This window comes from [Actinomadura] parvosata subsp. kistnae, from assembly GCF_900323885.1.
Classification (GTDB): Bacteria; Actinomycetota; Actinomycetes; order Streptosporangiales; family Streptosporangiaceae; genus Nonomuraea; species Nonomuraea composti.
The window spans coordinates 1-55,475 of sequence record NZ_OOHJ01000024.1 but is presented as its reverse complement, the minus strand read 5'-3'; the positions used below and the strand labels follow the sequence as shown (position 1 = coordinate 55,475).

61 protein-coding genes and 1 pseudogene are annotated in these 55,475 nt (G+C 67.8%); 48 read left to right on the top strand and 14 right to left on the bottom strand.

Features of this window, described 5'->3' with window-relative positions; translation table 11 throughout:
* Window positions 1-15 precede the first annotated feature (15 nt).
* A complete protein-coding gene (locus KIS93_RS54170; RefSeq protein WP_155127381.1) occupies window positions 16-669 on the top strand; it encodes a TetR/AcrR family transcriptional regulator in 654 nt (217 codons plus the stop codon).
* 32 nt (window positions 670-701) lie between these two features.
* On the opposite strand, the gene KIS93_RS54165 is transcribed toward KIS93_RS54170, so the two are convergent.
* The 5 genes from KIS93_RS54165 to KIS93_RS54145 form a co-directional block, all read right to left on the bottom strand.
* Window positions 702-1,736 (bottom strand): hypothetical protein, encoded by a 1,035-nt coding sequence (locus KIS93_RS54165; protein WP_246005508.1) that lies wholly within the window; start codon window positions 1,734-1,736, stop codon window positions 702-704.
* Between the two features lie 378 nt (window positions 1,737-2,114).
* On the bottom strand, window positions 2,115-2,861 hold the full coding sequence (locus KIS93_RS54160; protein WP_080038991.1) for an alpha/beta fold hydrolase: 747 nt from the start codon (window positions 2,859-2,861) through the stop codon (window positions 2,115-2,117).
* 48 nt (window positions 2,862-2,909) lie between these two features.
* Window positions 2,910-3,809 (bottom strand): aldo/keto reductase, encoded by a 900-nt coding sequence (locus tag KIS93_RS54155; RefSeq protein WP_222108012.1) that lies wholly within the window; start codon window positions 3,807-3,809, stop codon window positions 2,910-2,912.
* 58 nt (window positions 3,810-3,867) lie between these two features.
* Entirely contained in the window at window positions 3,868-5,088 is a 1,221-nt protein-coding gene (locus tag KIS93_RS54150; RefSeq protein ID WP_080038990.1) for a PP2C family protein-serine/threonine phosphatase, read from the bottom strand.
* Window positions 5,089-5,158: 70 nt separating this feature from the next.
* The gene (locus KIS93_RS54145) at window positions 5,159-5,704 is read right to left on the bottom strand and encodes a dihydrofolate reductase family protein (protein ID WP_080038989.1); all 546 of its coding nucleotides are present in this window, start codon (window positions 5,702-5,704) and stop codon (window positions 5,159-5,161) included.
* A 120-nt stretch (window positions 5,705-5,824) separates the two neighbouring features.
* On the opposite strand from KIS93_RS54145, the gene KIS93_RS54140 reads away from it, so the two are divergent.
* Together KIS93_RS54140 and KIS93_RS54135 are read left to right on the top strand one after the other, a co-directional pair.
* Window positions 5,825-6,295, top strand: coding sequence for a pyridoxamine 5'-phosphate oxidase family protein (locus tag KIS93_RS54140; RefSeq protein WP_080046766.1), 471 nt, complete (start codon window positions 5,825-5,827; stop codon window positions 6,293-6,295).
* Between the two features lie 82 nt (window positions 6,296-6,377).
* Window positions 6,378-7,043 (top strand): alpha/beta fold hydrolase, encoded by a 666-nt coding sequence (locus KIS93_RS54135; RefSeq protein ID WP_080038988.1) that lies wholly within the window; start codon window positions 6,378-6,380, stop codon window positions 7,041-7,043.
* Window positions 7,044-7,051: 8 nt separating this feature from the next.
* On the opposite strand, the gene KIS93_RS54130 is transcribed toward KIS93_RS54135, so the two are convergent.
* The gene (locus KIS93_RS54130) at window positions 7,052-7,813 is read right to left on the bottom strand and encodes an SDR family NAD(P)-dependent oxidoreductase (RefSeq protein WP_080038987.1); all 762 of its coding nucleotides are present in this window, start codon (window positions 7,811-7,813) and stop codon (window positions 7,052-7,054) included.
* Between the two features lie 312 nt (window positions 7,814-8,125).
* On the opposite strand from KIS93_RS54130, the gene KIS93_RS54125 reads away from it, so the two are divergent.
* Both KIS93_RS54125 and KIS93_RS54120 read left to right on the top strand, forming a co-directional pair.
* Complete coding sequence (locus KIS93_RS54125) at window positions 8,126-8,857, top strand: class I SAM-dependent methyltransferase (protein WP_080038986.1); 732 nt, start codon at window positions 8,126-8,128, stop codon at window positions 8,855-8,857.
* 106 nt (window positions 8,858-8,963) lie between these two features.
* Window positions 8,964-11,252: a HelD family protein gene (locus KIS93_RS54120; protein WP_080038985.1), complete on the top strand. Its 2,289-nt coding sequence runs from the start codon at window positions 8,964-8,966 to the stop codon at window positions 11,250-11,252.
* Between the two features lie 88 nt (window positions 11,253-11,340).
* Here KIS93_RS54120 and KIS93_RS54115 read toward each other — a convergent pair whose 3' ends face one another.
* Window positions 11,341-11,901 (bottom strand): MarR family winged helix-turn-helix transcriptional regulator, encoded by a 561-nt coding sequence (locus KIS93_RS54115; RefSeq protein WP_080046765.1) that lies wholly within the window; start codon window positions 11,899-11,901, stop codon window positions 11,341-11,343.
* Window positions 11,902-12,006: 105 nt separating this feature from the next.
* On the opposite strand from KIS93_RS54115, the gene KIS93_RS54110 reads away from it, so the two are divergent.
* Together KIS93_RS54110 and KIS93_RS54105 are read left to right on the top strand one after the other, a co-directional pair.
* Window positions 12,007-15,261 carry an efflux RND transporter permease subunit gene (locus tag KIS93_RS54110; RefSeq protein ID WP_080038984.1) on the top strand — a complete coding sequence of 1,085 codons (3,255 nt, stop codon included), beginning with the start codon at window positions 12,007-12,009 and terminating at the stop codon, window positions 15,259-15,261.
* Entirely contained in the window at window positions 15,221-16,555 is a 1,335-nt protein-coding gene (locus KIS93_RS54105; RefSeq protein WP_080038983.1) for a recombinase family protein, read from the top strand. Before KIS93_RS54110 ends, KIS93_RS54105 begins: the two co-directional genes overlap by 41 nt.
* Window positions 16,556-16,773: 218 nt before the next feature.
* On the opposite strand, the gene KIS93_RS54100 is transcribed toward KIS93_RS54105, so the two are convergent.
* The gene (locus tag KIS93_RS54100) at window positions 16,774-17,670 is read right to left on the bottom strand and encodes a transposase (protein WP_080038982.1); all 897 of its coding nucleotides are present in this window, start codon (window positions 17,668-17,670) and stop codon (window positions 16,774-16,776) included.
* A 255-nt stretch (window positions 17,671-17,925) separates the two neighbouring features.
* Here KIS93_RS54100 and KIS93_RS54095 point away from each other — a divergent pair, with 255 nt between their 5' ends.
* From KIS93_RS54095 to KIS93_RS54085, 3 genes are all read left to right on the top strand, one after another.
* Complete coding sequence (locus KIS93_RS54095) at window positions 17,926-18,114, top strand: hypothetical protein (protein WP_080038981.1); 189 nt, start codon at window positions 17,926-17,928, stop codon at window positions 18,112-18,114.
* A 661-nt stretch (window positions 18,115-18,775) separates the two neighbouring features.
* Window positions 18,776-19,075, top strand: coding sequence for a hypothetical protein (locus KIS93_RS54090; RefSeq protein ID WP_155127376.1), 300 nt, complete (start codon window positions 18,776-18,778; stop codon window positions 19,073-19,075).
* A 624-nt stretch (window positions 19,076-19,699) separates the two neighbouring features.
* Window positions 19,700-20,209: a hypothetical protein gene (locus KIS93_RS54085; protein WP_155127373.1), complete on the top strand. Its 510-nt coding sequence runs from the start codon at window positions 19,700-19,702 to the stop codon at window positions 20,207-20,209.
* A 204-nt stretch (window positions 20,210-20,413) separates the two neighbouring features.
* Here KIS93_RS54085 and KIS93_RS54080 read toward each other — a convergent pair whose 3' ends face one another.
* On the bottom strand, window positions 20,414-21,736 hold the full coding sequence (locus KIS93_RS54080) for an IS630 family transposase (RefSeq protein ID WP_222108011.1): 1,323 nt from the start codon (window positions 21,734-21,736) through the stop codon (window positions 20,414-20,416).
* Between the two features lie 574 nt (window positions 21,737-22,310).
* Here KIS93_RS54080 and KIS93_RS54075 point away from each other — a divergent pair.
* From KIS93_RS54075 to KIS93_RS54020, 12 genes are all read left to right on the top strand, one after another.
* Window positions 22,311-22,679 (top strand): endonuclease VII domain-containing protein, encoded by a 369-nt coding sequence (locus tag KIS93_RS54075; protein WP_186404998.1) that lies wholly within the window; start codon window positions 22,311-22,313, stop codon window positions 22,677-22,679.
* Window positions 22,680-22,755: 76 nt separating this feature from the next.
* Window positions 22,756-23,319, top strand: coding sequence for a hypothetical protein (locus tag KIS93_RS54070; RefSeq protein ID WP_080038979.1), 564 nt, complete (start codon window positions 22,756-22,758; stop codon window positions 23,317-23,319).
* A gap of 195 nt (window positions 23,320-23,514) precedes the next feature.
* Window positions 23,515-23,889 carry a hypothetical protein gene (locus tag KIS93_RS54065; protein ID WP_080038978.1) on the top strand — a complete coding sequence of 125 codons (375 nt, stop codon included), beginning with the start codon at window positions 23,515-23,517 and terminating at the stop codon, window positions 23,887-23,889.
* Window positions 23,890-24,436: 547 nt separating this feature from the next.
* A complete protein-coding gene (locus KIS93_RS54060) occupies window positions 24,437-25,294 on the top strand; it encodes a hypothetical protein (protein ID WP_155127370.1) in 858 nt (285 codons plus the stop codon).
* A complete protein-coding gene (locus KIS93_RS54055) occupies window positions 25,291-25,575 on the top strand; it encodes a hypothetical protein (RefSeq protein WP_080038976.1) in 285 nt (94 codons plus the stop codon). The genes KIS93_RS54060 and KIS93_RS54055 overlap by 4 nt, the downstream gene beginning before the upstream one ends.
* A complete protein-coding gene (locus tag KIS93_RS54050; protein ID WP_080038975.1) occupies window positions 25,572-26,195 on the top strand; it encodes a hypothetical protein in 624 nt (207 codons plus the stop codon). The genes KIS93_RS54055 and KIS93_RS54050 overlap by 4 nt, the downstream gene beginning before the upstream one ends.
* Window positions 26,196-26,255: 60 nt before the next feature.
* The gene (locus KIS93_RS54045; protein WP_155127367.1) at window positions 26,256-26,873 is read left to right on the top strand and encodes a hypothetical protein; all 618 of its coding nucleotides are present in this window, start codon (window positions 26,256-26,258) and stop codon (window positions 26,871-26,873) included.
* Window positions 26,870-27,607 carry a DNA-directed RNA polymerase subunit alpha C-terminal domain-containing protein gene (locus tag KIS93_RS54040; protein ID WP_080038973.1) on the top strand — a complete coding sequence of 246 codons (738 nt, stop codon included), beginning with the start codon at window positions 26,870-26,872 and terminating at the stop codon, window positions 27,605-27,607. Before KIS93_RS54045 ends, KIS93_RS54040 begins: the two co-directional genes overlap by 4 nt.
* Window positions 27,604-28,395 carry a DUF6349 family protein gene (locus tag KIS93_RS54035; protein ID WP_186404997.1) on the top strand — a complete coding sequence of 264 codons (792 nt, stop codon included), beginning with the start codon at window positions 27,604-27,606 and terminating at the stop codon, window positions 28,393-28,395. Before KIS93_RS54040 ends, KIS93_RS54035 begins: the two co-directional genes overlap by 4 nt.
* 67 nt (window positions 28,396-28,462) lie before the next feature.
* On the top strand, window positions 28,463-28,744 hold the full coding sequence (locus KIS93_RS54030) for an HU family DNA-binding protein (RefSeq protein WP_155127364.1): 282 nt from the start codon (window positions 28,463-28,465) through the stop codon (window positions 28,742-28,744).
* Window positions 28,745-28,809: 65 nt separating this feature from the next.
* On the top strand, window positions 28,810-29,256 hold the full coding sequence (locus KIS93_RS54025) for a YkgJ family cysteine cluster protein (RefSeq protein WP_080038970.1): 447 nt from the start codon (window positions 28,810-28,812) through the stop codon (window positions 29,254-29,256).
* Between the two features lie 179 nt (window positions 29,257-29,435).
* Window positions 29,436-30,764, top strand: a complete 1,329-nt coding sequence (locus KIS93_RS54020) for an IS256 family transposase (protein WP_418115087.1) — start codon at window positions 29,436-29,438, stop codon at window positions 30,762-30,764.
* A gap of 683 nt (window positions 30,765-31,447) precedes the next feature.
* On the opposite strand, the gene KIS93_RS54015 is transcribed toward KIS93_RS54020, so the two are convergent.
* Complete coding sequence (locus tag KIS93_RS54015) at window positions 31,448-31,729, bottom strand: hypothetical protein (protein WP_080038969.1); 282 nt, start codon at window positions 31,727-31,729, stop codon at window positions 31,448-31,450.
* A 397-nt stretch (window positions 31,730-32,126) separates the two neighbouring features.
* Between KIS93_RS54015 and KIS93_RS54010 the strand changes: the two genes are divergently transcribed.
* Both KIS93_RS54010 and KIS93_RS54005 read left to right on the top strand, forming a co-directional pair.
* Entirely contained in the window at window positions 32,127-32,363 is a 237-nt protein-coding gene (locus KIS93_RS54010) for a hypothetical protein (protein WP_155127358.1), read from the top strand.
* 144 nt (window positions 32,364-32,507) lie between these two features.
* Entirely contained in the window at window positions 32,508-33,023 is a 516-nt protein-coding gene (locus tag KIS93_RS54005; protein ID WP_186404996.1) for a helix-turn-helix domain-containing protein, read from the top strand.
* Window positions 33,024-33,168: 145 nt separating this feature from the next.
* Here the strand turns inward: KIS93_RS54005 and KIS93_RS54000 are convergent, their stop codons facing one another.
* Window positions 33,169-33,582, bottom strand: a complete 414-nt coding sequence (locus KIS93_RS54000) for a GntR family transcriptional regulator (protein ID WP_080038966.1) — start codon at window positions 33,580-33,582, stop codon at window positions 33,169-33,171.
* Window positions 33,583-33,726: 144 nt separating this feature from the next.
* Between KIS93_RS54000 and KIS93_RS53995 the strand changes: the two genes are divergently transcribed.
* Both KIS93_RS53995 and KIS93_RS53990 read left to right on the top strand, forming a co-directional pair.
* Window positions 33,727-33,879, top strand: a complete 153-nt coding sequence (locus KIS93_RS53995) for a hypothetical protein (protein WP_155127353.1) — start codon at window positions 33,727-33,729, stop codon at window positions 33,877-33,879.
* Window positions 33,876-34,538 (top strand): hypothetical protein, encoded by a 663-nt coding sequence (locus KIS93_RS53990; RefSeq protein WP_080038965.1) that lies wholly within the window; start codon window positions 33,876-33,878, stop codon window positions 34,536-34,538. The genes KIS93_RS53995 and KIS93_RS53990 overlap by 4 nt, the downstream gene beginning before the upstream one ends.
* Window positions 34,539-34,643: 105 nt before the next feature.
* Here the strand turns inward: KIS93_RS53990 and KIS93_RS53985 are convergent, their stop codons facing one another.
* Window positions 34,644-35,051, bottom strand: a complete 408-nt coding sequence (locus KIS93_RS53985) for a hypothetical protein (protein WP_080038964.1) — start codon at window positions 35,049-35,051, stop codon at window positions 34,644-34,646.
* 757 nt (window positions 35,052-35,808) lie between these two features.
* Between KIS93_RS53985 and KIS93_RS53980 the strand changes: the two genes are divergently transcribed.
* From KIS93_RS53980 to KIS93_RS53930, 11 genes and pseudogenes are all read left to right on the top strand, one after another.
* Complete coding sequence (locus KIS93_RS53980) at window positions 35,809-36,201, top strand: hypothetical protein (RefSeq protein ID WP_080038962.1); 393 nt, start codon at window positions 35,809-35,811, stop codon at window positions 36,199-36,201.
* A gap of 67 nt (window positions 36,202-36,268) precedes the next feature.
* Window positions 36,269-36,778 (top strand): DUF2786 domain-containing protein, encoded by a 510-nt coding sequence (locus KIS93_RS53975; RefSeq protein ID WP_080038961.1) that lies wholly within the window; start codon window positions 36,269-36,271, stop codon window positions 36,776-36,778.
* Window positions 36,779-36,845: 67 nt separating this feature from the next.
* Window positions 36,846-37,001, top strand: coding sequence for a hypothetical protein (locus KIS93_RS53970; RefSeq protein WP_155127347.1), 156 nt, complete (start codon window positions 36,846-36,848; stop codon window positions 36,999-37,001).
* Window positions 37,002-37,240: 239 nt separating this feature from the next.
* A complete protein-coding gene (locus KIS93_RS53965; RefSeq protein WP_080038960.1) occupies window positions 37,241-37,561 on the top strand; it encodes a CU044_2847 family protein in 321 nt (106 codons plus the stop codon).
* Between the two features lie 3 nt (window positions 37,562-37,564).
* Window positions 37,565-40,852, top strand: coding sequence for an nSTAND1 domain-containing NTPase (locus KIS93_RS69355; protein WP_080038959.1), 3,288 nt, complete (start codon window positions 37,565-37,567; stop codon window positions 40,850-40,852).
* A 379-nt stretch (window positions 40,853-41,231) separates the two neighbouring features.
* The gene (locus KIS93_RS53955) at window positions 41,232-41,939 is read left to right on the top strand and encodes a hypothetical protein (RefSeq protein ID WP_155127344.1); all 708 of its coding nucleotides are present in this window, start codon (window positions 41,232-41,234) and stop codon (window positions 41,937-41,939) included.
* A 229-nt stretch (window positions 41,940-42,168) separates the two neighbouring features.
* Entirely contained in the window at window positions 42,169-43,038 is an 870-nt protein-coding gene (locus KIS93_RS53950) for a helix-turn-helix domain-containing protein (RefSeq protein ID WP_080038957.1), read from the top strand.
* Window positions 43,001-43,240, top strand: a complete 240-nt coding sequence (locus tag KIS93_RS66690; RefSeq protein ID WP_329607725.1) for a DUF397 domain-containing protein — start codon at window positions 43,001-43,003, stop codon at window positions 43,238-43,240. Before KIS93_RS53950 ends, KIS93_RS66690 begins: the two co-directional genes overlap by 38 nt.
* 93 nt (window positions 43,241-43,333) lie before the next feature.
* Window positions 43,334-44,456: pseudogene (locus KIS93_RS68580) on the top strand (IS630 family transposase).
* Between the two features lie 1,351 nt (window positions 44,457-45,807).
* Entirely contained in the window at window positions 45,808-46,191 is a 384-nt protein-coding gene (locus KIS93_RS53935) for a hypothetical protein (protein ID WP_080038954.1), read from the top strand.
* A complete protein-coding gene (locus KIS93_RS53930) occupies window positions 46,188-46,748 on the top strand; it encodes a helix-turn-helix transcriptional regulator (RefSeq protein WP_155127338.1) in 561 nt (186 codons plus the stop codon). Before KIS93_RS53935 ends, KIS93_RS53930 begins: the two co-directional genes overlap by 4 nt.
* Window position 46,749: 1 nt before the next feature.
* On the opposite strand, the gene KIS93_RS53925 is transcribed toward KIS93_RS53930, so the two are convergent.
* Window positions 46,750-47,280 carry a helix-turn-helix domain-containing protein gene (locus KIS93_RS53925; protein ID WP_080038952.1) on the bottom strand — a complete coding sequence of 177 codons (531 nt, stop codon included), beginning with the start codon at window positions 47,278-47,280 and terminating at the stop codon, window positions 46,750-46,752.
* A gap of 248 nt (window positions 47,281-47,528) precedes the next feature.
* Between KIS93_RS53925 and KIS93_RS53920 the strand changes: the two genes are divergently transcribed.
* The 6 genes from KIS93_RS53920 (at window position 47,529) to KIS93_RS53895 (ending at window position 50,380) form a co-directional block, all read left to right on the top strand.
* The gene (locus KIS93_RS53920; RefSeq protein WP_080038951.1) at window positions 47,529-48,062 is read left to right on the top strand and encodes a helix-turn-helix domain-containing protein; all 534 of its coding nucleotides are present in this window, start codon (window positions 47,529-47,531) and stop codon (window positions 48,060-48,062) included.
* A gap of 296 nt (window positions 48,063-48,358) precedes the next feature.
* On the top strand, window positions 48,359-48,523 hold the full coding sequence (locus tag KIS93_RS53915) for a helix-turn-helix domain-containing protein (RefSeq protein ID WP_155127335.1): 165 nt from the start codon (window positions 48,359-48,361) through the stop codon (window positions 48,521-48,523).
* Window positions 48,520-48,705, top strand: a complete 186-nt coding sequence (locus KIS93_RS53910) for a hypothetical protein (protein WP_080038950.1) — start codon at window positions 48,520-48,522, stop codon at window positions 48,703-48,705. Before KIS93_RS53915 ends, KIS93_RS53910 begins: the two co-directional genes overlap by 4 nt.
* Window positions 48,706-48,807: 102 nt before the next feature.
* Window positions 48,808-49,014, top strand: coding sequence for a hypothetical protein (locus tag KIS93_RS53905; RefSeq protein ID WP_080038949.1), 207 nt, complete (start codon window positions 48,808-48,810; stop codon window positions 49,012-49,014).
* 53 nt (window positions 49,015-49,067) lie between these two features.
* The gene (locus KIS93_RS53900) at window positions 49,068-49,439 is read left to right on the top strand and encodes a hypothetical protein (protein WP_186404994.1); all 372 of its coding nucleotides are present in this window, start codon (window positions 49,068-49,070) and stop codon (window positions 49,437-49,439) included.
* Window positions 49,433-50,380 carry a YqaJ viral recombinase family protein gene (locus tag KIS93_RS53895; RefSeq protein ID WP_186404993.1) on the top strand — a complete coding sequence of 316 codons (948 nt, stop codon included), beginning with the start codon at window positions 49,433-49,435 and terminating at the stop codon, window positions 50,378-50,380. Before KIS93_RS53900 ends, KIS93_RS53895 begins: the two co-directional genes overlap by 7 nt.
* A 982-nt stretch (window positions 50,381-51,362) precedes the next feature.
* On the opposite strand, the gene KIS93_RS53890 is transcribed toward KIS93_RS53895, so the two are convergent.
* Window positions 51,363-51,812: a hypothetical protein gene (locus KIS93_RS53890; protein ID WP_080038947.1), complete on the bottom strand. Its 450-nt coding sequence runs from the start codon at window positions 51,810-51,812 to the stop codon at window positions 51,363-51,365.
* A 123-nt stretch (window positions 51,813-51,935) separates the two neighbouring features.
* Here KIS93_RS53890 and KIS93_RS53885 point away from each other — a divergent pair, with 123 nt between their 5' ends.
* The 5 genes from KIS93_RS53885 to KIS93_RS53865 all read left to right on the top strand — a co-directional run.
* Window positions 51,936-52,394, top strand: a complete 459-nt coding sequence (locus KIS93_RS53885; protein WP_080038946.1) for a hypothetical protein — start codon at window positions 51,936-51,938, stop codon at window positions 52,392-52,394.
* Between the two features lie 161 nt (window positions 52,395-52,555).
* Window positions 52,556-52,957, top strand: a complete 402-nt coding sequence (locus KIS93_RS53880) for a hypothetical protein (protein WP_155127329.1) — start codon at window positions 52,556-52,558, stop codon at window positions 52,955-52,957.
* Window positions 52,954-53,244 (top strand): hypothetical protein, encoded by a 291-nt coding sequence (locus KIS93_RS53875; RefSeq protein ID WP_080038944.1) that lies wholly within the window; start codon window positions 52,954-52,956, stop codon window positions 53,242-53,244. The genes KIS93_RS53880 and KIS93_RS53875 overlap by 4 nt, the downstream gene beginning before the upstream one ends.
* A gap of 1,008 nt (window positions 53,245-54,252) precedes the next feature.
* Window positions 54,253-54,585 (top strand): hypothetical protein, encoded by a 333-nt coding sequence (locus KIS93_RS53870; RefSeq protein WP_080038943.1) that lies wholly within the window; start codon window positions 54,253-54,255, stop codon window positions 54,583-54,585.
* A 78-nt stretch (window positions 54,586-54,663) separates the two neighbouring features.
* Window positions 54,664-55,475 (top strand): hypothetical protein (locus tag KIS93_RS53865; RefSeq protein WP_186404992.1); only part of this gene is annotated, 812 nt, incomplete at its 3' end.

Genomic DNA, 55,475 nt, shown 5'->3' with positions numbered 1-55,475 from the left:
GGCAGAATCGGGGGCATGACGCCCCACCGCGCCTCCCTGCGTCCCTACGGCGGCGTGCCCGCCGAGCAGCGCCGCGCCGCCCGGCGGGCCGCGCTGATGGAGGCGGGCCTCGACGTGCTGGGCACGCGCGGGTGGGCCGCCGCCACCGTACGGAGCGTGTGCGCCCGGGCCAGGCTCAACGACCGCTACTTCTACGAGAGCTTCCCCGACCTCGACGCGCTGCTGCTGGCCGTGGTCGACGACCAGGCCGCGCAGGCCACCGACCTGATCACGGCCGTCGCCCGCCGGGCGCCGCGCCGCCCCCGGCCCCGCGCCACGGCCGTGGTCAGCGCCATCGTCGACTTCCTGACCGCCGACCCGCGCCGCGCCCGCGTGCTGGCCTACGAGTTCCCGGCCAGCCCGCTGCTCCAGGAACGCCGCAGGAAGATCATCGAGGTGCTGGCCGGCATCTACGCCGAGCAGGCCCGCGAGCTGCTCGACGAGGTGCCCCTGGGCGAGACCGACCTCGCCATGACCGCGCTGACCGTGGTCAGCGGCCTGTGGGAGCTGCTGTCGGCCTGGCTGCGCGGCGACGTGGACACCGATCGCGACCACCTCGTGGAGTACGTCGTCGCGCTGCTCCTGACCACCACGGAGCTGGCCCCGGCCCTCGACCGCCGCCTGCGCTGACACGCCTCATCACCGGCGGGCCGCCGCTGCCGTTACCCGCCTGACCAGCCGATCTCCTGGCGCCCGGCCAGGAACTCCGCGGCCGCCTCCCACTCCAGCGGCAGCGGCATCGGGTACGTCGTCCTGATCCTGGCCAGCTCCCGGTGCCCGCGGATCAGCGCGGCGAAGTCGCGCGGATAGGCGCGGGTGTCCACGCCGGTGAACACGCCGACCTTGCGCGCCCGCGCCAGCAGCCGCCGCCAGTCGCCGATCCCGGCCAGCCCCACCGACTCCACCCCGTGCGAGAACAGCATCAGCCGGATCTCGTCGAACGGATCCGCCCCGTCCAGGTAGGCCATCGCGCGGGCGTGCGACTGCTCGGCGTTGAACACCATCCAGTACGGCACCGACCCGCTGCGCAGCGCCCACCACGGCTCCAGCAGCAGGAAGCACTCGACGAGCAGCCGGTCGGCGGGCAGCCCCCGCCGCCGGTACCAGTCGCGGTACAGCTCGGCCACGACCGGGCTGAGGTCCTCCGGCTCGGCGTGGCGCAGCCGGGCCAGCCGCCACCCGTTGCGCGCCGCCAGCTCCTCCAGGTCGCCCAGCAGCTCCGGCTCGAACCCCCACTCCGCCTCCGGGGCGTCGCCGTCGGCCGGCGGATAGTCCCAGCGGTCCCGGCCGGCGCCGTAGCGGGCCAGGTAGGCGGCCACGCGCGGCCCGCCGCTCTCGTACTCCCGCGGGGTGGCGCCGCCCAGCGCGCCGTGCTGGAACACGTACCGGGGCCCCACCCGCGTGACCGGCCGGCGCAGCCCGCACTCGGAGACGACCAGCGTCGCCCCGGCCGGCAGCGACTCCTCCAGGAAGCGCCGGTAGGCCTCGGGCAGCCGCCGCCACTTGACCCGGAAGTACGTCATGCCGGCGATCATCAGCCGGTCCTGGTTGGCGTCGTGCATGTGGTGCAGCACCAGGTCGGGGTTGGCGGCCAGCAGCGCCTGCCCGGCCGCGCGGGCCGCCCGCAGGTCGCCGCGCGGGTCGTCGGGCCGACGCCGTGCCGCCGGACCGGCAGCAGCAGCGTCTGCGGCAGCCACGGCGCCCGCAGCGCCGCCGCCAGGTGCACCAGCGCGCCGTTGGAGGAGCCGATGAACGCCACCGGGTACGGGCCGCGCGGGTAGTGGCCGCTCACCCAGCGGGCCAGCTCCTCGGAGCGGATGCCGGGGACGCGGCGCGGCGGCACCGCCTCGGCCCACCCGCCGGCCGCGTACAGCTTCTCCTTGGCCGGGCGCGGCAGCCGCGCCGCCGCGCCCGCCACGGCGGCGGCCACCGGCTCCAGCGCGCGCGGGCCCTGCCCGAGCATCGGCACGTCCCGGTCGTGCAGGAACCGTGACAGCGCCCGCAGCATCCCGGTGGCCGAGTCGAACGAGGCCACCGCCTTCTGCGCCCTCATGGGGCCTCCGTCTTGTGCGGCCTCACCACGCGGCCGTCTCCAGGAACGCGGCGACCTCGCGCGCCAGCCCCGCGGGATCCTTGTACGGCACCATGTGCGGCAGCCCGTCCATGACCACGAGCCTTCCCCTCGGCAGCAGCCGGGTCACCTCCTCGGCCCACGCCTGGCTCACCATCCGGTCCGCGCCGCCCCGCACCACCAGGGCGGGCACGCCGACGTGCGGCAGCTTGTCCTCGATCCGGTCGCGCATCGAGGTGCCGAAGGCGGCCAGCACCTGGCGCGGCCCGGCGTCGGCGTAGTCGGCGACGTTCAGCGGCAGCATGCGCGGGCTCTCCCGCACCGAGTTGCGCAGCCACTGGCCGACCAGGCGGGCCGGCGTCCGCGAGCGCGCGTCCACGGTCGGCCCGACCAGCACCAGCGCGCCGGCCACGCCCGGGTGCCGGGCGGCCAGGTCCACGGCCACCTGGCAGCCGAACGACCCACCGAGCAGGCACGGCCGCTCCAGCCCGCTGCCGCGCAGCCACCCGGCGACGGTGTCGGCGAGCGCGGTCAGCGTGAGCGGCGCCGGCGGCTTCTCGCTGCGCCCGAACCCGGGCAGGTCGAGGCTCCAGGCGTCGTGCGTGACGCCCATGGCGCGCACGAACGGCAGCAGCTCCCGGCTCGACACCCCGGCCCCGTGCACGCACACCACGGCGGGCCCCGGCCCCCGGCTGCGCCACGCCGCCACCCGCATGCCCAGGGCGGTGCTCATCAGCGCTTCGAGCGGCACGCCTGTCCTCCCCTCAGGAACCAGCGCCCCTACCCGCAGGCCGATCGCTCAGTCCACCGGGGACGGCGGCGGCGCCCCCAGCGCCTCCAGCTCCTCCCAGAAGCCGTCCGGGATCACCGCGTCCACCAGGGCGTCCAGCGCCTTGAGCCGCTCGACGGAGGTGATGCCGACCACCGTGGAGTGCACCCGCGGCTCCCGCAGCGAGAAGTGCAGGGCCGCCGCCGGCAGCGCCACCCCCCACCGCTCGCACAGCTCCCGCACCTTCTCCACGTGCCGCCCGAACTCCGGCGAGATCGGCCGGTAGCCGTAGCGGGAGGCGTGCCGGGGCGAGCCGGACAGGATGCCGCCGCCGAACGGCGCGGCGTTGAAGACCAGCATGCGCCGCTCGGTGGCCAGCCGCAGGATGTCCTCGGCGCTCCGGTCGACGAGCGTGTAGCGGTTGTGGGTGAGCACCGCGTCGAAGGCGCCGGTGCGGATGTAGTCCTCCACCAGCGTGCCGCCGGCCGCGGCGATGCCGATGGCGCCGACCAGGCCCTGCTCGCGCAGCGCCACCAGCGCCGGCACGGCGCCGCCCGGCGCCATCGCCTCCCGCACCGTGATCGTGAACGGGTCGTGCAGGTGGTAGACCGGCAGCGTGGAGACGCCGAGCCGGGAGATCGTCTCCTCGAACGAGCGCATCACCCGGTCACCGTCGAAGACGCCCGTGCCGGGGTCGCGGTCGGCCTTGGAGAACACCGTCACCCCGTCGCCGATCACTTGGCCGATCAGGGTCTCGCTGCGCCCGCCGGCGTACTCGTTGGAGGTGTCGAGCTGCCGGAACCGGCCGGACACCAGCTCCCGCGCCAGCCGCTCGCCGCCGGGCTCGCGGCCCAGCGCCGACGTGCCGAGGGTGATCGCCTCCAGCGGGATGTCCGTCCCGGGCACGCGGCGCGCCTGCTGCTCTGGCACCCTGTCCGCCTCTCTCGTGATCTGTACGATATGCGGGCGATCATCCCATGTGCCGGGATCAGAGGACGAGCTGGAAGCGGCGCCGCGTCTGCCACTCCACCGTCACCACGGTCGCGTCGTCCTGCAACCGCCCCCGCTGGTGGGCGAGGATGGCCTGGATGAGCCGGCGCAGCGTCTCCGGCGCCGACATCCCGTCGGCCTCCCGCCGCACCACGAAGTCGATGAACCGCTCCAGCCCGAACAACTCCCCGTCCGGGCTCTGCGCCTCGATGACGCCGTCGGTGTAGAACAGCAGCCGGTCGCCCGGCTCCAGCTGGTAGTGCAGCGGCCCGGTGGAGACGGTCAGGCCGAAGCCCATCGGCGGGTCGGGCACGCTGCCCAGCGAGGCCACCAGGTGGCCGTCACGCAGCACCAGCGGCGGATGGTGGCCCCGGTTGACCCAGGTGAGCTGCCCGGAGCCGAGGTCGAGCTCGGCGAGGATGCCGGTGGCGAATCGGCCGCTGAACTGCTCCCTGATGGCAGCGTCGATCGCGTCGCCGAGGCCGGCCAGCTCCATGCCGTGCCGGCGGTTGTTGCGGCAGGCGGCCATGGCGATGGTGGCGGTCAGCCCGGCCGAGGCGTCGTGCCCCATCGCATCGAAGATCGACAGGTGCAGGGTCTCGCCGTCGAGCGCGTAGTCGAAGGCGTCGCCGCCCATCTCGTACGCGGGCTCCAGCGCGGCGCTGATCACGACGTCGTCGTTGGCGAACGTGCCGGGCGGCAGCAGGTTCCACAGCACCTCGGCCGACAGGGTCAGCGGGCGGGCGCGTACCAGCCGGGCGAAGGAGTCGCTGTGCGGCCGCTTGCTGATCACCAGCAGCGCCACCAGCGAGGCCAGGTCCTTGGCCCGCGTCTCGGCGAGCTTCCCGTCGCGCGGCACGCCCAGCCCGAGCACGCCGATCCGTTCGGTGCCGTCCAGCAGCGGCAGCCACAACATCGGCGTCCGCTCGTCGTGCGGCGAGCGGGCGCGCACGATCGTCACCGCGCGGAAGGCGCGGCCCGGCATGGTGCCGTCGATGCGCAGGCTCTCCAACGGCCGCCCGGCGGCGTCGCGCTGGCCCGGCAGCGGCACGAGGCGCTGCTGCTGCAGGTCGGTGGCGTAGATGACGGCGTGGGAGAAGCCGGCCGTGCGGGCGTGCTCGTTCGCCTGGGGCGGCAGGTCCTCCATGCCGGCCAGGTGCATGGCCTCCAGCAGGCCGCCAAGGGCACGCTCACCGTCGCTCTGACCGTCGCTACGCATTTCCCACCCCCTCGCACCTTCAAGCCTCCTACCCATCTGGCGGCGGTAGGTGCCCTGGCGAGGGGCCGGGTCAGGTGGTGCGGTCCACGGCATAGGAGGACTGCACGACGCCCGCCCCGAACACCCTGGTCGCCAGGTGCACGAGCGGCATGTCCCCGCCGGTCGGCCCGAACAGCGGCAGGCCCGTGCCGATCAGCACCGGCACCGTGGTGATGGTCAGCTCGTCGATCAGCCCTTCGCGCAGGAACGTCCGGATGACCTGACCGCCGTCCACGTACACGCTCTTGGTGCCGCGTTCCTCCAGCTCGCGCAGCAGCGTGCCGAGGTCGCGGTGGACGGTGACGCGCGGGTCGGCGTCCGGCGGCAGGGTGCTGCTCAGGACGGCGCAGTGGCGGCCCTCGTGCGGCCACGGGTCGTAGGAGCGGCCCGGCTCGTACGTGCCGCGCCCCATGACGACGGCGTCGATGCCGGCGATGAACTCCTCGTAGCCGAGGTCGCTCCCGGCGGCCTCGCCTCTGCTGGTGAGCCAGTGCAGATCGCCGTCGCGGCGGGCGATGAACCCGTCGAGGCTGACCCCGATGAACACCGAGCACCGGAACGAACGGCTGATGGGCATGCGTCCCCCCCATTAGTAAATGACCCTTCGTTTACAAACCTAGCGAGCCGGGCCCACGTTTGTAAACGCCGATTCAGGAAGGGGCGGATTCTGTCGGCCGCGCCCGGCATGATGGGCGCCATGGCTTCATGGCAGGAGTTCGAGAGCCAGGCGCCGGAGCTGGCGAAGGCCGCCCGGCGGCTGATGGACACCTACACGCACAAGGTGCTGGCCACCTTGCGCAAGGACGGCTCGCCGAGGGTGAGCGGCATCGAGACGAAGCTGCACGACGGCGAGCTGTGGACAGGCTCGATGCCCGGCTCGGTCAAGGCCGCCGACCTGCGGCGCGATCCGCGCATGGCGATCCACGTCACCTCGCGCGACCCCGACCGCACTGACCCGTCCTCCTGGGAGGGGGATCTGAAGCTGTCGGGCCGGGCGGTGGAGACCACCGACGAGCAGGAGCGGGCCGCCTACGGCATCTCCGGCTCCGACTCGCACCTGTTCCGCGTCGAGCTGACCGAGGTGGCGTGGACCAGGGTGCAGGGTGACGAGCTCGTCATCACCGCGTGGCGTGAGGGGGTGGGGGAGCGGGAGTTCCGCCGTAAGTAATCTACAACGTAAAGGCGCCCGCCGCCGTCCGGTGCTGCTATCGTCGGAGATCGTACCGAACGGTTCGATCTCTGGAGTCGTGATGGCCACCTACGTCCTGATCCCCGGCATGTGTCACGGCGGCTGGTGCTACGAGGAGCTGACCGGGCGGCTGCGGGCCCGCGGGCACCAGGTTTACCCGCTGACCCTGACCGGCGTCGCCGAGCGGGCCCACCTGCTGCACGGCACGGTCAACCTCGACACCCACCTCCACGACGTCACCGCCGTCCTGGAGGCCGAGCGCCTGACCGACGTCGTGCTCGTGGGGCACAGCTACGGCGGCATGGTGATCACCGGCGTTGCCGACCGCGTGCCGGAGCGCGTCTCCGCCCTGGTGTACCTCGACGCCATGGTGCCGGGCGACGGCGACTCCTGCTGGAAGCTCGTCTCCGAGCGGGAGCGGCAGTGGTACGCCGACGTCGACGACACCGGCTGCGCGGTGCGGCCGCTGCCGTTCTTCGACGTGCGCGCCACCGCGCACCCGCTCGCCTCCGTGATGCAGCCGCTGCGCCTGACCGGCGGCCTGGAGCGGATCCGCCGCCGCGTCTACGCCTACGCCACCGGCTGGGACGGCCCGTCCCCGTTCACCCCCACCTACGAGCGGCTGCGGGAGGATCCGGCGTGGTCCACGCACGCCCTGGACGGCGGGCACAACCTCATGCGCGACGCGCCCCAGGCCCTCCTCGACCTCCTGACCGGCGTGGCCTGACCGGGGGGTCAGTGGACGGAGAAGCCGCCGTCCACGAAGAGCATCTGGCCGGTGACGAACGAGGAGGAGTTGCCCGCCAGGAACACCGCGGCGCCCGCGAAGTCCTCCGGCACCCCGTTGCGCCCGGCCATGTGCCGCGCGGCCATCGCCGCCACCCGGCCGGGCACGGCCTGGGCGGGCTCGGTGAGCGGGGTCAGCACGAAGCCGGGGATGATCGTGTTCACGCACACCCCGGCCGCCGACCACGCCTCGGCCTGCGAGCGGGTCAGACCGGCCAGCCCCGCCTTGGCGGCGCCGTAGATGCCGCTGTCACCGAAGGCGCTGATCGACTGCTGGGAGCCGACGTTGATGATGCGGCCCCACCCGCGCGCGGCCATCAGCGGCCCGAAGTGCTGGCCGAGCAGGTAGGGGGCGGTGAAGTTGACGGCGAGGGTGCGCTCGAAGTCGCCGGCCGTCAGGTCGGCCATGGGCTTGCGGATGTTGTTGCCGGCGTCGTTGACGAGGATGTCGATGACGCCGGCGCTCTCGCACACCCGCCGCACGTCGTCGCGCTCGCCGAGGTCGGCGCTGATCCAGGAGGCGGTGACGCCGTGCCCGCGCAGCCGGGCGACGGCCTGCTCCAGCTTGTCCCGCCCGCGGGCCACCACCACGACCTCGGCCCCGGCCCGGCCGATCGCCTCGGCGACCGCGTACCCGATCCCGGAGCTGCCGCCGGTCACCAGCGCGCGCCGGCCGTGAAGGGAGAACAGCTCCCGCAGATAGTCCGACATGCTGGAGAAAGCTAGCACCCGCCGTCCAGCCGGAACGCGCCGCCCTCGGTGTGACCAACAGCACAGCCGGCCGCGCCCGGGACGGGTGCCGGCGCCGCGCTGGAAGGCCCGTCCCCGCCTCCGGACGCGCGGACGGCGGGCGCGCACCCCCCTGCGCGAAGCACGGTCCGGGGCCCGCGGGAAGGGCGGTCCACGGCGCCTTCCCGGGCCCCCGGAAGGGCGCGTTGACCAGGGAAAACAAGGGCCGATGGCCGTAGGATCGCGAGGGTCGGGCCGCGCGGGGCGGCCCCCTCTACCTTCCGGAGATCCCGAGTGAAGCGCACCATCCGTACGATCGACGACGTCCTGGCCCTGATGGACACGATGTTCGCCGCCGGTGCCGACCGGTGGACGGGCAACGCCTCCACCTGGTGGGACGGCTTCTACGCCGACCGGTCCAAGCCGGTGCCGTTCTTCGTGGCGGGCCCGGACGAGAGCCTGGCCTCCTACGTGGAGCGGGGGCTGCTCGCGCCCGGCCGGGCACTGGACCTGGGCTGCGGGCCGGGCAGGAACGCCGTGTTCCTCGCCTCGCGCGGGTTCGAGGTGGACGCGGTGGACCTGTCGCCCGCCGCCGTCACGTGGGGGCGGGAGCGCGCGCAGGAGGCGGGGGTCCGGGTGCGGTTCGTGTGCGGCGACGCGTTCACCGCGCCGGAGCTGGCGGGGCCGTACGACCTGGTGTACGACTCGGGCTGCCTGCACCACCTGCCGCCGCACCGCCGGGTCAGCTACCGGGCGCTGCTGGAGCGGGTGCTGGCACCGGGCGGGCACCTGGGGGTGACGTGTTTCGCGGCCGGCCGGATGGGGTCGGACCAGAGCGACGAGGAGCTGTACCGCGACGGCGAGCTGCACGGGGGGCTGGCGTACACGCCGGAGGAGCTGCGCTGGCTGTTCGCGGACTACACCGAGGTGGAGCTGCGCCCGATGACGCCGCAGCCGCCCGGCGGGCCGCTCTTCGGCGCGGATTTCCTGCTGTCGGCGCTGTTCAGCAGGACGACGGCGGCCTGAACCGCACGGAGGGGTTTGCGCGACGGCGGCAGGCGGGTCTAAGCTCGAGGATTACCATTCTCCACTATGAGCTCCCACAGACCTCCTGTTAGGAGTATACCACCGAATGACTAATCGTCAAGATGGTCTCGCGCAAGCCCTTGACACCGAACAGCGCACCGTGTCGTGGCTCTACGAGCGGCTCGACGCGGCCCGGCAGAACGCCCAGCGCACGCTGCGCGAGGTGTACGCGAGCGGCTCGATCGCCGTCACCCAACAGGCGCGGGTCGAGCGCGAGGCACTGGCCTCGGAGCAGGCGCGCCGCCTGGCGCAGCTCAACGCGGTCGAGCGCGGCCTGTGCTTCGGCCGCATCGACGACGCCGCGGGCGCCGGCACGTACATCGGCAGGATCGGCCTGCGCGACGAGTCGCACGAGTCGGTCCTGATCGACTGGCGGGCGCCGGCGGCGCGGCCGTTCTACGTGGCCACCGCCACCGACCCGGGCGGGCTGGTGCGGCGCCGGCACCTGCACCTGAAGGACCGCGTGGTCGTCGGCATCGACGACGAGGTGTTCGACCTGGAGCGGATGAGCGAGGGCGACCGCCGCACGCTGGTGGGCGAGGCGGCGCTGCTGGCGGCGCTGCGCCGGGGCCGCACCGGCCGGATGGGCGACGTGGTGGCCACCATCCAGACCGAGCAGGACCGCGTGATCCGCGCCTCGCTGCAGGGCGCCCTGGTCGTGCAGGGCGGCCCGGGCACCGGCAAGACGGTCGCGGCGCTGCACCGCGCCGCCTACCTCCTCTACACCCACCGCGACACGCTGGAGCGGCGCGGCGTGCTGGTGGTCGGCCCCAACCCGATGTTCCTGCGCTACATCGGCCAGGTGCTGCCCGCGCTGGGGGAGACGCAGGTGGTGATGACCACGGTGGGCGAGATGTTCCCCGGCGTGCGGGCCTCGGCGGCCGACGAGCCGCGGACCGCCGTCGTCAAGGGCGACCCGCGGATGGCGGAGGTGGTGGCCGCGGCGCTGGAGCTGCGCCGGCCCGTCCCCGAGGACGACCTGGTGGTGGAGCTCGACGGGCTGCGGCTGCGGGTGCCGCGCCAGACGTGCGCGCGCCTGCGCGAGCGGGCGCGCGCGGTGCGGCTGCCGCACAACATGGCACGCAAGCTGTACGTCACCGAGCTGCTCAAGGAGCTGGCCAAGGCCGAGGCGCGGGCCCTGGAGGAGTCGCTGCACATCGAGGACCTGGTCATCGAGGGCGAGCCGGAGCTGAGCGAGCCACTCGACCTGGAGGGCGACCTCGACGAGCTGGACCTGGAGCTGGCCTCGCAGCGGCTGTGGGGCGAGCCCGCGGTGCGGCGGGCGGTCGACGGGCTGTGGCCGGAGCTGACGCCGCAAGAGTTCGTGGCCGACCTGCTGGCCTCGCCGGAGCTGCTGCGCCGGGCGGCGCCGCCCGGCCTGGACTGGCAGGCGCTGCTGCGCCCCCGCCAGGCGCCGTGGACGGTGGAGGACGTGCCGCTGCTGGACGAGGCGGCCGAGCTGCTGGGCGAGGACGACTCGGCCCGGCGGGTGGCGGCCCGTCTCGAAGGCGAGGAGGTCGCCGAGCAGGAGCTGTACGCGCGCGAGGTGCTGACCGTGACAGGCGTGGCCGAGTCGGGCCTGTTCGAGCGGGCCGACGTGCTGGCCGGGCGGCACGCCGACGACGGCCTGGAGCTGACCACCGCCGACCGGGCGGCGGCCGACCGCGGCTGGGCCTACGGGCACGTGATCGTGGACGAGGCGCAGGAGCTGTCGCCGATGGCCTGGCGGATGATCATGCGGCGGGTGCCGGCCAAGTCGCTGACCGTGGTGGGCGACGTGGCGCAGACCGGCTCGGCGGCCGGGGCCCGCTCGTGGGCGGAGGTGCTGGACCCGTACCTGGAGGGCCGCTGGCGGGAAGAGCGGCTGCTGGTCAACTACCGCACGCCGGTGGAGATCATGCGGGTGGCCGCCGACGTGCTGCGCGCGTTCGCGCCCGACCAGGAGCCGCCGGAGTCGGTCCGCGAGGGCGAGGCGGAGCCGCGCGCCGTGCGCATGCCGGTCTCCGGGCTGCCGGAGCTGGTGGCCGGCGAGCTGGCCGAGATCGGCGCCGGGGCGGAGCAGGGCCGCCTGGCCGTCCTGACGCCCGACGCGCGGCACGCTGAGGTGGCCCGGCTCTTCCCGGCGGGGGACCTGGACGCGCCGGTGGTGGTGCTGACGGTGGGGCAGGCCAAGGGGCTGGAGTTCGACGCGGTCGTGGTGGTGGATCCGGCGGGCATCATCGGGCAGTCGCCGATGGGCGGGCAGGATCTGTACGTGGCGGTGACCCGGGCCACGCGGCGGCTGACGGTGGTGTACGAGGGCGAGCTGCCGCGTGTGCTGTCACGCCTGGCGTAGAAATCTACTTTGTAAAGGCGCCGGGTCGGGGCTAGTCGCACAAACCACTGAGAGCAAACCCCGCAGCGGCCGGAACCGGCGCGGCGCCTCACGCGTTGTCAGGGGCGAGCTCGCCTGGGACGGCCGGCCCGTCCGGGCCGGCCGTCTCTGGGCCGGTCTTGTCCGGGTCTGTCTTGTCTGGATCTGTCTTGTCCGGGTCTGTCTGGTCCGAGGCGAGCTTGTCGGCGACGTCGCGGATGGTGCGGGTGACGTGGTCGAGGGTGCGCAGGGTCTCGGTGTCGAGGTGCTCCATGATGCGCCGGTACTGCTGGATGCCGGCGTTGTTGATCTCCTCGATGACGCTCGCGCCCGCGGGGGTGAGCTCGACGCGGCGCACGCGGCGGTCGTGCGGGTCCTCGTGCCGGCTGACCAGCCCCTGGGCGACGAGCCGGTCGACGATGCCGGTGACGGTGCCGAGGCCGACGCCGAGGTTGTGGGCCAGGTCCTGGCCGGAGGCGGAGCCGTTCATGGACAGGATCATGATGACCTTGAGCTGCCTCATGGTGAGGTTGGAGCTGAACAGGGGGGATCGGTGCTGGGCGAACAGCCGTGCCAGGCCTCGCTGTGTCTCGGTGATCCGGCGGATCAGGTCTTCGCGTTCGTTGCTCACGCTCACCTCTCGCTTCCTGAGAAGGTTATCAGGAACGCTTGAGTGATCTAAATATTCGTACAAGGCAAAGTGTTAGTCTGGGGCGAACTCTTGGGAGGGGACCCTATGACCGCATTTGCTCGGTTGAGCCTGGTCAACCGGAGCCTGGTGATTTTGGTGGCGGTCGTGATCACCGCGTTCGGCGCGTTCACGATCCCGCAGTTGAAACAGCAGTTGCTGCCGTCGTTGTCGTTCCCGGGCGCGTTCGTGGTCGCGTCGTATCCGGGCGCGTCGCCCGAGATCGTCGAGGACCAGGTGACCGCCCCGATCGAGGACTCCTTCCAGGGGCTCACCGGGATGGAGCAGATGACCTCGACCTCGAAGGAGGGCCTGGCGCAGATCCAGGTCGCCTTCGAGTACGGCACCGACATCGAGTCGTCGCTGAACAAGATGCAGCAGGCCATCAGCAGGGTGACGCTGCCCGACGGCGTGGACCCGCAGGTCGTGGCGGGCAACACCGACGACATCCCGGTGCTGGTGCTGGCCGTGGGCGACGGCGGCGACGAGCGGGCGATGGCCGACAAGCTGCGCCGCATCGTGGTGCCGGAGTTGCAGGGCGTCGAAGGCGTACGGGAGGCCACGATCACCGGCACCCGCGACGAGGTCGTCACGATCGAGCCGGACACCAAGAAGATGGCGCAGAAGGGCGTCTCGGCGGCGCAGATCCCCGACGTGCTCAAGGCGAACGGGACGCCGATCCCGGCCGGCACGCTCACCGCCGACGACAAGTCGTTGTCGGTGCAGGTCGGCTCGCGGGTCGACTCGGTGGAGAAGCTGAAGAACCTCTATCTGACGCCCGCCCAGCCCTCGGCCGCCCAGCAGCAGGCCCAAGCTCAAGCCCAGGCGCAGGCTCAGGCCGCTCAGGCGCAGGCGCAGGGGCGTGGGCAGGTGCCGCAGCAGGCGGTCGCGCCGCCGAAGCCGCCCAAGCCGGTCAAGCTGGGGGACGTGGCCACGATCACGCGCGGGCTGGCGAACGCCACGACGATCACCCGTACCGACGGCAAGTCCAGTCTGGGCGTGTCGGTGACGATGGTGCCCGACGGCAACGCGGTCGCGATCTCGCACGCCGTCACCGAGAAGCTGCCGGAGCTGACCAAGGCGCTCGGCGACGGCTCCGACACGGCCGTGTCGGTCGTGTTCGACCAGGCCCCGTACGTGGAGCAGTCGATCGAGAGCCTGACCACCGAGGGCCTGCTGGGCCTGGCGTTCGCGGTGCTGGTCATCCTGGTGTTCCTGCTGTCGGTGCGCTCGACGCTGGTCACCGCGGTGTCGATCCCGCTGTCGGTCGTGATCGCGCTGATCGTGTTGTGGGCGGGCGACTACTCGCTGAACATGCTGACGCTGGGCGCGCTGACGATCGCCGTCGGCCGGGTCGTGGACGACTCGATCGTGGTGCTGGAGAACATCAAACGGCATCTCGCCTACGGTGAGGCGAAGCTGCAGGCGATCCTGGCCGCGGTGCGCGAGGTGTCCGGCGCGGTGACGGCCTCGACGCTGACGACGGTGGCGGTGTTCGCGCCGATCGCGATGGTCGGCGGCATGGTGGGCGAGCTGTTCAGCCCGTTCGCGATCACGGTGACGGTGGCGCTGCTGGCCTCGCTGCTGGTGTCGCTGACCGTGGTGCCGGTGCTGGCGTTCTGGTTCCTCAAGGCGCCCGACCTGACGCCGGAGGAGGCGCGCAAGCAGCGCGAGGAGGCCGAGGCCAAGGAGCTGCGCTCGCCGCTGCAGCGGGCCTACCTGCCGGTGCTGCGCTTCGCCACCCGCTTCAAGCTGGTGACGATCCTGATCGGCGTGGCGGTGTTCGTCGGCACGATGGGCCTGGCCGGCGGGCTGCAGACGAACTTCCTGGACTCCTCCGGCCAGAACACGCTGTCGATCTCGCAGCGCATGCCGGTGGGCACCGACCTGGCCACCACCGACAAGGCGGCCAAGAAGGTCGAGGACGTGCTGGCCGGGCAGGACGGCGTGGACACGTACCAGGTGAACGTGGGCGGCGGCAACGCCATGATGGGCGGCACCGGCGGCGGCGCGGACCGCGCCTCGTACTCGGTCACCCTGAAGGAGGACGCCGACACGGCGACGGTCGAGCAGGCGCTGCGCGACAAGATCGCGGGCCTGTCGGGCGTCGGCGAGGTCACCGTCGGCGGGTCCGGCGGCGGCGGGTTCGCCTCCGACACGATCGAGGTGATCGTGCAGGCGCCCGACACCGAGACGCTGCGCACCGCCACCGACGCCGTCAAGACCGCGATGGGCGAGGTGTCCGGGCTGCGCGACCTGACCTCCAACCTGGAGACCAGCGCGCCGCGCGTCGAGGTCGTCGTCGACCGGGAGGAGGCCGCCGAGCGCGGCCTGTCGGAGGCGCAGGTCGGGCAGGCGGTCGCGCAGGCCTTCCGCGGCGCCCCGCTGGGCCAGATCACCCTGGACGGCCGCGCCAGCGACCTGGTGCTGCGCGGCGCGGACGCGCCGGACGACATCAAGGCGATCGAGGACCTGAAGCTGGCCACGGCCGGCGGCACGGTCAAGCTGTCGACGGTGGCCGACGTGCGCGAGGTGGCCGGCCCGACGCAGGTGACCAGGATCGACGGCGAACGCTCGGCCACGGTCTCGGCCAAGGCGGCCGACTCCGGCAACCTCGGCGCCGTGACGCAGGACCTGACGGCGAAGCTCGACGGGCTGCAGTTGTCGGCGGGCGCCTCGTACAAGATCGGGGGTGTGTCGGCGGACCAGGCCGACGCCTTCTCCGACCTCGGCGTGGCGATGCTGGCCGCGATCGCGATCGTGTTCCTCATCATGGTGGCGACGTTCCGCAGCTTCATCCAGCCGGTGATCCTGCTGGTGTCGATCCCGTTCGCGGCCACGGGCGCGATCGGCCTGCTGGTCGCCACGGACACTGCGCTCGGCGTGCCGGCGCTGATCGGCATGCTGATGCTGATCGGCATCGTCGTGACGAACGCGATCGTGCTGATCGACCTCATCAACCAGTACCGCGATCAGGGCATGGGCGTCGTCGAGGCGGTCATCGAGGGCGGCCGGCGCCGCCTGCGCCCGATCCTGATGACCGCGGTCGCCACGATCTGCGCGCTGACGCCGATGGCGCTGGGCGTGACCGGCTCGGGCGGCTTCATCTCGCAGCCGCTGGCCATCGTGGTGATCGGCGGCCTGATCTCCTCGACCCTGCTCACCCTGATTCTGGTCCCCACCCTTGTGGTTGTTACAACTCGGAAGCGTGATCGAGGACCGCGCCACGCTAATCCCAGCCATCGCGTACGTGAGAGTGTCGATGATGCTGGAGGAAAAGATCTCGCCAGCAATCCAGTGTGATGCCATCGAAGCGTTAGCCGCCCGGCGGGGTTACTTCATCCCGCCGGGCGCTTGGCCGGATGGCGGCCGGGTAGAAGATCTTGACATGTCCGGGAGGAACTTCCAGCGGACGAACATGGCGGCCATCTCTCAGGTGGAGAAGGGTGCTGCCAAGGCGATCCTGATGCGGAAGTACTCCCGGTTTGGCCGTAACCGCATGGGCAATCAGCTCAACCTCGTTCGGCTGGAGACTGCGGGCGGTGAGCTGGTGTCTGCCACGGAAGAGGTGGACGCCACTACTGCGGTCGGCAAGTTCACACGGGGCATGCTGATGGAGCTGGCCGCCTTCGAGAGCGACCGGGCGGGCGAGCAGTGGGCGGAGGCGTTTCATAACCGTCTGGCGCGGGGGTTGCCTCCCTTCGGAGGCGAGTACTTCGGGTACGTGCGGCGAGGGCGGCAGCCGCACCCGCTCGATCCCAAGCGGACGTTGCGCGACCCTTCCGATGGCGAGGAACGCTACGAGCCCGATGTGCAGTTCGGAGCAGCCCAGGTGTTCGCTGGCTGCTACGAGTCGTACGTGGCCGATCAGAACTTCGCCGCGCTGGCCACGCGGCTGAACCGTCACGGGTTCACCACCGAGGGCGGTCGGCCGTGGAGTGCCGAGATCGTCCGCCAGGTCATGGACCGCGGTTTCGCTGCGGGCCTGCTGCAGATTCACGATCCCGAGTGCAGGTGCGTCAAGGCGTCCCGCTGTCAGCGGAGAGTGTTTCGTCCGGGCGCGCACGCCCCTCTTATCGGCGACGAGTTGTGGAAGCGGTTCGTCGCGCTGAGGGACGCCAAGGTCACACGGCCGTCGCACTCGGTGCACCAGTTCACCGGGTTCATCGGCTGCTGGCACTGCGGCGGCGGGATGCACCTGCACCGGCATCAGAAGGGCTTCATCTGCGGCTCAAGGGCCCGGGGCGATGAGGTGGTGTGCGAGTCGCGGTTCGCGCCGCTGAAGGCCGTGGAGGACGCGCTGCTGCAACTGCTCGCGGAGTGGGCGCCCGAGATCGAGGCGGCGGCCGAGTCGTTCGCAGTTGCACCGGAACCTTCGCGGCCGGAATCGAACCTGGAGTGGCTCCAAAAGGAACTGGCGCGCGTTAACGGGGACTTGGACCGGCAGACGATGCAGTTCGCGAAGGGTCTGCTGCCTGAGGACTCCTACGTACGTGTGCGTGACGAGTTGCTGGCCGAACGGGATCGGCTGTCGGAGGCGTTGAAGCCGGAACAGGTGGTTGAGCCGAGGATGGACCCGCGGAGGCCGTTCCGGTGATGCGAGGGCTTATCGAGGAGTGGCCGACGCTCGCCGTGCTGGATCGTCGCCAAGCTGGAGATCGAGAAGCCGCCGTACGCGCCGGCGTGGCTGTGGGTGCATCCGTTGTTCGAGGCGAAGCCGAAATGGGTTCCGTTGCAGAGCCGCCTGCGGCTCGATGAGGTGAAGGACGGCATTTTGGGAGCGATGCGAGCTAGATCGCTGATGTGATATTTGGGTTAGTGATCGTAGGCGATCACGGATGGTTTCACGGGAGCGTCGATGGTCCAGTTGTGCCAGATGACGGCGTTGAGGGCGAGGATACGCTGGCTGATGCGTGCCCAGAGGCCGTCGGTGTGGCGGGCGTTGTGGCGTTCGAGGCCGAGTTGGTTCTTCAGCGTCCAGATGATCGCTTCGATGCGCTGGCGGAGCCAGCCGGGGAAGGGCAGGGCGGGTCCGGGCTCGTCTTCGCGGGCTGGCCGGATCAGCTGGTGGCCCAGGTCGGCGGCGGCTTTCTCGATGCCGGCGCCGGCGAATCCCTTGTCGCACACGATCGGGCACGGCCCGGGTGCGATCGGGGTGACGTGCAGCAGGTGCAGGGCCTGCTTGCGTTCGTCGAGGTCCTTGGGGCAGGCCAGGCTGAAGGCGGTCACCGCGCCGTCGGCGGTGGTGATGAGCATCAGCTTGGCGCCCCAGTAGAAGGCGTGGTGGGACTTGTCCATGCCGTATCCGGCGATCTCGCCCAGGCTGGAGCGGTTGACCGTCACCCGTGAGGCGCCGCATCGGACCGGGGTGCCGTCCATCAGGCGCAGCGGTTCGTGCCAGGTGGGGATCTGGCGGGCGATCCACAAGGCCGCCGCCGACATCTGCGGGCCCAGATCGCGCAGCTGCCGGTTGTAGACGGCCTGGGAGGGCAGCCGCGGGAACAGATGACCGATCCGGGCCGCCGCGATCCGCAGCCAGTAGCGCTCCTGATCGCAGCGCAGCAGCACCTGAGCCACCGCCACGACCACCGCCTCGGCGGGGGTCAGCACCGGGGGCCGGCCCCGTCCGCGAGGCCGTGCCCGCGAAGGCATCACGTGATCGTCCAGATACACATAGAGTGCGATCAGAAGGGCGTCCAAGTCTGTCTTCACACACCGACCATGGACGCCCTTCGTCATGCCCGCAGCCGATCACCGAATTTCACATCAGCGATCTAGGGGAGAGGCGTCGGTGGCGGCCTCGGAGTTGCTGCGTGTCGTGCCGACGTCTCATCCGACTCTCGGTCGCGCCTTGGGCAGTTGCTCGCTGAGGGCATGGTGGCGCGGGAAGACAGAACTCGCAGCACTCGCTACCGTCTCGTGAAGCGTCCCGGCATTGTCTTGGGCGCTCGCGCTGAAGGGGAACGCGTGCAGGATGCCATCCTGCGCATGCTGGCCGAGAGGGTGGGGGAGCCGATCGGCGCTCGCGAGATGAGAATCGCTGTGGGGTCCTCTGCCGGTACCGTTGGCCGGGCGCTGGCGGCCTTGCAGGCGGATGGTCTCATCGTGCGCGAGGGTAAGGGAAAGGGAACCCGTTACCAACTCGCGCGGCAGTAGCGCTAGCGGATCCGCTGACCCATAGCTAGGTGCGTCTGTAGTGGTAGCTGAGCGCGTGAGGGTGCATGTCGCATCCTTGTTGGTCTGCGCGTCGGTTCAAGCGCTCTGCGTTCCTTCTGCGACGTGTTTCCGCTTCACCCTCGGAATCTCTCTCAGAGTCATTGCGCTCCCGCATCGAGTCTGCGAATCTGATCACCCACACCACCCATCACACCCGCTGACCACCGGAAACGCCAACCGCGGAGCGGCTATGATCACCAGGCTCTACACCCGTATGACCCCACCTCCCGGCTCGGAATCCAGATCGGGCATCTGACGATCCACCTGCCCGGCGAGACCGAATGCCTGGGCAACATCACCGAGACCGGCGACCTGTGCTGGCTCATCTTCACCGGCGACCACGCCGACGTCGACTTCTTCTCCAACGCCAGCCTCAACGCCTACAACGAGGACGACCTCTGGTCAGGCACCGACATCCCGGCCGAGGGGCAGCCCCTGGAGGACTTCGCCGAAGGTGAGCACCAGCGGCTGACCGAAAACGGCTGGATCCTGCTGCCGCACGACTTCGGCGCGAGCGAGACCGCGTCCCGCATCATCGCCCGCTCCTACGAACTCGCATGACGTTAACCGCTAGCGAAACCGCAAGCTGAAAGGATCCGCCATGACCATCCGATACCAGGCGATCGCCGTCGACGAGCCCGGAACGTTCGACCTCGGCCTGGACGGCGCCCCCGTTCCCCCTCACCACCTGGTGGCCGTCGCCGAAGTTGAGGAGCACGTTGAGGACGGCGCGACCATGCTGATCGCGCTGCCCCGCGTGATCGCCATCCTCGACACCGGCATACCCCTCGACGAGAACACCCCCCGACCTGGCCGGGCTGCTCGACGCCCACGGCTGGAGACTGACGGGGGACGACGACGGCTACCCCGACGAGGACCTGCACGAGGTCACTCCCGCTGACCCCGACGCGACACCGGCGGCCGTCGAGTACCGCGAAGGCCGTCCGCTCCCGTGCTACCTCGCCGGCCGCGCGAGGCTTGACGAGAACGGCTCGCTGCACGACGCACTCCTCGTCGCCACGTTCACCGCCGCCCAGGCCGAAGGCGCCGCCCACGGTCTCGCCGCCACCGGCGTCGAACTCCTGCTGATCAGTGCCGTTCGTGCTGCCGTGGACGACAGGCTCACCGCCGAGGGGTGCGACTTCGACAACGCCGACACCGCAAGCAGCGACTCATCGCGACCGCGTGCGACGCGATCGGGAAGGCACTTGACATCATCCGCCAGCGGGCGACGTGCCGCACCTGCGATGCCTGCGCCGTCACCCGTACCTCGGACGGCCTCTCCACCTGCGCGAACACCGGCCATTAGCCGCTAGCGAGAGCGCCAGCTAAAGGAGTTTCAGCATGGACATGCGTGTCTGCCCAAGGGCTGGGGTGGAGCGCCGGCGACGACTCCCTCATCTGCCCTGACGGGGTCGAAATCGGTACTGCCATGCCTGCCTCGCTGCGCGGGCGTAGCACTTGCCCTCCTCGGAGCTGAGAGTTGGAATGAAGCTCACAGCAGGAGCGACTCACAGCTGAGTTCTTGGAACAAATCTTTGGAGTCCATGCCATGAGTCAAAATCAAGTACTGTTAACCGGCGTATTTTCCCTTGTTGGCGCTTTCGGTGGCATTCTACTTTCAACTCTCACTGCTCTCTATATGGTCTCCGTCACATCGAAGATTCAGGACAGAAGAGAGTTGCGGACCGTCAGGCGCGCGTCTTATGCTCGCTTCCTCGAAGCCGTAGCGGCCCTAGAATCGACATCGGTCTATCTGGGGGATGTTATAAGGCGAGAGGCGAGCGGTGAGCTAGGGAAAGCTTGGGACTTAGCTGGAGCTGCGAACGAACGCCTTAAGCTAGCAGAAACCGAAGTAGAACTAGTCGCCGACGCCGTAGTGCGGGAGGCCGCTATTGCTTTAGCTGATGCTTCGCGACAAAGATATGAATCTCTCGGTCGCGGCGAAGCGCTTGCGGTGGAGCCACTAGTTACAAAAAGAGAACGTGCCTTAATTGCAATGCGAGGCGAATTGGGTATCGCGATTCGCTCCTAGTACTCCTGCGGCGGCAACGGTATATGACTGCGTTCCTAGCGGTCGAGATCGTCGCGGCTATGCCTCGTCGGCGTATTGTTTGCAAGCGCTGATGGCTGCATCGCGTTTACTAGTAAAACCGCTAGCGAAACCTCAAGCCCCGTTCCTGAAGTTAGAATTTACGGGTCTCATCCGTACACTCGACCACCTTGCCGCCGCCTAGTGTCATGCGCCTGAAATTCGTCGGAGATATTTAGCGAGGGATTCGAGGATCTCCTCGGCGGTCTTCTTCCACACGAACGGCCGTGGGTCGTCGTTCCAGTGAGCGATCCAGTCCCGGATGTCCTGCTCCAGGGACTGGACGCTCTTGTGCACGCCGCGCCGGATCAGCTGGTCGGTCAGGAAGCCGAACCAGCGCTCGACCTGGTTGATCCACGAGGAGCCGGTCGGAGTGAAGTGCATGTGGAAGCGGGGGTGACGGGCCACCCACGCCTTGATCGCCGGCGTCTTGTGCGTGCCGTAGTTGTCGCAGATCAGATGCACGTCCAGCTCGGCGGGCACGGTCTTGTCGATCGTGGCCAGGAACTTCTTGAACTCGGCGGCGCGGTGCTGGCGGTGCATCTCCCCGATGACGGTCCCGTCGGCGACGTTGAACGCGGCGAACAGGCTGGTGATCCCGTTGCGGACATAGTCGTGGGTACGCCGCTCGGGCATGCCCGGCATCATCGGCAGCACCGGCTGCGAGCGATCCAGGGCCTGGATCTGGGACTTCTCGTCTACGCACAGCACCACCGCGCGTTCGGGCGGGTTGTGGTACAGGTCGATCACGTCGACGACCTTCTCCACGAACAGCGGATCCGTCGATAGCTTGAACGTGTCGGCCAGGTGTGGCTTGAGCCCGAAGTCGCGCCAGATCCGTCCGATGGTCGACTTGCTCAGCCCGCTGCGCTCGGCCATCGATGCCCGCGACCAATGGGTAGCGTTCTTGGGCGCCTCTTCCAAGGTCGCCACCACGACCTGTTCGACCTGGTCCAGCGTGATCGACGGCGGCCTGCCCGGCCGTTCCTCGTCCATCAGCCCGTCCAGCCGTAAGCGCAGGAACCGATGACGCCACTTCGACACCGTGTCCGGATGCACCCGCAGCTGCTCGGCGATCTGCTGGTTGTCCATGCCATCCGCACACGCCAGCACGATCTTCGAGCGCATCGCCAGCACCTGCGAGGATTTCGCCCGCCGGGCCCACCGCTGCAGCACCGCCCGTTCTTGGTCGGTGACCGTCAATTCCGCCTTGGGCCGTCCCGTGCGGGCCTCATCGCCCAGCGCATCCAGCCCGCCCTGCGCGAAAGCGGCACGCCACTTACGCACCGTGCCGACGGCGATACCCAGCTCGCGTGCCACCTGCGCGTTACTGGTCCCCGGCTCCGCACAGGCCAGCACGATCTTCGCTCGAATCGAGGCTCGCGCCGACTCTGCCGACATGCCAATCAGCCGAGCACGCTCAGCCTCGGTCAGCTGGATCTCCACTGCTGGCGGTCCGGAATGCGCCATGCCGAGCATCATATGGACTTAACCGGCGAATTTCAGGCGCATGACACTAGCTGTGGCTGAATTGTCTTGGAGCGAACCCTCCTTGCGGGTTCGCGCCCTTTCTCGAAAAAGGCCTCATCTATTGACCCGAGGTGTATGCAAAAACGACGGCTGTGAGCAGTCGGTACGTTGCTCCGGACTCTGTTCTCGCTGCTATTCCCGGTGGCTGCGCACCGGCGAGCTGGGTCCGCCGCGCCGGATATACCAGCCTGCCAAGGGGCGAACGTGCATTAATGAAGGCTGCGACGAACCTGTCCGATGTAAAGGTATGTGTTCGCGCCATTATGACCGATTGATCCGGACGGACGTATGCCCGTCGTGTGGCGGCCTCAAGAATCGCGGATACGGGGTGTGCGAGGCGTGCTATCGCCGAAGTCATGCTGTCCAGCACGAGGAGTCTCAGCGAACTTGCACCGGATGTAACGAAACTCTTCCGATTGAGCAGTTCGCCTGGCGAACCCATCAAAGCGGCTGGAAACGCAACTCTCGATGCCGGGCCTGCCGGAATCGCGAAGCGCGCGAGCGAACAGCGGCAATGCCGAAGGAAGAACGTCAGCGCCGCAGGGCCGCGCAGCGCGTCCGTCTGAAGAAGCGCCTGGCTAACGATCCCGAATGGGCGCTTCGGAGAAAGATCCGCCAGTCCTGCAAGACGCTTGGCCTTTCGTTCGCCGAGGTGATGGCCGCGTGGGAGGAGCGGGGCCATCAATGCGAGATCTGTTACCGGACGCCTGCCCCAGGCGAGATCCGCCTGCATATCGATCATGATCACCAGACCGGCGCGTTTCGCGACTTTCTCTGCAGCGGCTGCAACACCGGCTTAGGCCAACTGCGCGAGGACATCGCCATCCTCCGCAGCGCCATCAGATACCTCACCCGTTCATCACACCAGGAGGAATCAGGATGACCACCCAACCTCATCGGCTCATCGCGAAGGCGATCGGGCCGGTCTGCGAGAAGAAGATCAAGGAGGCGACCAGCGCATGAGCATTTCCGTTCCTCTCCTGGGCCGTTTCGCCTACTACCTGCGCGGCAAGGGGGAGAAGCTGCTTGCCGAGATCGTCCGCGTCGGCATCCCTCAGGCGGCTCGGCGAGGGGCGGGCCTGGTCGACGTGGTGCTCGCTGAAACCAGCTACGACCGCAGGTACCGCCGCGGCGACCTCATCCGGTGCTTCAGCGACGCTCCCGAGATCGGCGAAGGCCCGGACAAGCCGCCTGTCAAGCGGCTGCATCTGCCGGAAGAGGCGCTGTACGGGTGCTTCCGTGGGGGCCGCCTGTGGAGCTGGTACGACAGCGACGTGTGGGTGCCCGAGGACCTGGGCGATGCTCTGGCCCACGTCGGCTCCCCGATCGGCGCCAGGCTGTTCCGCACCCTGAGCATGGCCCAGGAGTACCTGGAGCGGGCGGCGGATTCCGAACCGTACGACACCGTGGCCAAGGTGGCCGCCAAGACCTGGCGGTACACCCCTACGTCGGACGAGAGGCTGCACCGGGGCCACTACACCATGGCCCGGATCCTGTCGCCGGAGGCTCCTCGTGAAAGGTGAGCTGGAGCAGTCGTGGACATGGGAGCCGCTGGTTCTGCCACGCGAGGAGAACTGGGCGTGCGGCTGCTCGCCGGGCTGCACGCAGACGTCAGCCGTTGCTCTGGCTTCGCGCCATCCGGACTGGCGCTACGGCCTGTGCGAGGCCAGCGCCCGCCTCAGCGGATGCCCGGACACCCTCCTGGACGAGGTGTCACCGTGATCAACCGCAGGCCGAAGATCATCGGCTACCGTCTCGCGTCCGTCCGCCCGTTCGGCCTGACCGGCGACGCCCTGGAGGTCACCCCGCATCCCGGAGTCTTCGCGAGCCGCCCTTCGGCCCTCGCCCACGTGATGGGCGACAACACTCGCGTGATCGAGCTGCGCCGTGGCGGCCGCTCCAGCGCTGACCCTGCCGGACAGCCCCGCCCCGGCTGGTGGCACGTCGTCTGCGCCGCCGGCCATGTGGAGCTGCCCTGCGCCACGTGGCAAAGCGCCGACCGGGCGCTGGAACGCATCGAACGCCACCGCGAGTGCTCCTACCAGCACCGCATCATCACCCGTCACCCCGACGTGATCGCCCTCTTCCAGTAACCCGCAAGGGTAGGCCCGCCCCTCGCGGGCCTACCCTTGATCCGCTAGCGAAATCGCTAGCTGGAAGGCACACCATGCTCCGTCCTACGATCGAACGGCCCAAGACCGGCCGTGCCGCCAACATGAGCGACGAGGAATGGGCCACCTGGCGGCAGCAGCAGCTCGCCGGCAACTCCTGGGCCGCGGCCTCCTGCCAGGTGACCGCCGCGACGATCCGCGACAACCCGGACGTCCTGGACGAGTTCCGGCTGTTCGCCGCCCAGTTCCCGCACTACAACCGGTACACCCTCGCCAACAGCATGCGGCTGTGGGCACAGGACCCGGGCGCGACCCGAGTCCAGGGCGAGAAGTGGTGGAACGGCGAAGGCCGCCAACTGCGTGAGGGCGCTGTCCCGCTGTGGGTCGAATCCCTCTACCAGGGCACCCGCCGCGAGGAGCGGGAGAACCCTGACACCGGCGAGACGCAGGAGGTGAGCCGCCGCAGCCGCGCCATGGTCGGCACCGCCGTCTACGACGTGACCCAGACCGTCCCCAAGGACGGCGTCACGTGCACCCTGTGCCGCGCCGAAGGACCACAGGCTGCCCGCCCACCTGCCCCGTCTATCTGCCCGAGGCCGGCCGCATCCCCTCCCGCAGCGGCGTGCTCATCGAGGCGGCCACCCAGCTCAAGAACGTCGGCGGCATCGACATCGAGGAGGTGTTGGCCGAGCTCGGCCCAGACCCCTACTGCGACGGCGATCACGTCCAGGGCGCCAACAGTTTCGTCATCAGCGTCCCCCGCCCTGGCGACAAGGGCACCAAGGCGTTGCGGGTGCACGTCTCCCACGACGACAAGGGCCGCACCCGGTACGCCGTCATCCGCGTCGGCGTGTTCTGGATCGGCCCCGACTCCCTGGAGTACGACCGCACCGCGCATGGGAGTGGCCGCCGTAGTGACGCACTGCGCGTCCAGTACGGCGACGCCCGCGAAGGCGAGGACTACCACTACAGCAACGGCAGCCGGGCCCGGCCCGGAGCGCCCACGGTCAACAACATCACCCTCGCCGGTGACGGCACCTACCGGGCCGGCGACATCACCGAGGACGGCAAGCACGGCCCGTGGGTCGGCCGCCCCGGACGCTACTCCTCCACCCGGGTGCCGGAGAAGAGCGAGCAGGCCACCCGCCGCATCATCTACAAGCTCACCCAGCACTGGCGCAAGCAGCCCGGCCTGGAGGAGCTGCGCGCCGCGCACGACCGCCACCACGCTCCCCACCGCAAGGCCGACCACGACCGCCGCGCGGAAAGGCTGCGCGCGCAGGTGGAGCAGCTCGCCGCGGAGCTGGCCGAACAGGAGGAAGCCGCAGCCGCGCAGGCAGCCCTCCTCAAGCAGAAGCAGAGCGAGCCGGGCGAGGGAGAGGCGTGAGCGCCAGCGAGGACGTCCCGGAGACGTGGGGCGTCGTCATCAACGAGACGGGCCTGAACTTCGCCACACCCGGCGCGGCCGAGTTCTGGAACGTCCGTCGCCGCGGGGTCGAGACCTCCGGCCAGCTCGTCGTCCTGGAGGCCGGCGCGATGGGCGACACGGTACGGATCGGCCCCTGCACCCGGCCCGACGCCGAGTTCATGCGCGACCACCTGATCGGTAAAGGAGCAGCGAAGGCGCACGTCCAGGTGCGCCGCATCCCCCAGGGCACGCGCACATGAACGCCGTCATCCCCAAGCAGCTCACTGACCAACCACTCTGGCGGCGCCTCGTCGTCCCCAAGATCACCCTGTGCCACCTCGACGGGACCCCGATCCTCGGCGAAGTCGACTTCAGCATCATCGGTGACTTCCTCCTCGCCCAACAGTGCCAGCTCTGCGGCAAGCGGATCAACAGCCCGCGCGGCAGCGCTGTCGTCATGGCGCGGCCCGCCGACTTCGCCCGCGGACTGATCAACGAACCGGCGCAACATCCGTGGTGCGCCGACTACAGCATCCAGGTGTGCCCGATGCTGTCGGGCCGCCTCGACCAGTACCGGACGAACCCGCGCTCCCAGCGGGAGTGGTGCGGCGACCTCCGCTGCCACTGCGCCGACTGGGGGCCCCTGGAGATGTGGCTGCGAGCAGGCCAGCCCGCCGATCCCTGGTACTCCGTCACGTTCCCGATGGCCGACTACCGCGTGGACATCATCACCCTCTCCGGCGGGGCCGTCATGACCGGCGTGTCGCTGACCTACCCGCGTAACCCGCGTATCCGGCTCGTCACTCCTGGAGAGCCCGGAGCTGACGACCTGGCGCTCATCGCCCGCTTCGGGCTTCCCGACCCTGCGCAAACCCCCTGACCAGCGGTGTGCGGCGGCCATGCCGGGCCGCCGCACACCCCATGCACCAAAGGGAACTCCATGCCACGTCTTCTCCCGTCCATGCCGCCGCAGATCGCGGCACTACCGCAAGATCGCGGCTTCCCCGTCCCGTGGGTCGCCGACTGGTCCGGCAACACCGAAACCATCGCCCTCGACCCGCAGGACGGCCGCATCCTGGCCTGCGACTGCGTGCCCGGCCGGGGCCGCGCCATGCTCGGCGTCAACTGCGCCGTCCGGCAACGCCAGGGCATGCGCGAACGCCTGTGCGGCACCTGCGGAACCCCGATCACCGGCCACCTGACCATGATCGGCACACCCGACATGCCGTACTCCCTCGAACCCGCCCTGCACATCGATTGCGCGCTGTTCTCCCTGCTGGCCTGCCCCCGCCTGACCCGCGGCAGTGAGCGCGTCGGCGTGGTCGTCATGGACGGCTACACCCTGCTCGAAGACCGCATCCTCGGCGTGAACCACGACCGCAGCCTCATCAGAACGATCCTGCCGCCCGCTCTCGGCTTCGTCTCCGGCGGCGTCCTGGACTTCCTCGTCGCTGTCATCCCCGGCACCGCGCAGCGCTTCCACGCCACCGAATGGCTGGACGCCAACCGCCACGCTGCGACCACCCCATCGCCCGCCTCCACGGAAGGACACGCATGATCCCCGACGCCCACCTGACGCTCGACGAGCTCGCCAGGCGCTCCGGCCGGCCTCCTGAGGCCCTCATCGAGGAGGCGCTTCCCGACCTGCCGATAAAGACGCATGGGCTGCTGCGCCGCGCGGGCGTGCACACCCTCGCCGATCTCCTCAAGCTGGGGGAGACGGGGCGGGCCGACCTCCGCGGCTTCGGGCCGCGTTCCCTGGCCCTGGTCAAGGCCGCACTCCTGCGCAGCGGCCCTGCAGTGGTGTTCCCGGAGGACGCCATCGGGGTGTTGCGCGGCCTGCTCGACAAGCAGGAGCTGTTCACCCGCCCCGGCTCCGACCGGTACACGCTCGACGTCCGCCACCACCGGCCCGGCGACGTGCAGGTCGGGCCGACGACCCGCGTCACCGCTCACGACACACCCGAGGGCACGAGGTTCGAGGTCACGCCCCCGCCGTTGCCCGGCCGTGAATCTGGGAAGCCGTTCACCACCCTGTACGCGCACGAAGCCGTCGCCCAGATCCGCGCCCAGACGCTGTACCCGTACGAGTGCCTGATGGACTGCGGCAACCCGGCCGGAGTCCCGTGCAGCCCGTCCTGCCAGTCCTGGCCCGTCGACCGATACACCCCGCTGCCCCACCCGAAGACCGAGAACGCCCTCGGCGCTGCGCCCGTCGACGAGCCGCCCTTCCCCGACGACGACTCCGCTGCGCGTGCGCCTCAGACGCCTGCCTCGGACGGCCCCGCATGAGCCATCACCACGCGGTCAACGAGCCCCGTGGCGCGGTCGCCCGCCAGCTCCACTACCGGACGCTGGCCGACAAGCAGACCGGTGCGTGGGCCATCTACATCACCCACCCCGGCAACCAGCTCGGCCGCGCGCATGAGCCACTGGAGCTCGCCGACACGCATCTGCCGACCGTGCTCTTCCAAGTCGGCCGCCACCCCCACCGCTTCCGAGGCGCGTGCCTCGGCTGCGACTGGGAAAGCGACCGCGACGACACCAACGTCCTGCAAGCGGTCGAAGCCGCCCACGACCACACACACACCGGATGGCGGACGATGCCCGCCGTCCACCCGCAACCCCCGGCGGGCCGCGCCAGCACATGGGCCAAGCAGGTGACCGCCGCCTACCCAGACGGCTGGTTCGCCCGTGGCGGGCCCGTCTTGACCATCCGTCCCGGGCCGGCGGACCGCAGGCCGCTACCCGGCCGCGCGCCAGGCGGCCGCGGCTACGACCTGCCCGCCCGGCCTCCACACGAGCACCCGCCCCGGCCGCCGCCCCAGCACCGCCGCCCGCCCCCCTCGCACTCATCGGAAGGATGGAACGGCATGCCCGAGTCCTCGTCGCCTGACGCTCCTCGACCGGCCCCAAGGCCGCGCCGCAGCCGGGCAAGAATCAACCACGGCCAGCTGATGCGTGACCTCGACGCCATCGCAGCCGCCCACCCCGGCCGCACCGTCGCTCCCGTGCCCGCCAGGCACCGCGCCGCGCTCGGCCACGTCGAACGCTGGCAGAGATCTGGCAGTAGTCGCTAGCGCGGTCGCTAGCGTTCATCTCACCATCGACACCGGAAGGGATCTCCTCGTGGTCAACACCAAGCCCATGTCTAAGACCGAACTCGTCGCCGCCATCGGCGACCGCATCGACGACCGCAGTGCCGCAGCCGACGCCGTCGGCGCGCTCATCGACATGGTCACCGAGACGATCGCCGCCGGCCGCGAGGTACGCATCACCGGCTTCCTCTCCCTCAAACCGGACCTTCAGCCGGAGCGCACCCGCCGCAACCCGAGCACGGGCAAGCCGTTCACGCAGCCGGCCGGGTGGGTCGTCAAGGTCAAGCCGGGCTCCGACCTGAAGACGGCCGCCGCCTCGCGCAAGCCGTAACACCAACCTCGCGAGGGGAGCGGGCTGGCCGCCCGCACCCCTCGCTCACCCCTCGGAGACTCTTCATGCGACGTTCCGACATCGACGCCCGCCTGGCCGACCTGTACGCCCAGGTCGCACAGCCCTCCTGCAAGGGGTTGTGCGCCGACTCGTGCGGCCCGATCGACATGCACCCCCGCGAGCGGCAACGCATCCGCGAGCACGGCGTCACCATCCCGCACCATGACGACGCACTCGACCAGCTCGAAGCGACCGGCGACTATGCCTGCCCGGCGCTACAGGCCGACCACTGTACCGTCTACGAGGTCAGGCCGATGGTCTGTTTCTTGCCTGACGCCTGGATCTACACCTCCGAAGGCCCCAAGCAGATCAAGGACATTTATGCCGGGGACCGCGTATACGGCTTGGACGGCCAGCTACACCGCGTTCTAGCAACAGCCAGCCGTTACTACGAAGGGCCGATCGTCAATGGGGGGTATCACTCTAGGTGTGGAAATGATCACCAAACGTAGACGAAAGTCTGCAACGATCATTCACCATCTCGGGGGAGAACACGATCATGTCCACGACACGGGGAAGAACCGCGCTGGCCGCGGTGGGGCAAGACCAGCGCGATGATGCATCGGCGCTGCTGGGGGCGGCTGCGCATCATGGCGGGGAACAATCCCCCCAGCGTGACGGCGAGGTGCCGTTGCGGGACCTGCTCGGCGATCACGTGCTGGACCTGCTGCTGGAACGCTCACGCGACGGCGCGGGCGGGCTGCGGCTGACCGGTGAAGGCTCGATGCTCGGCGAACTGGTCAAGGCGGTGCTGGAACGCGCCCTGGAGGCCGAGCTGTCGTCGCATCTGGGCTATGGCAAGCACGAGGTGGCCGGCCACGGCTCGGGCAACTCCCGCAACGGCAGGATCGGCAAGACCGTGCAGACCGGGGTCGGGCCGGTCCGGCTGGCCGTGCCCCGGGACCGGGCCGGCACCTTCGAGCCGGTGCTGGTGCCCAAGCGGGCCGGCCGCATCTCCGGCGGCCTGGACGACATGATCATCAGCCTGTACGCGCACGGCATGAGCGTGCGCGACATCCAGCACCACCTGCGCCAGATCTACGAGGTCGAACTCAGTCACGAGGCCATCTCCAACATCACCGACGCCGTGCTGGAGGAGGTCCGCGCCTGGCAGGCCCGGCCGCTGGAAGCGGTCTACCCGGTGGTGTTCCTGGACGCCATCGTGGTCAAGGTCCGCGACAACCACAGCGTCCAGGCCAAACCCGCCTACCTCGCGGTCGGCATCGACGCCGACGGCGACAAGCACGTCCTCGGAATCTGGCTGGCCAAGACCCCGCTCGATACCGCCACCGCCGGCGAATCGGCCCGGTTCTGGACCACGGTGATGAACGACCTGAAAAACCGGGGCGTGCGCGACATCCTCATCGCCTGCACCGACGGCCTGACCGGCTTCGAGGACGCCATCCACGCGGCGTTCCCGCACACCACCGTGCAGGCCTGCGTCGTGCACCTGATCCGCAACGCGCTGCGGCCGGTCGCCCGCCGCGACCGCGCCGCGCTGGCCGCCGAACTCAAGAAGATCTACACCGCGCCCACCGAGCAGGCCGCGTTCGACGCCCTGGCAGACTTCACCGCCTCCACCTGGGGCGAGCGGTATCCGCAGGCGGCCCGGGTGTTCGAGACGGCCTGGGACCGCTTCATCCCGTTCTTCGCCTTCTCCCCGGCGGTCCGTAAGCTGCTCTACACCACCAACAGCATCGAGTCGCTGAACTACCAGCTGCGCAAGGTCACCAAGGCCCGCGGGCACTTCCCCGGCGACGACGCCGTGGTCAAGCTGCTGTGGCTGGCCATCATCAACATCGAGGACAAACGCGCCCGCGAACGCGCCGCGACCAAGGAGAAGACCGGAAAGATCAAGAACTCGCCCAGCACCGCCCGCCTGATCGAGGGACAGCGCACCATCGGCTGGCGCGAGGCACTCATCGAACTCGATATCGCCTATCCAGGCCGCATCAGGTAAAGACCGCCATCAAGCACTCAGCAAAGATCTTTACACACCTGAAGTGACAACCTCCTGCAAGTCGAGGACGCCGAGTCCTTCGTCACCACTTCTGGCATCGCTCACAACTGCCGTCTGTGGGGGCCGCCGAAGCGATGGCCTGCCCGCACGGCTGCCGGCCTGAAGGCGGACTGCTGCCAGATGGGCGTGGCTCGATGCTCCTGTATGAGTCGCTCGTTCTCGGCGCGACCAATATCGACGCGGTGGAGCAGCGGCAACGCATGCTACAGCGACGTTTCGCCGACCCAGCTTTCCGGCGGGCATGCCGGGACTTCGTCGGCGAACGCCGATCCGGCAGACGCCGTCCTCTTTGAAGGCGGAACACTCTGCCTCGCCGTACGGTGGTGGGTGATGCTGGGCGAGGAGGACGAGAAGAACTCGTATCAGCCTCTGTGTGGGTCTACGGCCCTCGGGGGGCCGGTTCCCCGCAATAGCGGTTGGGGATGACGGGCGCTGCACGGGCCAAGAGCAGTACACCCAAGGCGGAACTGGTATGCCACCTTGCAAGAGCCTCGACTTGGGCCAGTGCTCCTGGGCCGGGCCATGCATGCTAGGGGGTGCTTCGTACCAGGCGCAATAAAAAGGGCTGTGCACTGTCGGTGCACAGCCCGGTGATCACACTCTGTGTTTAGGTAGTTGTTGATCTAAGACTTCTGAGGCTTCTTCACGAACTTCATGACCAGTCGATAGAAGCCCCAGATGAAGGCGGCTTGTTCTGCAATGACGATCAGATAGCAGAAGATGGGATCGACTGTGTTAGGGATTTTGCAGAGTGTGACAACCGGAGCCGCTATGAGGCTGGCCGCCATCGACGCGATCAGAAGAAAAGGCAAGAAGTCCTGAGCGAGCGCGCCGCAGAACCTCGCATAGAGTCGCGCTTCGTCTGGTAAGAGAACGATGCCCAAGCTGGCCTTCTCTGTCGACATGTCGCCCGAGGGTTTCCGTTTCGGGCTCCTGGAGTTCCTTGCTGCCATCTGTCATGCCTCCTATGAGGGCTGATCGCCCAGCCGGCACCTGGCAACGTCGACAAGAATCGATCAGGTGCCGCACGCGTAGAGCGCGGGCCGTGTGAGTTAGGGAACTCATCTGAGTCTCCTCTGTGGTTGCGAGGCGCATCTTCCCCCGTGCGATGTTGCGCGGAGTCTCTGAAGCTTAACGGAACCGTAACCTTGATCGCATCTCTCCGCCACCAACTCGATGCATTACTGGTGCTGCTGTGGTGGACTAGGGATGGCTGGGCGTGTCAAGATGGACGGCAAGCGATAGCATCGTGACATGTTGGGCGATTTGACCAACTCTTGCTGACATAGGAGCGTGAGACGAATGAGTGCCTCCACGGCTGAAGCTGATCGGCCGGGAATCGAAAGAATCACAGTGACCCTGATTCCGCAGGCCCATGATCAGTTGCAGGAAATCGCAGATCGCACCCGCCTGTCCAAGACGGACATCGTAAATCGTGCGATCGCGCTGTATGGGTTCATAGAGGGGGAGACGGCCGAAGGGGCGGAGATCGTGATCCGACGCGCCTCGGGGGAGTCGTACGTCGTCAAGTTCTTCTGAATGTCTAGTTTCCGCGGATGGCGTGTCGGTCAGTTAGATCGGCACACTTCCGCTCTCTCGGCTCTACATGGGACTTGTCATGCGCGTTCGTACCGAGTTGGCGCCGAGCGTGCACGCAAAGCCGGTCGAGTAGCATCTCCTCTCATGACTGACCCTGTCCGTCGTTCTGAGTGGTACAGCGACGCGGAGCTGGCCGCCTACCAGCTTGACCCGGCTCACGGGTCGCAGCCGAAGCACGTGTTCGTGGCAGGGGAGCACGTGGGCGGGATTGAGCCCATCCGCAGCGACGCCACGGGCGCCGTCGTCGGCTGGAAGGCGCGCCGGCTGTCCGGGCTCGCCGTGCCGCGCGCGTCAGCCCGGTACGCGCGCACGCAAGGGGACGCCGTCAAGGACCTCCTGGCCGACGTGCATGCCCGGTGGCAGGAGCACCGCGCCCGTCCGCTGCAAGAGCCGGACGGCCACGGTGACGGAGAGCTGAAACCGCCGCTCACCACGCAGGAACGGGCCGAGTTGCTGCGTCGCTACGCCGAGGACCTCGAACACTCCGTCGCGGAGATCGCCGCCGATTTCGACGTGAGCGCGGTGACGGTCTACCGATACGCCTCCGACGCCGGCGTGCACCGGCGCAACCGGCGCGGGCGCCCCCGCGCATCCGGCTGACGGACGAGCAGATGGCGGACCTGCGCGCCTCCTACCCGACGACCGAACCGGCGGCGGAGATCGCTCGCAGGCTCGGCATCAAGGTGGAGCAGCTCGCACGCATAGCGAGCAGGGAAGGTTTGCGCCGCCCCAGCTGATCAGCCGATCAGCTCTGCGGTATCTCCAGTCGCGTCCGGTTGGCGGGGAGCACCTGCTCCTGGCCATCCTTCTCGACCACCAGCACCGGCACCCCTTGCGCGGGCAGCCCGAGTTCGCGCCGCTCGTCTGGCGTGGGCATGCGCGCTTCGACGAATGCCGGGCCCTCGACGGTCACCGTCTGGCGTTCGGTCTGCTCCAGGACGAAGCTGCCGACGCCTTTGCGTGACTCGATCAGCCCCTCACCCCGCAGGACCGCCAGGGCGTCCTCGACCGTGGCCACGCCCACGCTGTACTCGGCGGCCATGCGGTGAAGGGACTGCAGCTTGCTGCCGGGACGGAGAGCGCCGCTTCGGATCTGCTCGCGAAGCACGTCGGCGAGCTGTCTGAACAACGGCCTGTCGGCGGTCGGGTCCAAGGTCACGAAGCCATGACATCAGCGCTATAGCGCCATCCCTCCTTAGCGTCTTAGCGCTTAAGCGCTAAGGTTGAGAAACCCTTAACGTACCGAAGCCGGAAGATCACCTACCCGTGACTTCCTTGCCCCTTCTCCCGCACGGAGCACGACATGGCCTTCGAGCACGACGCGCACTTTGCCCCTGAAGAACAGCTGATTCGCCTGGAACTGGCGCTCGCCGAGCACGCACGGCGCATGCGCGTTCAGCGCGAGCAGGAGACTGCGGCAGCTCAAGAGGCTGCGGCGCGGCGGGAGAGCGCATGACGGTCTCTGCCGCGCCGGGCTCGTGCCGGGCGCCGCGCCTGCCTGTCCCGTACGTCACCGCGTACGAGGGCGAAGCCGTGCCGTACACCTTGACGGCGATCTCTGACCCAGGGGCCACGCGAGGGGCGCGGCTCGCCTTCCCCGACCACCTCCCGGCCGACTGGATGTGGGGCACGCTGTGGCACCGGCAGGGCGTCAGCCAGACCGGCGCCCCACTGTTCGGCCGGGTCAACACATGCCGTCAGCGGCGTTGCATGCGGCTCGGTCTGTGCCAGGTGTGCGGCGGGAACGCCCGCGACCCTCGCACCGGCCGGCTGTGGTGGGTGCTGGCGTGCCCGCCCTGGTACACGGCGGCGGGGGAGCCGTACCTGAATTCACCGCCGACCTGCCCGGCATGCATCCCGATGGCTAGACGGCTGTGCCCGAAGCTTGGTGCCGAGTCGCCGGTCTATACGGCTGCCCGTGTCGAGCCGTACGGCGTCCTCGGCGACCTCCACCGGCTCGCGGGCGGGCATGGCGTCCCGCTCGTGCAAGAGAAGGTCGTCGTCTCGTTCGAGGAATTCCAGCGGCTGGAGTTCACGCTGGCCACGCAGTTGCTCGGAGTGCTGGAGGAGTTGCGCCCAGCGGTGCTGCCCGGGTGCGCTGAGCGGGCCGCTTGAGATGACGGGGGAGTGGCCGGCGCCTGCGGCGGCGCGCCGGTGGGGAGAGGTTTGCACCCCGCATCAGGATGAGGGGCCCGGCCGTATCCGAGGCCCCTCGTCGCGTCACGCCGATACCTGGCTGGCGTCGCTGCCGGAGCTGCGGATGCCCTTGCGGTTCATCCAGATGTTGAGAGCGGTGTTGACGATCTGCTGAGGGCCATCGCCGGTGAGCTCGCAGAGCGCGGTAAGGCGGGTGTCGGTCAGCGGGGTGATACGGGTGCCGATCTTGGGGGGTTCCGGCTTCCGGACTCCCTTGGGGCTACGGCTGCGGCGGCCTTCAGAGGGAGGGGCGGGCCGGTGAGGACGGTCTTCCGGCTTGGGGATGGGGAGGATCTCAGGGACTCCGAGGGCGTCCGCGTAGGCGTTGATCGCCTCGTGGACGATCGGTTGAGGTCCCAGGCCGTACTGCTCGTTCGCCGCGCTGATGCGGCGGTCCATTTCGTCGGTGATACGGACGGTCAGGCGGTACATGGCTTTGGGTGCGGTGGTGCGTGGTGTTGCTCGCGGTTTCGCTTGCCGAGCGGGTTCGGCTCTGCGGGGTTCACCTGGGCCGGGGGTCGGCAGCTGGTCGGAGGCGTCGCTTGGGGTGCGTGCCGTGGCTTTCCTGGCCATGACGGGTGTTGCCTCCGAGGGATCGCCGGACGGTGTTGCCTCCTAGTCTTTAGGCGTTGCGCTTTTTGCGCAAGTGAATGCACCCGTGTGCATAGCGGATGTGCTAGCGGCCATCGAACACCCACTACATCCCTCGCAACCTCCCCGAGAGGGTCACAGAGACACGAAACGCGCTTCCCACAGGTAACCCCCTTACACGTCCCGAGATCGCTCGCGAAACGTCCTCTCAGACGATTCACGCGTCTCGTTGCGGTAGCGCAACGACTGTGCAAGAGTGACCATCTCACCCTCATCCCGCGCAGACGTCGCCGCACGGGAGAATAAACGCTAGCGAAACCGCAAGCGCACCTCTATCTGGCGCGACCATCCAGCCGCGCCCCACCCCTCACCTGGACAGAGACTGACATGCCCCACCCCCGACGCCGCCTCCTCGTGGTCCTCATGGACCGCTCCGGCTCCATGCACCAGGTGAAGAACGACGCCGAATGCGGCCACATCACGCTCCTGCTAGAGCAGAAGACCAACCCCGCCGAAACCCTCGTCAGCCTCTACGACTTCGCCACCAACCACCGCGTCGTCTACGAGTACCCCGCCCTCAACCACGCCCCTCTACCAGATGAACCCCTCCGGCCGCACGGCGCTGCTCGACGCGATCGGCATCACCATCACCCGCATCGCCGAGCACGTCGACCAGATGCCCGAAGGCGACCAGCCCGGCGAGATCTGCCTCGCCATCCAGACCGACGGCGAGGAGAACCATTCCCGCGCCTACACCCTCGACCAGATCAACCAGCTCATCACCGCCAAGCGCGCCCAAGGCTGGAAGATCGCCTTCCTCGGCGCCGATCAGGACGCCATCACCATCGCCGAGCGGATGGGCATCGACCCCGCCATGACCCTGCCCTACGGCTCGAACAAGACCGAAGAGTCGCTGACCCGGACCGGCCGCATGCTCTCGACCGGGCGCGGCGGGTTCACCACCGACGACCGCAACGCCACCCGCTACTGACCACCACAGGCGTGCCCGCCCTACCCGGCCGGCACACCCGCCCCCTCACGAACCGAAACGGAGACACATGACCACCATTGCCAGCACGAAGACCTTCGACCGCGTCCGCAAGCTCCTCGCCAAGGCTGAAGGCACCACCAACGAACACGAACGCGAGACCTTCATGACCGCGGCCCGCGGCCTCATGGCCAAGTACGGCATCGACCAAGCACGGCTCGGCTACCTGCAGTCCGGCCGCGAGAAGCCTGAACTGCGCGCCGTCGCCGTGCCCGACCCATGGAGTAAGGAGCAGGCAACCCTCCTCCATGGTGTGGCCAACGCCTTGCGCTGCCGAGCCGTCACCATGCGCGTGCCGGGACACAAGGACGGCACCGTCGAACTTATCGGCTTCGCCTACGACCTGGAGCGCGTCGAACTGCTCTACCCCAGCCTGCTGCTGCAGATGCTGAGCGGCATGCACCAGCAGCGGGCCCCCCAGGGCGAGCCGAAGACCCTCTACCGCCGCTCGTGGATGTTCGGCTTCATCACCGAGGCCGTCGCCAAGCTCGAAGAGGCCCGAAAAGCGCGCCGCCGATGAACAGGCCGCCCAGGACCAGCCCGGCGAGGTCAGCACCGCCCTCGTCCTCGTCAAGAGCGACGAGATCGTGGACACGCTCGTCGCCAAGCTCTACCCCAGGCTGCGCAACGCCCGCAAGGTCAAGGTGAACAGCGACGCCTGGCTTAAGGGGGCCGAAGCCGGCCGGCGCGCTGACATCGGCGGCACTCGCCTGGACACCTCGCCCAAGGGCTCTATCTGTTAGCGATTTGTGGGCGGTCCCGTACAGAGGGGCCGCCCACGTGCTCAAAGGATCAGAGTGTCCGGATGGCCGAACCGAACGTTCATCGTGCATGAGGCGACGTCCTATGCAGGCCCTCTCGCACGCCCCGCCTCTATCGATTCGCTGACAAAGCAGTGCATGTATGTAACGATTCTATGGAATGAAACGATACTGATCATGATCGAGGTCCGCAAGCTTGTGCCGATTGTGGAGGATTTGACATGGACAGGTTGCTGTCAGTTTCTGTCGAAACCGACAAGGAAGCTGTGATCGTCTTTGAGGTCGATCGTGATCTTATGGGCGAGGATCTCGACCTTGCTGCAGGAGACGGAACCGTCGCGCGAGCTCGAAAATCGCTCGACAGGGCCTTGCAAGGCATAAAACCTGCCTTGGTGCAGGTAATAGACACTCTTCGGGAGACGAGCCCTGACGAAGTCGAAATAGAATTCGGCTTGAAGGTGGGCGGTGAATCCACGGTAGTGATCGCCAAGGGGACCTCAGAAGTAAACTTCGCGATACGGGCGCTATGGAAGCGGACCTAGGGAATGGCGGGCGTGTCAGAAAACGGGTTCATGGTTCGCATTCTGCGCATTGGAAGCGAGGATACCGTCGGGGTGGGCTTCGTGGTTGGTGAGCGCGAAATTGTGACATGTGCACATGTTGTCAATGCAGCCATGAAGCGGGACAAAACAGTATGTGAGCACCCAGGGCCAGCTGTGCGGATTCAGGTCGAGTTTCCGCTCCTTGGTGATGTCGATGGGGCGCCTCTCAGAAAATGCAAGATTGTTAACTGGAGTCCGCCGACGGTAAATGGCACAGAAGGTCGGGATATTGCTTGTCTTGCACTAGTTGGAGGAGATTCTCTGCCTTTCGGAGCTGGCCCTGCTCGCTTGATGAACAGCAAAGAACCACCGAAGACTGACGTGAGCATATTTGGCTATCCGAGTTCACCTGTCCGCGTGAACGGTGCATGGAGCAAGTGTAGGATTCGTGGCACTGTTGCTGGCGGCTTACTTCAACTTGATGCCGATGCCGAATCGGCTCTTCGAGCGCAGCCGGGATATAGCGGTAGCCCCGCCATTGTTGATGATGAAGCGGGCGATGCAGTTATCGGCATGCTGGTGGTCGCTTCTCGTGATGGCTCCGTGGGCGACGCCTATGCGATTCCGGTCAGACATATAATAGAATCGTGGCCCGAAGTGCTGGCTGACGCCGTGCTGCCGCCCTGCCCATACCGTGGATTGAGCGTGTTTACTGCTGAGGACGCTCGTGCTGGTCTTTTCGTTGGGCGGGAAGACGAGGTAGCTCGACTGAGGTCCATGGTCCGGATCAATCCGCTGACTCTGGTAGTGGGGCCATCTGGCGTAGGTAAATCATCCTTGATTGCTGCAGGTTTAGCGCCTGCTCTGCATTCGGAAGGCTGGCGGGTGGCTACATTCCGACCAGGCCAGTCGCCATATGATTCCGCTGCGCGGGCCCTACTGAATCTGATATCGCCGGAAACACCTCTGTCGCTGGCCGATCTGAATGAGTGCTCCGCAGAGATTCGCCAGTTCGGCTTGACGTACGTCGCGAATAAAATGTCACTCATGTCAAGTATGCCTGTAGCTGTTGTGTGCGACCAGATGGAGGAATTGTTCACGGCCGAGAAAGGTGTTGATAGCGGGTATGACTTTCTGACGCGGCTACTTCCCCTTGCGGATCAAAGACCAACGTCTTCCGCTGTGCGTGTGATATGCGCTCTTAGAGCCGACTTTCTTCCTGCAATTTTAGAGCTTCCTGGCATGGGGCTGAGGTTGCAGGATCGGCAGTTGAATGTTTCCCCACTGGATGAGCAGGCATTGAAGCGAGTTATCGTTGAGCCGTCTCGCACCGAAGGTGTCCTGTACTCTCCTATGCTCGCCGAAGCTATCGCTACAGAAGCGAGCAAGAGTCGGGGAGGACTGCCTCTACTAGAGTTTACTCTGACCAAACTCTGGAAAATGCAGTCGAAGCTCAAGTTGACCTTCGACCACTACCACGCACTCGGCGGCGTCGCTGGAGCGCTCAACCGGCACGCTGAGGATGTTCACCGCAAGCTTTGCGAAGTATTCGACGAGGCCAGCATAAGACGCGTTCTGCTAGCGATGGTGCGAGCACGTGGAGGAGCAGCGAGCGCTGTTCGAGTGGTCGCCCATCGCGACTACCTCGGCGAGGGTTGGGCGATAGCAGAGGCTCTTGCTGATGAGCGTAACCGATTGGTAGTACTCGCGCCCGAGGGGCCAGACACAGCAGAAATCGCTCACGAAGCGTTAATACGTGAATGGGGTCGCCTGCGGAACTGGGTCGATGAAGATGCAGAGTTCCAACGCTGGCTAGCCGTTATAGAAGAGCGTCTTGTGGAGGGTGATCTGCTGTCCGACGTGCGGGTAGCAGAAGCACAACGTTGGCTTCTGGAACGACCAGGAGATATTTCGTCCAACATTGCATCTTTTGTCGAACGTAGCGAGAAAGATATCGCACTCAAGATGGAGGCATTGAAGGCACATGAGGAACTGAGGAAGTACAACGCAGAGCTCATGGAACGCGCGGAGCAACTGGCGGTGTCCTCGCGCTATAAGTCCGAGTTTCTCGCGAACATGTCGCACGAGCTGCGAACGCCGCTCAACAGCATGTTGGTGCTGACCAAGCTGCTGGCCGACAACGCCGAGGGCAACCTGACCTCGCAGCAGGTGGAGTTCGCCCGGACGATTTACAGCGCTGGCTCGGCGCTGCTGCAGCTCATCAACGACATGCTCGACGTGACATCGATCGAGGCGGGCCGGATGGGCATCCATCCGATCCTGGTGTCGCTGCCGAAGCTGGTGAGGCTACTGGAGGCCGCGTTCGCGCCGCTCGCCCAGGACAGGCGGCTGTCGCTCATCGTGGACGTCGAGCCCGACGTGCCGAACGAGCTGCGCGCCGACGAGCAGCGCCTGCAGCAGGTGCTGCGCAACCTGCTCTCCAACGCGATCAAGTTCACCCCGCGTGGAGAGGTCAAGCTGCGGGTCGCGATGGCTCCTCCAGGGGTCGACTACGACGACGACAGCCTGCACGACGCCACCGACCTGCTGGCGTTCCAGGTGATCGACACCGGCATCGGCATCGCGCCCGACAAGCGCGACGTCATCTTCGAGGCGTTCAGGCAGGCCGACAGCACGACGAGCAGGAAGTACGGCGGCACCGGCCTGGGCTTGGCGATCTGCCGCGACATCGCGCGGCTGCTCGGCGGCGAGATCCACGTGGACAGCGAGCTGGGCAAGGGCAGCACGTTCACGCTCTACCTGCCGGCCTCCTACATCGGCCCGCTCGCCGCCACTGACCCTGGCACGGCGCGCAGGCAGCTCATGACGCAGCCGAGCGAGGAGTCGGCCACCACGGCGCCCGAGCTGGTCGAGCCGCCGGCGGAGACGCTTAGCCAGTGGCAGGGCGACGACCCGCTCAACGGCGCCAAGATCCTGATCGTGGACGACGACATCCGCAACGTGTTCGCGCTGACCAGCGTGCTGGAGCGGCATGGCTCGACCGTCGTCTACGCCGAGAACGGGCGGGAGGGCATCGAGCAGCTCGAACGCAACGAGGACGTCGCGCTCGTGCTGATGGACATCATGATGCCGGAGATGGACGGCTGGGCCACGACGTCGGCCATCCGCCGCATGCCCCAGTTCGCCGACCTGCCGATCATCGCGCTGACCGCCAAGGTCATGCGGGGCGACCGGGAGAAGTCCATCGCGTCTGGCGTCTCTGACTACGTGCCCAAGCCGGTCGATGTGGACGATCTGCTCGAACGGCTGCGTGGCTGGCTCAGCCGCTAGCAGTGATCTCTGGGGCGAATTGGGATGACAAGTGGTCCAAGCCGCGCGGTCCGTCCGCTACCGGATACGAGGATCCTACCCACCGGAGGGAGAGCCGCTGAAACGCTCAACTTTCTCGGTGATTAGCTTAGAAGCTAGCGGATAAGCTAGCTTATGGATCACTTCACCCTCTTGTTGTGAGCGAGCGTGGAAGTTGAGCGAGGCCTCGCTGTGTGTAGCCCTCCGCTGCGGCGGACAGCGGGGTCCCCGCCGGGCCGAACCCGGCTGGTTCATCTGCGCCTCCTGCCAGACCCGGCTGGAGCGCGACGTCAGAGTCACCCCCACTCTTGAGCGGTGGCTGTCGTTCCACGTTGCCCCCGGCAGCGAGGGAGGGCCGAAGGTGTCCGGCTCGCGGGACGCGCCAGTGCCGGTCCGGCTGAACGTTCTCGATCACGTCGCGCACATCCAGCACATCCTGAAGTCCTGGGCATGGCTCATCGCCCAGCAACGCGGCCTCGAGTATCCGAGCCGCATGTCCGTCACCGCCCTCGCGCTGTGGCTGGCCCGGGACCTGACGTGGCCCGCTGGTCGTCCGTGGATCGCGGACATGTGCGACGAGTTGGCCGGCCTGCGCAGAACCGCGCACGGGCTCGCGCCATGGCAGGTGCAGGTGGACTACCTGACGGGGCCGTGCCCGTCCTGCGACCTGCGAGCGCTCGCCCGGGTCGCGGGGGAGACGTACATCGAGTGTGATCTGAGACTGGGCGGGTGTTCCAGTCTGTGGACCGACCAGGAGTACCACCGCCAGGTCGCGGAGATCACGGAGAACCACAGGAGGACTACCATGCTGACCATGGTGAGGCGACACTCCGGGCGGCTCCCCCCGGCAGAGCAGCGCGTGGAGGCGGAGCGAGACCTGCAGGCGGTGGCCGACGCCTATGCCGAGGCCAAGCGGGCCGCGGAAGAGGCGTACGCACGCGCCATGGCGGAACCGACGAAGCGGCTGCATGCAGCCATCCGCGCGGCTGCGGCGCCTCCCGAGGGGGTGCCCGGCGCAGAGAACAAGAGCCTGGTGACACGGAACCGGATCACGAGATCACCGGCTTGAGCCTTCGCACTGTCCAAGGCATTGTGAACGACACCGCCGCGCCGTAGGGTCGCGATTGGTGAGTTGTTCATCAAAGCCCCGGCGTTCCGACGCTGGGACTTTGCCATGGAGAGAAGAACGTGAGACGACGTTTCACAAGCGGTTGGTGTTGACAGTCATATCGGATTTCCTGATCACAAATCAGCTCAAGACGTAGCCCAGGCACCGGCGGATTGGCCACAATCTCCGCATGCAGCGCATCAGCCCGCCACTCCGCCTGGCCATGCTCGGACGTGAACTGCGGGACCTGCGCACCACCCGCGGCTTGAAACTCGACGAGGTCGCCCGCCAGTTGCATTGCTCACGCGGCAAGGTGTCCAACGTCGAGAACGGACACTCGCTGGTAACGCCCGGTTATGTACGGGACGCGCTCCAGGTGTACGGCGCCGATCAACCCACCACGGCACGATGCCTTCAGCTCATCACCGACGCCCGCAAGACCGCATGGTGGAAGCCCTACAACAAGGTCCTCGGCGACTACGTGGTGTACGAGACCGAAGCGCACCGTCTGCGCTACTGGCAGGCGCAGACGGTGCCCGGCCTGCTGCAGACCCTGGAGTACGCGCAGAACGTGGTCGCTGCTGATCGGCCATGGGAGTCGGCCGACCTCGTGCAGTTGCGCGCGAAGGCGCGAATCGCCCGGCAATGGATCTTGACCGCTGACGATCCGCTGGCCCTCGATGTGATTCTGAGCGAGGACGCGCTCCATCGGCCGGTGGGCGGAGCGGCGGTGATGGCCGAGCAGCTTGCCCGGCTTCTCGAGGTCGGCCGCTGGCCGACCGTGTCGGTCCGGGTGGTGCCGCGTTCCGTTGGCGCGCACGCCGGGATGAGCTGTTCGTTCGTGCTGTTCTGCATGCCCGACCTGCCGACCGGGCTGTTCCTGGAGGGCGGACCGAATGAGATTGTGGACCTCGGGTCAGGGGTTGAAGCGTACGAGCGACGCTTCGAGCACCTGGCCGACGTGGCGCTGACACCTGAGGTGTCAGCCGATCTCATTGATTCGATCCGCGAGGAGTTTGTGCGTGCCGACCAGGGAGTACTTGACGGAGGCGTGGCGTAAGGCTGCGCAGTCGGAGTCGGGGGGTTGCGTGTGGGTGCGGCTGTCGGATGGCCGGGTGGAGGTGGTGGGCTCGTCGCCTACCGGTGACGGTCCCGATCTGGCCGGGCCGGTGAACCGCTTCGCGCCACACGAGTGGAGGGTGTTCCTCGCCGGCGTCCGCACGAGCAGCCGCTTCGATCTTCCAGTGTCGATGTCCGCCTAGTGCTGTGACCAGAAACGATCACCGGGTTGGCGCGTAGGACGGTGTTGCCGGTTGGATGAGCTGATCACGTTCGTTCAGCAGTCGGGAGGCCCGGTGACGCAACCGGTCAAGGTCCGCAGGCTCTCGGACCAAGAGGGGCAGAAGCTGCAGCGCATCGTACGGCGCGGCACGATGAGCACGGTGCGTTACCGGCGGGCGATGATCCTGCTGGCCTCGGCGGGCGGCAACACCGTCCCGGTGATCGCGCGCCTGGTGCAGGCCGACGAGGACACCGTGCGGGACGTCATCCACCGGTTCAACGAGATCGGGCTGGCCTGCCTGGACCCTCAGTGGGCGGGAGGCCGTCCCCGCCTGATGAGTCCTGACGACGAAGAGTTCATCGCGGCGACGGCCACCACCCGCCCGACCAAGCTCGGCCAGCCGTTCACCCGCTGGTCCATCCGCAAGCTTGTGCACTATCTGCGCCGCCTGCCCGGCCGGGCCATCACCCTGGGCCGGGAGGCGTTACGCACCCTGCTGCATCGGCGCGGGATCACCTTCCAGCGCACCAAGACCTGGAAGGACTCGCCCGATGCGGACTTCGACGCCAAGCTGGAGGAGATCGAGTACGCCCTCACCCGCCGCCCCGAGCGCACCTTCGCCTTCGACGAGTTCGGCCCGCTCGGCATCCGTCCCACCGCCGGGACGGGCTGGTCACCCGCTGGTGAGCCGGACCGGTTGCCGGCCACCTACCGCCGCACCCAGGGCGTGCGGTACTTCCACGGCTGCTACTCCGTCGGGGACGACCTGCTGTGGGGCGTCAACCGGGCGCGCAAGGGCAATCGACTACACCTGGGCCGCCCTGAAATCGATCCGGGCCGCCCGGCCGGACGGCGCACCGATCTACGTGATCCTGGACAACCTGTCGGCGCACAAGAACTGGCGCATCCGCACCTGGGCCAAGAAACACAAGGTCAGGCTGCTGTTCACGCCGACCTACGCCTCCTGGGCCAACCCGATCGAGGCCCACTTCGGGCCGCTGCGCCAGTTCACCCTGGCCAACTCCGACCACCCGAACCACACCGTCCAAACCCGGGCCCTGCACGCCTATCTGCGCTGGCGCAACGCCAACGCCCGCCATCCCGACGTTCTGGCCGCTCAACGCCGCGAACGCGCCCGGATCCGCAGCGAGAAGGGCATCCGCTGGGGCGGCCGGCCCCTCGCACCGGCAGCCTGACCCCCCTCACCCAACCCGGTGATCATTTCCGGTCACAGCACTAGTCTCTGCTCCAGGGCCGCACTCTTGCGGCCCTGCAAGCGTGCCACGTTCGAGCGTCGCGGTATCCGGCGGTGAGTTCGTCACGGAGGCTGGCCTCGTAGGCGACGTCGGCGGGCAGCGCCGGACGTGCGGGTGAGGACAAGATGCGCCTGCTGAAAGCGCTGGCGCAGTAGGCCATGATCGTGATCGAGGCGGCAATCATGGGCAGGGGTGGTTCACCTGCCGCAGCGAGCAGGAACGCGCCGAGCGCGGCTGCGAGTGCGCTCGTGGATCCGGTCATGGTCCTCAGTCCTTGTCGGGTTCGGTTGAGCTTTGAAGCACCACACTGTGTCATGTCTGAATTCCACAGTCATGCCCGTGGCGTGGATGTTATTTTTCTTCACTATCTGCATTCATTACACACTGTTTTGGTAGCGTCTCATTTGGCACTTTTGTGCCATGGATGGAACGTGCCGCCGGAAAGGCTGGACAAGGGGAGGCGTGAGCTATTTGCATATCCCTCCACGGGCGATGATCAAGAGCCGCTGACGTGCCGCCCTCGCGCACGTCGGCAGTCCCCTCGCCTCTCTCACGATTCCCGACCCGAAAGAGGGCACGGCCATGCTGCCTCGACTTTCCCGCACAACCCGGACCCTGCTCGCCGCCGCCAGCGCGGCCCTACTGGTCGCCTCGGCGACCGCGGCCTATGGCGATGATGTGCCGGCTCCGGCGCCGGCCGCCACGAGCACGGCGTCCGCATCACAGGAGCCGACGATCAGCCCGGCGCGCCGACATCGACGGCCACGGCAACTCCGGGCAGGCCGGCGACGACGACCAGCACCACGTACACCAGAGTCGTCAATGCCAACGGCTCGGTGACGATCACGACGGTCACCACGCATTCCACCATCACCAGCGACAGTGTCACCTACGCCAAGCCGAACGAAGTGCCCGCCGACCTCCAGGCGCACATGGGCGGCTGGTGACCCTCTATGCGCCTGGGGAGCGAAGCGCCGCCCCGGTGGGACCAGGAGTGGCTGCGATGCACCATTGCGGCGGCCTCGTGCTGGTTGGTGGGCGTGGCCACCGTGTTCTGCAGGGGCGAGTGCGGGGCGGACGAGCTGATGCTTCTGGCAGGTTGGGCGGTCACCGTGGGGGTGCCACTCACCCTGCTGGCCATCCGGCTCTATCCCGTGCAGAAGCGTGCGGCTGCTGCGTACCGGGCCTACCGCATGGGCCGGTTGCACGCGCGAGAGGTTGCAGTTGATCGGACAGGCATGAAGTAGAACAGGCTCCGGCCCGCCGGGGCCCCGGCCACACGGGGAAGGCGATGTTTCAGATTCTCGGCCTCGGAGAAGAAGCCGAAGTGCTGTACCGGGCATTGCTCCGCGAAGGCCCGTTGCGTGTGGACAGCTTCGACAGCCCGGCCGAGAGCGCCATCATCAAGGAGTTACGCGCCGGTGGGCTGGTCTACGGGGAAGACCTGCTCACCGCTGCCCGGCCCGGTGTGGCTCTTGCGGGCCGGCTGCTGGAACGCCAGCAGGCCATGAACGCGACAGAGGCGTTGATAGCTGAGCTTGAATCGCTCTACCAGGCCAACGACCGGCACCGCACGGCGCAGGTGCCGGTGGAGGTGGTGACGGATGCTGAGCATGTTCGTAAGACGTTCAGCCACATCGAACAGACGACCCGCCACGAACTGCTGTGTTCGTGACCGCCCCCTACGTCAACGTCACGAGCGACCGGATGGCGGGACTGGATGATCATCCGCAGTGCCGCATCCTGATCGAGGAGGCTGCCTTCAAGGATGAAGCTGCGGTCGAGGCCGCTCAGCATTCTGCGAAGAGCGGATGCGAAGTCCGCGTGATTGACAGGCTCCCGTTCAAGTTGATCATCGGAGACCGTGACCGGGCTTTGGTTCCGCAATCGCCGGGTACCACCCTGCCTGTGCTGCTCGTGCACCCGGGCGTGATCATGGATGCGCTGGTGGCGACGTTCGAGGTGCACTGGGAACGAGCTCTGCCGTGCAAGACGCCTTGGCGGAATAACGGATCCGACGACGACCGGCCGACCGAGCAGGAGGTCACGATCTTGCGGCACCTAGCCCGGGGCGCGACGGAGCAGCAGATCGCCCTCACCCTCAGCATCTCCAAGCGCACAGTAATTCGGCGTATTCAACTGCTCATGGAGCGAGCCGGCGCCGAGACGCGTTTTCAGCTCGCGCTGCACGCGGTGCGCGTCGGCTGGCTGTCGAGAGTGACTGACTCGTAGCTCAGGTCGAGGTGTCCAGTCCGAGCTGGGCGTCGACCATGTCAGCAGTGGTTTCGTAGTGCCGCAGCAGGGCGGCGATCATGCGCTCCTTCTGGGTGTCGGTGAAGTCCTTGCTGGCCCGGATCTGTGCGATCTGGCGTTGCTGGCGTTGGATGATCGGGTTGGCCTCTTCAGGAGGTGCTGGCCGGCTCAGAGGGTTGGCGGGGGCCAGCAGTGTTTCGACGCCTTGGGACTGGGCGGTTTCCAGTAGTTCGGCGGCGAAAGGCCGGTTGAAGACCTCGATGATCTCTGCGGGGTCGATATTGCCGTAGACGACGGCCAAGAGGACGAGGTGCTGGTCGTCAGGCAGGCGGCGGCCGCTTTCCCAGTGGTCGAGGGTGTTGCGGTTGAACTTGCCGCCGGTGAGGGTGGAGATGCGCCGGGCGACTTCCGGGGGAGTGAGGTTCAGCAGGCTGAGGCGCTTTCGCTTGAGGAAGGCGCCCTCGGCCTTGTAGGGCGTCGTGTCGTCGCCGCGTGTGCTCGTGGCTGCCACGGCTGCTGTCTCCTTCATCCGCCTCACTGCGCTTTTTGCGCATGTGGCGTCACCGTATCAAGTCGTGTGCCGATGTACCTACCCCGCAACGACACAAGGCGGCACAATCCACACGCCGCTAGGGATACGTGTGAATTGTGTGAATACGTGTACGTAAAATCATTGACGGGGTTACACGGACCCCCTAGCGTCGTCTTGTGTATCGATCATGTTCAAACAAGATCGACAAGAGGGATGGGGGTGGTCACATGATTAGGAACCGGGATCGCATCAATAGCAGAGCGGACCTTGTAGCAGTACGCGCAGCAGCGCAGCGAGCGATCCGCGAGTCCAACGGCGCAATTCCCGCAGACCTGCTGACCATCCTCGTCCGCGCCGGTCTTGTCCTCCTCGACCCTCCCGCGCCCAGCGGCGCCACCGCAGGCGACGGCAGATCGGTCTGCGCCACCCTGCGCTGGCCTTGTCGCACGATCCTCGCCAAGCTCCAGGCCGAAAAGCCCGTCACCCTCGATGAGCTGGCCGAGCTGAACCTCCTGACGGTCACCGAAGCCGCCGACGTTCTGCGCGTCAGCGCTGGCACGGTCCAGGCGCTCGTGCGCGATCAGGTGATCGCCTCCTTCCGCATCCACGCCCGCGCCATTCGCATCCCCGCAGGTGCCGTCGTGGAGCACCTGACCCACCGGCTGACCATCCCGTCCAAGACCGCGGCGCCCGCGTCTACCCCCGCCTCCGCCGTCCCCGAAAGTGAGCACCACGATGACGACCACCACTATCAACGCTAGCGCACCCGCTAGCACACAAGAGTCGCGCCCACAGGAGTGCACCGCCCCTCAGGGCGACCGTGTAGCCGAAGCGCGTCGGGAGCGGGGCCGCGCGAGCGGCCCCGCTCCGACCCCCGGCCCGGATCTCGCCGAACACATGAAGGCTCGGGCCCGCGCTCTGCCTCCCGAGCAGCTGCTTGCCATGTACGAGCAGGGTCTCACGACGCGAGGCGTCTCAGCCCTCGTCAGCGACACGCTCCGCGCTGTCCTGCTGGAGCGCCTCACCGCCGCCGCCCCGGCTCCTGCGGAGCGACGCAATGACCTTCCTCACCCGCGCCGAAGCCGTCGCCGCACTCGGCATCACCGTCCGCCACCTGCGCCGCCTCGCTCTCACCGGCCTGTGCCCGCACCGGCAGAACGACGGCCGCTGGCTCTACCGCTCCGACGAGGTCGAGGCGAGGAAGCCGGAGGGGACGACGTGATCGGCCGGCCTGTGCTGTCGGGCGACGACGGCCTCGCCGCGCACCTGGAATGGCTCGGAGCCTTGCATGACGACCGCCCGGCGGTCCGGCTGGCATCGTGGCCGCACCCCGGCCCGGTCCCCGCTGTGCGGCAGGCGCCGTGGGAGGACGCCGCCCACGGCGGCGAGCAGGGGAGGAGCTGATGGGCAGCGTGCTGTACCGCGTCGGCGACCGCGTCCGCGTCACCTACGAGGGCTGCATCGACTCCACGGACGAGGCTGATCCCCACCGTCGAATGGCCGCCCGTGCAGGGTGACATCTGGATGGACGGGGCCGGGAAGGATTGGCTGGCCCACACCCCCGAAGTTGGCGAATGCGGCATTGCTCTCACCTCCGAATTCGGCGCCCGTTTCGAGGGCGAAGAGGAGCTCAAGAGGGTGGACGAGCTCTACGGACCCTTCCGGCTCAAGACGCCCGGCAAGCTCCGCCTGGAAAGAGAGGCGGGCCGGTGACGGACTACCCCATCTATCGCAAGGGTGACGAAGTCGAGATTGTCCGGCGTGGCGTGATCGTCGTCGTTGACCCGAAGGACCCGGCCCGGTTCGGCGTCGGACGTCCCGGCCAGTTCGGCGCCGACTCCTACTTCCGGACGGACAACGACGGCGTCCGGCACAGGCTGGTGACCGCGGCCGAGTGGCCGCCCTTACCGGAGGATGTGTGGCGCGACCGCAACGGCAAGCGGTGGGAGGCCGTCGAGATCGACTGCCGCGAGTGCACCGCCGATGGCCACGCATGCGAGGACGGCTACGTCGCGCTGAAGTCGGAGTTCGGCGCCTGGTACCCGGGCAACCTCCAGTTGACCCAGGCGCACCGCTACTACGGCCCGTTCAGCCTGGAGCAGCCAGGTCCGAGGCGCGGCCAGGAGCGGACGTGCTGACCCAGACGGCGGGAACCGCCCGCCGTCTGGGCCGGTACCGCCCCGACAGCCGACGCGGACGCAAGATCCGGCGCGGCCGGCTTGGCGGATCGTCGATCGCCGCGGTGATCGGAAAGTCACCATGGTCGTCGCCGTACTCGGAGTGGGTTCTGCAAAAGGGGCTCGTCCCGCCGGAGCCGTCCACCGCCGCGCAGAGCCGGGGCCACTACCTGGAGCCCGGCATCCTCGCCTGGTACAAGGACCAGCACCCCGAGTTCCAGGTGCGGCGAGGCGGCACGTACGTGCACGTCGACCGCGACTACCAGCTGGGCAGCCCGGACGGCCTGTGCTTCCAGGACGGCGTGCTGGTCGAAGGCGTCGAGATCAAGACGGACGCTGACGCGTACGGGTCCGGCTGGGGCCGCCCGGGAACGGCTGAGGTTCCGGTCTACTACCGGGTGCAGGTCATGTGGTACATGGACGTGTTCGGCGTGCCGCGCTGGCGGTTCGTGCTGCTGGATGACCGCCTGTCGTTCCAGGAGTACGTGGTCGAATACGACCCGGTCGAGGCGCAGTTGTTGCGGGACGCCGCCGAGGACTTCCTGGCCAGCCTGTTCTGGGACGAGATGCCCGAGTTCGACGACCACCCGGCCACATACGCCACGGTGCGCAAGCTGCATCCCCAGATCGACCGCGACGCCACCGTGCAGTTGCCCGCCGCACTGGCGGCTGAGCTCCATGCGGCCGTCCTCGGCATGGACGCGGCAGAGAGCCGCAAGCGGTTGGCACTGTCCAAGGTCGGCGCGTTCATGGGCACGGCCCGCCGCGCCATGCACGGCGGCTACGACTACGCGCTGCGTCAGTTGTCCAGCAAGGGCCTGCCGTACGTGAAGCCCGACAACAAGCTTGATCAGGTGCCGTCGCCCGATCTTCCTGACGACACCACGGAGGAGGCTGCGTGAGCGACAATCTGCCCGATCTGATCGAGGAGATGAACGCCCGCATCGGCAAGCACACCGCCCCCACCCCCCGCCAGCCGGCCGCACGGGCCCCTGGAGTTGCCGTCGCCGTCTTGGGTCATGCTGGTGGTGTGTGGGTTGATCTTGTTGAGGCTGCGGGCCGGTGTGGGGTGTCGGTGGGGTCGGTTCGGCGGTGGGTGGGGGAGGGATGGTTTCCTCTGGATGGGGCTGGCCGGCCGACGACGATGTTGGGTCGGCGTGGCCGGCGACTGGTGCGTCTGGATCGTCTGCTGGTGGTGGAGCGGGAGATGCGCTCCCGGCGGTGCAATCCGGGAGTACGCTTGCCGCTCCGGTGACCAACGTGGCGGCGCCACAGCGCGACCAGGCCGGCGAATGTGAGGATCGCCACGGGGCCCAGGAGTCCAATGGCTCCGATGACAGATGCAAGAGTGAGGACGATCTGCTCAATGAGCTGACGCAACTCGGTGAGGAACTGGCTGAGGTCTTGGAGCTTCACTGTGGTCTCCCACGTCAGTAGCTCCACGCGGCCGGTGTCGTCGGCTCCATTCGACGATGTCGCTCTGATCGTGTGTATGCACACACGACGTGGCCTCGTGGCGCTCCCGATATGGGACTCAGTGAGCCTTTCCGTTAGAACCCGGTTATTCCTCTTTCGCGGGACCGGAGCCTGTGCCTCCCGCAGCCTTTCACTGTTCCAGTCTGCCCTTCCGTGCGCATGATCGCGCGAGAATACAGAAATTACCAACGAGTAGCTTGCGGGAACCACGCTTCTACCAAGTTATGGACATGTCCTGACATGCAGGAATTCGGCCGGTCGTGGTCATGCGCGGACCGCTGGCGGGAAGCGACGGCTGATGTATGTGTGGGCGGCGGAGTGGGAGCGTCGCCGTTCGCGTGGCCGGCCTCGGCCGTGCGGGCGCCGACGTCTCGGTGGGGTTGTGGGCCGGGCGACGGTTGCCGGCGGTCAGGGTGGGCTGATGAGGTTGATGAAGTAGCCGATCGGCAGGGAGATTCCTGCCGTGATGAGGACGAACCTCCACTGGAGGCGTTGTTGGGCGCGGATGGAGCTTTTCGTTTCCTGTACCGCACCTTGGCGGAGAAGGTCGCGTAACTCCTCGTTGGCATTTAGGAACTTGGCGGCTTTGTCGGCCTCTGCGGTGGCGTCGAGGAGTTGGAACTTCCGGGTGGCGACCTCGCGCTGTAGTTCGTTCATGAGTGAAACTGCTTCGGTGAGTGCGGTGGTGGCGTGGTCGGCGCGTCGACGGAGCACTTCGGCAGGGTCTTCTTCAGCTTCAGCGAGGCGTTGCTTTGTGATCCGTCCCACGCGGATGGCAACTAGGCCGAAGAAGACGGTGGCGACGAGGGACATGGCGCCAACAACCTGGTTGAGGGAGGCCAGCAAATTGAAGTCCATGCCCTATTTGACCGCAGAGGCGGCGGCGTAATCGGTTCGGCGAGATGCTCGGCGGCCCCAATGTATGCAGCTGTGCCTCACGCTGCCCGGTAACGATCTGTTGTTAACCTGCGATTCGCTGTCATGTCGGGTTTCCAGCTTGTGGCGTCTCTCGTGGGCTCTCTCGCCTGGCCTGTGGCTGTGGTGGTGGCGGTTGTGGCGTTGCGCCGTCCGTTGGCGGCGGCGATGGGTCGGGCGAAGCGCTTCGAGGCCGCCGGCGTGGCGGTGGAGCTCGCTGAGGTGGAGCAGGCGCGGGAGAGCGTGGAGGAAGGGTTGGCTCAGGCAGGCGCAGAGGACGCGTCGATGACGGCCGCCGAGGTCGATGAGTTGGTGACGAAGGCTGCTCGACTGGGCTGGACCCTGGCGAAGTTGACGCCGAGTATAGCTCCGGATGTTGTAGTGGATAGGTCGGGGGAGAGGCCGGTGATTCGGTCGCCTGCGGAGGATGCGCTCCGGAATTTGCTGCCCGAAATGTCCAGGTATGTTGCGCGGGAGATGGGGGAGTGGAAGCCGTGGCGTGATCCGCGACGACCGGGTGAATGACTTGCTTTGCGTACATGAACGATCTTTCAATAACTCACGATAATGTCTTCTATCGCGTCGCCTTGTCCCGACGCCGGACAGTCCCGGGACCGCTTCGCCATGCCTTCTGATGTCCGGCATGCTGGCCACACGCAGTTTCGCTCGCCGAAAGAGAGGCCACCATGGGCGCGATCCAGGAGCCAACCCCCGAGATGGGGCCGTACCGCGTCGAGACGCGAAGCGAGTCGTTCTACCTCACCGCCCCGAAGGAGCGCCTTACGAACACGGCGGCCACCTGGTCCATCCCGGCTGAGGACGTGTCGTGCGTGCTGGCCGCGCTCAACCAGATCGTCGGCCAGCCCCACTCGGGATACTCCGCGTGGCTGCGGGGTGGTCGCCAGATCACCGGCGACCACCCCATGCCAGCCGGCGACTACCCGGCCACCTCGGACGGCCAGCGGGTCACCCTGTCCGGGCCGGCCTATCTGACCGATCGCGCCGAAGGCACCTGGCCGTACAACTCAATCGAGCTCGGCTACGACGCCGTCGAGCCGCTCCGCGACGCGCTGCAGGCGGTTCGGTGAGCGACGCCCGGCTGTACGCCGCGGTGGTGGAGCGCGCCCGCACCCGCTGGCCCGACACCACCCCCGAAAGTATCGCGGCGGTCTTGCAGACCCGCGCCCCGGAGGCCGCCGCCCTGTACGAGGTCGCTGGCCCCGAACTGAACCAACTCGTCGCCGGCCAACTGCCCGGAGACGTGTCGGCTGATCGCAGGTTGCGTCTCGTCCGCGACCGGACAGTGATTGGCTTCGACGACGAGATGATCTGGCGAGCGGCCGAGCTGGAGTATCGGGAACGCTTTCAGGACTGACCGGCTGCACCGTGCTGCACGTCCCAAACTACCGCACGGCTCTTCTATGAGCCGCGGGGGCCATTCACCAGCGAATATGTTCCATTATCCGCTATCTCGGGGTTCATATAAGAACCCTCGACGTATGGCATGAATCCGAGAAATAGCGGTAATCATCGCGATACGATGCCCTAGTCATTGCCTAGCGACTCTCTAAACGCGGGCCGCTGTCGCGAGGCGGCCGAGCGATGTTCGGCCGCCTCAGATAGAGGCCGATCAACGAGAGGAAAGTCTCATGCAGGAGATGCAAGGCATGGACCCCGAGGGGTCGGACGACCGAGCTGTGCTGATGCTGTTGGCTTTACTGCAGCTACTGCTGGCTTCGGTTGATCTGTACCTCAGAGTGCGGGGGCTCAGCTAGCCGAGCCCCCGCGAGGTAGGCGAACGGTCCCGTTCCTCGGCTGCAACACTGAGAGCGGGGCCGCTTCGTCTGTAATCCTAGCTTAGCAAATCAGGGCCGCATTTTCCCGCCGACTATCTCATAGTACAGTTTGTTTATTTGCGGCGAGATTGCAAGTGGTCCCAGCTTTAGTAATATCCAACTTCCCGCGAGCTTATGATTGCGGCCGTCGCGCAACCACTTAGCCGTACGCGGTCACATCATGTTCGCGATCGTGATGTCGTCCTCTCCAGCTAGCTTGAGTGCTGCCATCGTTGTGGCACGAAGGAAGTCATAGTTGCTGGAGGGCGTCGGCGCTGGTCCACAGTGAGCACGCGGCTTGCAAGGGCTTGACAACCGTGTGTACCCTCATGATCAGTCTAGGATTCGTGTAGGTACGCGAGGTTTCCTCCCGCGTGCACGCTTCAAGCGACGCGCTGAGAGCGTCCCTCCCGCACGAACGCGACCGTCCTGATACCTCGGGTACCCCCCGAGACGATCACGTCCCAGATTCTTGATCACGAGCTAGGCCCTGGATACTCCCCGGTCCAGGGCCTTTCGTATGCCCTTAACCAGCGCAGGAGCCCCGCATGAGCGCCGTGCCGTCCCTCGGCCGCATCGTCCACTACCAGCTCACCGACGAAGACGCCGACGACATCAACCGGCGCCGCGACGACTACGAGGCGTTCCAGCGGAGCCGCACTCCCGTACTGCCTGGCCAAGCGGGCAGGGACGGCCACGTCGCGCACGTCGGCACCCGCGTCATGGCGGGCAACGCCTTCCCCGCGATGATCGTGCGCACCTACAGCGGCGCCACCGACGTCAACCTCCAGGTCCACCTAGACGGCAACGACACCTACTGGGTCACCAGCAGCATCGAGGGCGACCAACCCGGCACCTGGCACTGGCCGCCTCGCGCCTGACACCTCTCACCCCTCGGAGAACTGATCATGTAGTGGCACTCGATCGACTACCTCAAGCGAGACGGCCGCCCACGCGGCGTGCTCGTCCACCGCGGCATCTGGCTCCACGACCTGCCCCGGCTCATGCTCTGGTGCCGGCTTCGCGGCCACAAACCAGTCGTCGACGGATACGGGCCCACCCCGCCCGGCGCCGACGCTGCCCGCTGGGTGACCTGCGACCGGTGTGGCGTCCGCCCCGACCCGCAGGGCAATTTGCCCCCGGCGCGCTTCGACGTCGGCCAGCCGTATACGAACAAGCTGTACCGAGCCGGGTTCGTCCAGGCGATGCGCGAGCTGGGCGCGAGCACATGGGGGCCCGGCCAGTGGCCCGGCCAGCCGACCGGCACGCTCGGCGGCGAGATCGTCGTCGGCAAGACGTTCGGCGTGTTCTCCGCCGGGATCATGATCGGCGCGGCTGGGACGGACCACGCTGTGTCCTGTCACCTGCGGGTGTGGCCGTTCGGTGCGCTCTACCTCCACACCGAGGCGTTCGGCACGTGGCTGCAGCGCCGCTTGATCCCGGAGGGCTACGACTCCCGGGTCATCAACGTATCCGTCGATGACTGGGCGATCCGCTGGCAGTGGTGGGCACGCGAGGACTCGTGGTCCCGGAACGACCCGTGGTGGATGCACGGCTCCATCAGCCTCGACCTGGTCCAGGCACTGTTCGGCCCGAAGCGGTACAGCTACGAGACGGTGGACGGGCCGGTACTCGGCTGGGTGAAGATGCCCGAGGGCGACACCCACCAGGTGCAGCTCACCCTCCAGCGGCAGCGGCTCGGCCGCCCCCGGCTCAAGCGCGCGAAGTGGGCGTGGAGCGTGGGCTGGGACACCCCGAACGGCGGCATCCC

Bases quoted from the DNA above. Each gene is read 5' to 3' on its own strand.
- KIS93_RS53985 (WP_080038964.1), bottom strand. From the start codon at position 35,051: ATGTACCGCCTGACCGTCCGTATCACCGACGAAATGGACCGCCGCATC.
- KIS93_RS53975 (WP_080038961.1), top strand. From the start codon at position 36,269: ATGACCACCATTGCCAGCACGAAGACCTTCGACCGCGTCCGCAAGCTC.
- KIS93_RS54120 (WP_080038985.1), top strand. From the start codon at position 8,964: ATGACTAATCGTCAAGATGGTCTCGCGCAAGCCCTTGACACCGAACAG.
- KIS93_RS54045 (WP_155127367.1), top strand. From the start codon at position 26,256: ATGCCACGTCTTCTCCCGTCCATGCCGCCGCAGATCGCGGCACTACCG.
- KIS93_RS54140 (WP_080046766.1), top strand. From the start codon at position 5,825: ATGGCTTCATGGCAGGAGTTCGAGAGCCAGGCGCCGGAGCTGGCGAAG.
- KIS93_RS54170 (WP_155127381.1), top strand. From the start codon at position 16: ATGACGCCCCACCGCGCCTCCCTGCGTCCCTACGGCGGCGTGCCCGCC.
- KIS93_RS54145 (WP_080038989.1), bottom strand. From the start codon at position 5,704: ATGCCCATCAGCCGTTCGTTCCGGTGCTCGGTGTTCATCGGGGTCAGC.
- KIS93_RS54050 (WP_080038975.1), top strand. From the start codon at position 25,572: ATGAACGCCGTCATCCCCAAGCAGCTCACTGACCAACCACTCTGGCGG.
- KIS93_RS53965 (WP_080038960.1), top strand. From the start codon at position 37,241: ATGGACAGGTTGCTGTCAGTTTCTGTCGAAACCGACAAGGAAGCTGTG.
- KIS93_RS54030 (WP_155127364.1), top strand. From the start codon at position 28,463: ATGTCTAAGACCGAACTCGTCGCCGCCATCGGCGACCGCATCGACGAC.
- KIS93_RS53920 (WP_080038951.1), top strand. From the start codon at position 47,529: ATGATTAGGAACCGGGATCGCATCAATAGCAGAGCGGACCTTGTAGCA.
- KIS93_RS69355 (WP_080038959.1), top strand. From the start codon at position 37,565: ATGGCGGGCGTGTCAGAAAACGGGTTCATGGTTCGCATTCTGCGCATT.
- KIS93_RS54015 (WP_080038969.1), bottom strand. From the start codon at position 31,729: ATGTCGACAGAGAAGGCCAGCTTGGGCATCGTTCTCTTACCAGACGAA.
- KIS93_RS53870 (WP_080038943.1), top strand. From the start codon at position 54,253: ATGAGCGCCGTGCCGTCCCTCGGCCGCATCGTCCACTACCAGCTCACC.
- KIS93_RS53890 (WP_080038947.1), bottom strand. From the start codon at position 51,812: ATGGACTTCAATTTGCTGGCCTCCCTCAACCAGGTTGTTGGCGCCATG.
- KIS93_RS54105 (WP_080038983.1), top strand. From the start codon at position 15,221: ATGATGCTGGAGGAAAAGATCTCGCCAGCAATCCAGTGTGATGCCATC.
- KIS93_RS53950 (WP_080038957.1), top strand. From the start codon at position 42,169: ATGCAGCGCATCAGCCCGCCACTCCGCCTGGCCATGCTCGGACGTGAA.
- KIS93_RS54040 (WP_080038973.1), top strand. From the start codon at position 26,870: ATGATCCCCGACGCCCACCTGACGCTCGACGAGCTCGCCAGGCGCTCC.
- KIS93_RS54080 (WP_222108011.1), bottom strand. From the start codon at position 21,736: ATGGCGCATTCCGGACCGCCAGCAGTGGAGATCCAGCTGACCGAGGCT.
- KIS93_RS54005 (WP_186404996.1), top strand. From the start codon at position 32,508: ATGACTGACCCTGTCCGTCGTTCTGAGTGGTACAGCGACGCGGAGCTG.
- KIS93_RS54135 (WP_080038988.1), top strand. From the start codon at position 6,378: ATGGCCACCTACGTCCTGATCCCCGGCATGTGTCACGGCGGCTGGTGC.
- KIS93_RS53990 (WP_080038965.1), top strand. From the start codon at position 33,876: ATGACGGTCTCTGCCGCGCCGGGCTCGTGCCGGGCGCCGCGCCTGCCT.
- KIS93_RS54070 (WP_080038979.1), top strand. From the start codon at position 22,756: ATGAGCATTTCCGTTCCTCTCCTGGGCCGTTTCGCCTACTACCTGCGC.
- KIS93_RS54025 (WP_080038970.1), top strand. From the start codon at position 28,810: ATGCGACGTTCCGACATCGACGCCCGCCTGGCCGACCTGTACGCCCAG.
- KIS93_RS54150 (WP_080038990.1), bottom strand. From the start codon at position 5,088: ATGCGTAGCGACGGTCAGAGCGACGGTGAGCGTGCCCTTGGCGGCCTG.
- KIS93_RS54035 (WP_186404997.1), top strand. From the start codon at position 27,604: ATGAGCCATCACCACGCGGTCAACGAGCCCCGTGGCGCGGTCGCCCGC.
- KIS93_RS54130 (WP_080038987.1), bottom strand. From the start codon at position 7,813: ATGTCGGACTATCTGCGGGAGCTGTTCTCCCTTCACGGCCGGCGCGCG.
- KIS93_RS54010 (WP_155127358.1), top strand. From the start codon at position 32,127: ATGAGTGCCTCCACGGCTGAAGCTGATCGGCCGGGAATCGAAAGAATC.
- KIS93_RS54090 (WP_155127376.1), top strand. From the start codon at position 18,776: ATGACCATCCGATACCAGGCGATCGCCGTCGACGAGCCCGGAACGTTC.
- KIS93_RS53915 (WP_155127335.1), top strand. From the start codon at position 48,359: ATGACCTTCCTCACCCGCGCCGAAGCCGTCGCCGCACTCGGCATCACC.
- KIS93_RS53980 (WP_080038962.1), top strand. From the start codon at position 35,809: ATGAACCCCTCCGGCCGCACGGCGCTGCTCGACGCGATCGGCATCACC.
- KIS93_RS53995 (WP_155127353.1), top strand. From the start codon at position 33,727: ATGGCCTTCGAGCACGACGCGCACTTTGCCCCTGAAGAACAGCTGATT.
- KIS93_RS54110 (WP_080038984.1), top strand. From the start codon at position 12,007: ATGACCGCATTTGCTCGGTTGAGCCTGGTCAACCGGAGCCTGGTGATT.
- KIS93_RS53885 (WP_080038946.1), top strand. From the start codon at position 51,936: ATGTCGGGTTTCCAGCTTGTGGCGTCTCTCGTGGGCTCTCTCGCCTGG.
- KIS93_RS53935 (WP_080038954.1), top strand. From the start codon at position 45,808: ATGTTTCAGATTCTCGGCCTCGGAGAAGAAGCCGAAGTGCTGTACCGG.
- KIS93_RS53880 (WP_155127329.1), top strand. From the start codon at position 52,556: ATGGGCGCGATCCAGGAGCCAACCCCCGAGATGGGGCCGTACCGCGTC.
- KIS93_RS54075 (WP_186404998.1), top strand. From the start codon at position 22,311: ATGCCGAAGGAAGAACGTCAGCGCCGCAGGGCCGCGCAGCGCGTCCGT.